The sequence below is a fragment of the Spongiactinospora sp. TRM90649 genome (assembly GCF_029382225.1).
Lineage (GTDB): Bacteria > Actinomycetota > Actinomycetes > Streptosporangiales > Streptosporangiaceae > Spongiactinospora.
Genome location: NZ_JARLTC010000028.1, coordinates 105,857 through 161,810, shown reverse-complemented (window position 1 = coordinate 161,810; position 55,954 = coordinate 105,857). Strand labels below are relative to the sequence as shown.

Here is a 55,954-nt window from a genome sequence, read left to right as displayed (position 1 = left end):
GGCGGCCTCCGGCCCGCCCCGATGGGGTCTTCCCGCGCGCCTTGCCGCGGCGGCGGCCGGTGGTGCGGCGCTGTTCCTGGCCTTCCCGCCGATCGACGCCTGGTACCTGGCCCCGCCCGGCATCGCGCTGCTGGCCCTTTCGGTGTACGGCGTCCGCCCGCGCCGCGCCTTCCTGCTCGGCTACGTCTTCGGCGTGGCGTTCCTGCTGCCGTCGCTGGCGTGGGTCCTGACCATCGGCGTGGACGGCTGGGCGGGCCTGGTCGCCGTGGAGAGCCTGTTCTACGCCCTGCTCGGCCAGGGGGTCGCGCTGACCTCGCGGCTGCCGCTGCGGCCGTTGTGGGGGGCCGCGCTGTGGGTGGCCGTGGAGTGGGCGCGCGGCGTCTTCCCGTTCGGCGGGTTCCCCTGGTCTCGGGTGGCGTTCAGCCAGGGCGAGTCGGCCTTCACCCGTTACGCCTCGCTCGGCGGCGCGCCGCTGGTGACGTTCGCCGTCGCGCTGTGCGGCGGGCTGCTGGCCGTCGCGGCCCTGGCGGCGCTGCGGGCGGCGCGCCGTCCCCGCCCGGGGGCCCGCCCGCTCGCGCGTCTGCTGGCGCTGCCGCTGGCCGGGGCGCTGGTCCTGCCCGCCGCCGGGGCGTTCGCGATACCCCGGCCCGGCGACGAGGGCCGCGCCGTCGACGTCGGCATCGTGCAGGGCAACGTGCCCGGCCGCGGCATGTACCCGCTCGGCGATGAACCGGCCGTGGTGCTGCGCAACCACAACGAGCAGATCCACGCGATGGCCCGCGCCGTGCGCGAGGGGCGGCTGCCCCGCCCTGACCTGGTGGTGCTGCCGGAGAACTCCACCGACATCGACCCCTACCGCGACGAGTACGCCCGTTCCAGCATCGACGCGGCGGTCAAGGACATCGGCGTGCCCGTCATGGTCGGCGCGGTCGTGGCGATCGGCGACGAGCACCGCGCCACCCGCAGCCTGGTCTGGGACCCGGTGACCGGCCCGGGGGCCTACTACGACAAGCAGAAACTCGTCCCGTTCGGGGAGTTCACCCCGTTCAAGGACCTGGTGCTGACCCTGTTCGAACGGGCCCGGCTGGTCGGCCGCCAGTCGGTCGCCGGCACCCGCGACGGCGACCTGCGGATGGGCCCGGTCACGATCGGCGCGGTCAACTGCTACGAGGTGGCCTTCGACGACGTGGTCCGCGACACCGTCCGGGCGGGCGGCACCCCGCTGGCGGTGCAGACCAACAACGCCACCTACGCGCTGAGCAACCTGCCGCCGCAGCAGCTCGCCATGTCCAAGCTGCGCGCGGTCGAGCACAACCGGGCGGTCGTCACCGCCGCGACCACCGGCATCTCGGCGTTCGTCACCCCCGACGGGAAGGTCGCCTGGCGGACCGGCGAGCTGGTCGCCGATCACACCGTTGTGACCGTTCCGGTGCGCTCCGAACACACTGTCGCCACGACGGTGGGGGCGATGCCGGAGTGGGCATTGATACTCCTGGGGGCCTGCGCCGTCGGCGCGGCCCTCCTGCGCGCGAGGCGCGGTCCGGCCGGTTCGGATGGAAGACGGTGAGCCATGATGGAGCAGTCGCCTGGCAGGGTCCTGGTCGTCGTGCCCACCTACAACGAACGCGACAACCTGCCGGTGATCACCGCGCGGGTGCGTGAGGCGGTACCGGACGCCGACCTGCTGGTCGCCGACGACAACAGCCCCGACGGCACCGGCCGCATCGCCGACGAACTGGCCGCCGCCGACCCCAAGATCCACGTCCTGCACCGCCCGGGCAAGCAGGGACTGGGCGCAGCCTACATCGCCGGGTTCCGCTGGGGCCTGGCCGAGGGCTTCGACGTGCTGGTGGAGATGGACGCCGACGGCTCCCACCGCCCCGAGGAGCTGCCCAAGCTGCTACAGGCCCTGGCCGACGGCGCCGACCTGGTGATCGGCTCGCGCTGGGTGCCCGGCGGCAAGGTGGTCAACTGGCCCTGGTCACGGGAGTTCCTCTCACGCGGGGCCAACCTCTACACCCGGCTGAGCCTGGGCGTGCCGGTCCGCGACGCCACGGCCGGGTTCCGCGCCTACCGGGCGGCCACCCTGGCCAAGATCGGCCTGGACGACGTCGAGTCGCAGGGCTACTGCTTCCAGGTCGATCTCACCCTGCGCACGCTGCGCCACGGACTGCGGGTCACCGAGGTCCCGATCACGTTCGTCGAGCGCACCGCCGGGTCGAGCAAGATGAGCCGGGCGGTGATAGCCGAGGCATTGTGGCGGGTGACGGTGTGGGGCGTGGCGGGGCTGCCGGGACGCCTGCGCCGCCCGCGCTGAGCGGGCCCGCGCGCGCCGGAACGCCCGGCGGCCTTTCGGCGTTGACATGGGTATAGGTCGAAAGCCGTCCGGCGTGCAGTGTGATTGAGGTAAAGATGCGCCTTTTGCTGATCCTGGCGTTCCTGGCCGCCCCGATCCTGGAGATCTGGTTGCTCATCCAGGTGGGGCAGGCGTTCGGCGGCTGGGCCGTGTTCGGCCTGCTGCTGGCCGGGGGCGTGCTGGGCGCGTGGCTGGTGCGCAGGGAGGGCCGCCGGGCCTGGCGGGGCCTGACCGAGGCGCTGAACCAGGGGCGGTTGCCCGATCGTGAACCGGCCGACACGGCCGTCGTGGTCGCGGGCGGGGTGCTGCTGATGATCCCGGGCCTGCTGTCCGACGTGGCCGCGCTGCTGTGCCTGGTGCCCGCCACCCGGCCGCTGGTGCGCCGCGCCGGGGCGTGGCTGCTGGCGCGCCGGCTGCGCACGCTGGCGGCCGCCGGTGGCGGCCCGCTGGGCGGGTCGGCGTTCCCGTTCGGCGACTCGCCGTTCGGGGGCCCTGGCGGCCCCTCGGGCGCTCCGGGGGGCACCCCTGGCGGCACTCCTGGCGGCACGGTGATCCACGGGCAGGTCGTCCACGACGACGAGGACGAGCCGGGCCGTTCCACCGTCCCCGACCGGCGCGAGCTCGGCGGCTCCTGACGGCGGCCGGTGAAGAGCGAGAAAAGACGGCGCCCCCGGTGCCACGCCCGCCGTGGCGGGGGCGTGGCACCGGGGGCGCCGCCATCGTTGGTCCGGGCCCTTCGGGCAGGCGCGCGCGGCGCGGCTAGGCGCTCTTGCGGCGCTGGGCGCGCAGGATCGCCAGGCGCTCGTTGAGCACCTCCTCCAGGTCCTCGATGGTGCGCCGCTCCAGGAGCATGTCCCAATGGGTACGTGGCGGCTTCATCTTCTTGGCCTGGGGAAGCTCTCCGTCGACGCGCACCGCCACCGCACCGCAGCTACGGCACTCCCACGTCGCGGGGATCTCTGCCTCCGCGGCGAGCGGCACGTCGAAATGATGGCCCTTCGGGCAGGTGTAGGACACCTCCTGGCGTGGAGCCAGGTCGGTGTTGCGGTCGTTCTCGTAGCTCGTCGCGCCGAGTCGGGTACCGCGAAGCGCACGCTCGCCCATGTTTCAATGCCTCCTGAGGGCCCCGTCTTGAGGGGTCTGTCTCCCACTGGCGTACAACGCTTGATACCGTGGATGGATTCCCATCCGCGGGGTGATCCAATCGCGCTTTTTGTCGCCAGAACTCCCCGCCTTGCGTGGGCGGCGGATCGGGGCGCCCCGTACTGGAGCCGTACCAGGCCCGCACTAGATCCGTTCGGGCACCTCGTTGCCCGCCGCGCGGATCGCCTTGGGCAGGTTGACCAGGGCCAGCAGCACGAACCCGACCACGAAGAAGATCATCAGTGACATGATCCCCAGGCGGTAGCTGCCGGTGTACTGCAGGGCCAGGCCCAGCGTGAACGACCCGAGGAAGGTCGAGCCCTTGTCGCTGATCTCGTACAGGCTGTAGTACTCCGCCTCCTTGCCGGCCGGGATGACGTGGGAGAACATCGACCGCGACAGGGCCTGTGTGCCGCCCATGACGATGGCGATGGCGGCCCCGAGGGCGAAGAACGGCAGCGCCGCGCCCTGCGGCAGGAAGTAGGCGACCGCGACCACCGCGGTCCAGGCGACCAGCGCGCCCAGCACCACCCGCTTGGTGCCGAAGGACCTGGCCATCCGGCCCAGCAGCAGCGCCCCGCCGAACGCCACGAACTGCACCATCAGGATCGCGCCGATCCTGACCTCCTGAGGCAGTTTCAGCTCCTGGTCGGCGTAGGTCGCCGAGAACGCGATGACCGTCTGCACGCCGTCGTTGTAGATCAGGTAGGCGACCAGGAACGCCAGGGTCAGCGGGTAGCGGCGCAGGTCCCTGATGGTGCGGCCGAGCTGGCGGAAGCTGCGCCCGACGGCCTGCCCGGCGGTCTCCGAGCCGCGGGCCAGGGCCCGGCGGTTGCGCAGCCGCAGCAGCGGGATGATCGTGAACCCGCCCCACCACAGCCCGGCCGACGCCAGCGCGATCCTGGCGGCGGTGGCCGATTCCAGGCCGAGCGCGTCGGCCTGCAGGAACAGCGCCAGGTTGATCGCCAGCAGCAGGCCGCCGCCGAGGTAGCCGAACCCCCAGCCGCGCGCGGAGACCCGGTCGCGGTCGGCGGGGGTGGAGATCTCCGGCAGGAACGAGTTGTAGATCACGAAGGCCGCGGCGAACCCGACGTTGCCCACCACGAACAGCAGGCCGCCCAGCAGGTACGCGCCGCCGGTGACGAACCAGAAGCACAGCGTCGCCCCCGCCCCCAGGTAGGCGAACAGCGTCATCAGCTCGCGCTTGCGCCCGGTGTGGTCGGCCAGCGCGCCCGCGACGGGCATCACGATGATCTGCACGACTGCTGCCACGCCGACGACGAAGCTGTAGTAGGCGCTCGGCCGCACGTCCAGGCCCAGCACGTCCACGTAGGCGCGCCCGGCGGCGGCGGTCTCGGCCGCGGTCGTCAGGTAGGGGCCGAGGAAGACGGTCATGACCGTGGTGGGGAACGCGGAGTTCGCCCAGTCGTACCAGTACCAGCCGCGTTGCTCGCGCTTGCGCGCGGCCGGGGTGTCGTCGAGTGCGGCGGGGGCCGTCATGGTCGCTCCTGGGCGTCGTGGGGGTCGGGGAGGGGGACTTGGGGGACGGCGGGTCAGGACGGCCCGGGCGTGCGCGGGTGCCACATGCCGCGTTCGCGCAGCACCCGCCGCAGGCCGGTGATGTCGTCGGTCATGATGCCGTCCACGCCGAGGTCGAGCAGTTGTTCCATGCGGGCGGGGTCGTTGATGGTCCACACGTGCACCTGCATGCCCAGGGCGTGGGCGGTGCGGACCAGCGCCCTGGTGGTGACGCGCAGCCCGCGAAAGCCCACCGGGACCTGCGCGCAGGGCACCCCCGAGCGGGCCAGGCGGGTCAGCAGCCTGCCGTACCCGGAGGTGGCGGCGGCGGCGCGCAGCGCGGCCACATCGCGCGGGCCGAGCGCCGAGCAGACCTCGCGGCCCATCGCGGCGCGGGCCCTGCTCAGCCGCTCGTCGGAGAATGAGGTCAGGCAGACGCGGTCGTAGGCGCCGGTGCGGCGCACCGCCTCGGCCAGCGGGCCGATCGCCCCGGCCTCCTTGACGTCGATGTTGAACCGGGCCTGGGGCCAGCCGCCCAGCAGTTCCTCCAGCAGCGGGATCTCGTCCACGCCGCCCACCCTGGCCTGGCGGACCAGCCGGTAGGGCAGTTCGGCGACCCGCCCGCGCCGGTCGGTCACGCGGTCCAGGGTGTGGTCGTGGAAGGCCAGCAGGACGCCGTCGGAGGTGGCGTGGACGTCGGTCTCCAGGTAGGTGTAACCCAGCTCGATCGCGCGGCCGAACGCGGCGACGGTGTTCTCCCGGCCTTCACGGGCCCCGCCGCGGTGGGCGAAGGCGAGCGGTCCTGGATGGTCGAGAAAGGGGAATCGTCGCTGCACGTGCAGGAGTATGCCCGTTGTGAACCGCTCGCGTCAGTCCGCCGAGGTGAACATCGGGGCTCAGGCGCCCTCGCGGGGCTCCGGCGCGGCGGCCCATTCGCGGCGGCGGGCCTCGGCCAGCACGATCGCGGCGGCGATGCCGACGTTGAAGGACCCGACCCGGCCGACCTGCGGGATGTAGCAGACGGCGTCGGCAGCCTCCAGCAGGGCGGGGGAGCAGCCGTGGTCCTCGCTGCCCAGCACCAGGCACACGTCGCCGGTGAGCGGCGCCAGGTGCAGCGGCACGGCGTCGTCGGTCAGCTCGACGGCGACCACGGTGAAACCGTCGTCACGGGCCGCCTGGACGGCCGTGACGCCCGGCACCGGGTCCTTCCACGGCACCAGCCGGTCGGTGCCCAGCGCGGTCTTCTGCGCCTTGGGGTTGGTCGGCGGGGTGGCGTTGCCGGCCAGCCAGACCTGTTCGACGCCGAACGCGGCGGCGGTGCGGAAGATGGTGCCGATGTTGAACGGGCTGGTCACCGATTCCAGGATCAGTGCCAGGCGCCCCTCGGTGGAGCGCCGCCAGGTGCGGTTGAGCCGTTTGACGTCGGTCTGGCGCAGCTGCCTGCGGGTGGTGCCGGGCCGGTCGTTCACCCTTTCGCCTCCACTTTCAGGATCCGGTACGAGGAGCGGGACGCCACGCGGGCGGTGGGGCGGCCCTCATCCCGCAGCCAGCGCTGCAGGGAGTCGGAGCCGAGATGCTTCTGCACCACCAGGTACGCGGCGCCGCCGGGGGCGAGCCGGTCGAGCCAGCGGGTGAGCATGTCGTGCAGGGCGGTCTTGCCGATGCGGATGGCCGGGTTGGACCAGATGGCGGAGAAACGCACGTCGGCGGGCATCTCGTCGGCGTGCGCCGTCCTTACTTTGTAAAGGCCGGCGGCCGTGGCGTTCTCCGCGCACAGGTCGAGCGCCCTGCGGTTCACGTCGACGGCCCATACGGTCGCCTCCGGGGCGCGCGAGGCCATGGTCAGCGCGATCGGGCCGTAACCGCAGCCCAGGTCGAGCAGGTCGCCGGTGGCGGGCGGCGGCGGCACCGACTCCAGCAGCACCCGGGTGCCCGGGTCGATCCGGTCGGGGGAGAACATCCCGCTGTCGGTCCGCAGCCGCAGGTGAAGATCGGGCAGGACGAGCGTCACGACGCCCGGACGGCCGGCGGCCTGCGGACGCTCCTGGAAGTAGTGCGCCACGGGCACCGACGTTACCAAGTTCCGGACACCCCCCACGCCCGCCGCCGCGCCCGCGACGGGGGGCTCAGGGCAGGCGCGAGCCGAGCAGCAGCGAGGACGCCGCGACCAGCAGCCCGGTCAGCAGCGCCGCCACCACGAACCACTGGCCGATCTCCTGGTGGACCTCCTTGTAGCCCAGCGAGGTGCCGATCTGCTCGTACACCTCGCGCAGCTCGGTCCCCGACTCGGCCGAGTAGGCCCGCCCGCCGGTGCCCTCCGACAGCGTCTGCAGGGTGGCCTTGTTGACGGGCACGTTCACCGCCCGCCCGTCGATGACCACGGTGCCCTCCTGCGTGCCGTAGGCGATCGTGGAGACCGGCACCCGCGACTGCAGGGCGGCCTCGACGGCCTCGTTCACCGAGCGGCCCGAGGTGTTGTCGCCGTCGGACAGCAGCACGACCGCCGCCGGCGGCGGATCGGTCACCGCCCGCTGGTCGAAGGAGCGCACCGAGTCCAGCGAGTTGAACACCGCCTCACCGATGGCGGTGCCCGCCCTGGTGGTCAGGTTCCCGATGGCGGTGATCACCGCCAGGTGGTCGGTGGTGGGCGAGATCGCCACCGCCGCCGAGCGGGCGAAGGACACCAGGCCAACGTTGAACCGCTCGGGCAGGTCGCGCACGAACCGCTGGGCCGCCTCCTTGGCCGCGCTGATCCGGTCGGGGGAGACGTCGTCGGCCTCCATCGACAGCGAGATGTCCAGCGCGATGATGATGGTCGCCCGGTCGCGCGGCACCCGCACGGAGTCGGCGGGCCGGGCCACGGCCACCACCATCAGCGCCATCATCAGCAGGAACAGCCCGGGCGCCAGGTGCCTGCGCCAGCCGGGCGCGCGCGGCGAGACCAGCGACAGCAGCGGCAGGTTGGTGAAGCGAACCGCGTAGCGGCGGCGGGCGAACTGGGCCGCCACGTAGCCGCCGGCCAGCAGTACCAGCAGGGTGAACAGCCACAGCCAGCCGGGCGATAGGAACGTCATCTCACTCCACCCTACGATCTTTCCCGGCTTCCCCGGCGTATCCGGTGTGCCTGCTCACCTGCCCGCCCCCGGGCGGTGCGCCAGATGGGCCATGCGACGCTGCCGCAGCACGAACTGGGCCACGTCGAACACCCAGTCGCGGTCGGTGCGCAGCACCAGGTGCGCCACCCCGCAGCGGCGCAGCGCGACGGCCGTCGCCCGGCGCTGCGCGGCGGCGGCCTCGGCGTAGGCCCGGCGCACCTTGGCGGTCAGGTGGACCTCCGCCGTGCGGCCGGTCTCGGGGTCGGTGAAGGTCATCACGCCCACCTCGGGCAGGTCCAGCTCGCGCGGATCGATCAGCTCGACGGCCAGCACCTGGTGGCGCGCGGCCAGGCGCCGCATGGGCCGCTCCCACGGGCGTTCGGCCGCCGGGTCGGTCACCGGCGCCTGGTCCAGGAAGTCCGACACCACCACCCGCATGCCGCGCCGCCGCCGCGCCGAGGCCAGCACCTCGATCCCCTCCGCCAGCGTGGCCGGATCGTCCACCGGCGCCGCCCTGGGCGCGTCCGTCAGCGAGTGCAGCAGGCCGTACAGGGCCGGACGGCCGGCGCGGGCGGGCAGCCGGTGCACGTGCCGCTCGTGCAGTACGTACGCGCCGAACCGATCGCCGATGCGCCCGGCCAGAAACCCCACCGCGCCGATGGCGGCGACCACCAGGTCGCGTTTCTCCATCGCCGCGGTGCCGAAGTCCATGCTCGGCGACAGATCGGCCAGCGCCCAGGTCTCCAGCTCGCGATCGGCGATCAGGTCCCGCACGTGCGGGACCGTGGTCCGGGCGGTGACCGCCCAGTCCATCCGCCGCACGTCGTCCTCGCCGGGGACGTAGACGCGGCTGTCGCCGGTCTCGCTGCCGGGGCCGGGCAGCAGGCCCTGGTGCGAGCCGTGCAGCATGCCGTCCAGGCGCCGCACGATGGTCAGCTCCAGCCGCCGCAGCGCCTGCTCGGCGGCCTTCACGAGACCCGGCCGCCGCTCATCGCTGCCCCTGGTTCCACACGACCAGGGGCGGGGGCACCGCGGCGAGGATCTGCCGCACCACGTCGTCGGGGTCGACGCCGTCGGCCAGCGCGTCGAAGGTCAGCATCAGCCGGTGGCCCATCACGTCGATCGCGATGTCGCGCACGTCGTCGGGGAGCAGGTAGTCACGGCCCCGCAGCAGCGCCAGGGCGCGCCCCGCCGACACCAGCCCGAGCGTGGCCCGGGGACTGACCCCGATCTCGATGGAGTCGGCCAGCTCCGGCACGCCGTAGTCGGCGGGCGCGCGGGTGGACATCACCAGCCGCACCACGTAGTCGGCGACGAGCTGGTGGACCGACACCTTCTCGGCGAGCTCCTGCAGGGCCGACAGCCGCGCGGGGTCGAGCACCGGCTCGGGCGCCGGCGGGCGCACGCTCATCCGGTGCAGGATCTCCAGTTCCTCACGGGCGTCGGGGTGCTCCACCCGCACCCGGAACAGGAACCGGTCGCGCTGCACCTCCGGCAGCGGGTAGACGCCCTCGGACTCGATCGGGTTCTGGGTGGCCAGCACCACGAACGGGCGGGGCAGCGGATGCGTGACGCCGGCCAGCGTCACCTGCCGCTCGGCCATCACCTCCAGCAGCGCGGACTGCACCTTGGCCGGGGCGCGGTTGATCTCGTCGGCGAGCAGGAAGTTCACGAACACCGGGCCCAGCTCGACGTCGAAGCTCTCACTGGAGGGGTGGAAGACGCGCGTGCCGACGATGTCGCTGGGCACCAGGTCGGGGGTGAACTGGATGCGGGCGAAGCTGCCGCCCACGACCGTGGCCAGGGTGGAGGCCGCCAGGGTCTTGGCGACCCCCGGCACGCCTTCCAGCAGGCAGTGCCCGCGCGCCAGCAGCGCCACGAGCAGCCGTTCGACCATGTGCTCCTGTCCGACGATGACGCGTCTGACCTCGGCGAGGGCCTGGCGCAGCACCTCGGCGTCGGTGCCGCTGGGTACTTCTTCGGCGACGGTCATCTGCTGTTCGGCGCGCGCCGGGCGGGCAGGGCGGCGCGCGCCTCTCCTTTCGCTCGCGGGCGGCGCTGGATCTGCATGACGGTTGTTATTCCACCAAACGACGCGATGAACGTGCGTGAGGCGGTGTGCTTTCATGACTGGTGTGGCCAGTCCGCTGCAATACGGCGATCCGCCCAGCCTAGGGCCGTTCGTGATCCAGGCGCGCCTGCGAGTCGGCCCGGCCGGGCTGGTCTACCTGGGCCAGGCGCCCGACGGGCGGGCCGTGTCGGTGGCGTTGCTGACCCGGGGCGCGGCCTTCGACGCGGCGGCCCGCGACCGGTTCGTCACCGGGATCCGCGAGGCGGTGCCCGAGCGGGGCGGGATGCGCGGCTGGGTGGCGCGGCGCTCGGCGCGCCGCACGGCGGTGCTGGAGTCCGCGCCGCCGGTGCTGGCGATGGACGTGGGCCCGGCGCCGTGGGTGGCCACGCCCTACGTGCCGGGACGGCCGGGCGCCGAGCGCTTCCTGGAACCGGTGCTGGTCGGCGGCACGCTGATCGGGGAGCGGCACGGCCCCGACTTCGTGCCGCACTGGATCGCCGACCGGGTGCCCGCGGTGCCCGCGCCGCCCAGGCCCAAGCCGCCGCCGACGGAGACCCGCAGATCGGTCGTGGTCGCCGGCGCGGTGCTGGCGCTGATGCTGGCGATGCTGAGCCTGGTGGTCTGGCTGGTGTTCGGCAGGGCCGGTGAGGAGGCCGACCCGGCGCGCCCGCTGCCGCCGACGATGTTCGTGCCCACGCCGCCGCCGGTGCCGGTCAGCCCGGTCCCCAGGGAGCCGACGCCGAGCCCGTCGCCGGGCGACTCCGAACCCGGCTCGCCCGCGCCCGAGGGGGGCGACGACGGCGAAGGTGAGCCGATCTGAGAGGATCCGGCTACGAGCACTTCCCGACCTGACCTTGCGCCCGCCCCTCACACGACGCGCACGGTGACGCCCGCCACGCGCAGCGCGCCGAGCTGCGCGGCCGGGGCGCCGTCGTCGGTGACCACCACGTCGAGCCGGTCCAGCGGGCACACCGCGCCGAAGGCGGTGCGGCCGAACTTGCCGGAGTCGGCGGCGACGACCACGCGCCGCGAGGCGGCGATGGCGGCCTGCTTGACCGCGACCTCCGGCAGGTTGTGGGAGGTCAGCCCGTGCTCGGCGGAAAGACCGCAGCAGCCCAGGACGGCGGTGTCGAACCGCAGCGAGGAGATCGACCGCTCGGTGAGCGGCCCGGCCAGGTTCAGCTCGCCCTGGCGCACCTCGCCGCCGGGCAGCACCAGCGCGACCCGGGGCGCGCCGGCCAGCTCGGCGATCGCCTGCAGCGCCAGCGGCAGCACGGTCACCCGCCGCTCGCGCAGCGCCCTGGCCACCTCCAGCGCGGTGGTGCCGCCGTCGAGCAGGACGGCCTCGCCGTCGGCGATCAGCTCGGCGACCTCGGCGGCGATGCGCCGCTTGGCCTCGACGGCCTCGCGTTCGCGCACCTGGAACGGCGGCTCCTCACCGCGCAGCAGCAGGCTCATCGCCCCGCCGCGCACCCGCCGGACCACGCCCTGGCGGGCCAGCTCGTCGAGGTCGCGGCGGATCGTCATCTCCGACACGCCGTGCCGCACGGCCAGCCCGGCCACCGAGACCGTGTCGCTGGCGCGCAGCTCGTTCATGATCTCGCGCACCCGGTCCGCACCTTCCATGTGTGCATATGAACACACCCCGTGTCGCCCTGGCAAACCGGCGCGGGGGTGCCGGCAGGCCGGTGGAGAGGTCGTGCCCCTTCTTGGGCAGACTGCTGTCATGCGCGCCAGCCGTCTGCTGTCCCTCCTGCTGCTCCTGCAGACCAGGGGGCGTGTCACGGCGCCCGACATCGCCCGTGAGCTGGAGATCTCCGTGCGCACGGTGTACCGCGACGTGGAGGCCCTGTCGGCGGCCGGGGTCCCCGTCTACGCCGAGCGCGGCCCGGCGGGCGGCTACCGCCTGCTGGACGGCTACCGCACCCGGCTGAACGGGCTGAGCCCGGAGGAGGCCGCCTCGCTGTTCCTGGCCGCGCTGCCCGGCCCGGCGGCCGAGCTGGGCCGGGGGGAGGAGGCCGCGGCGGCCGGGCTGAAACTGCTGGCGGCGCTGCCGCCCGAGCCGCGTTCGCAGGCCACGCGGATGCGCGAGCGGTTCCACCTGGAGGTCCCCGGCTGGTACCGGGGCGCCGACGACGTCCCGCACCTGTCGGAGGTCGCCGAGGCGGTGTGGGAGGAACGCCCGCTGGCCATCCGCTACCTGCGGTGGGGGCCGCGCGAGGTGGACCGCGTGGTCCATCCCTACGGGGTGGTCCTGAAAGGCGGCTCGTGGTACATGGTCGCCGGGGCCGACGGGGGAGACCCGCGCACCTACCGCGTGTCGCGGATCCAGTCCACCACGCGGCTGCCGGGCACGTTCACCAGGCCCGAGGGGTTCGACCTGGTGGACTACTGGCGGGAGTGGTCGCAGGGGTTCCGCGAGCGGATGTACACCGCCAAGGCCACGCTGCGGATCGCCCCGGGGGCCGGCCCCCTGCTGCGGCACACGCTGAGCGCCGAGATGGTCGACGCGGCGCTCGCCGAGGCGGGCCCGCCCGATGGCCGGGGGTGGGTCACGATCGTGGTGCCGGTGGAGTCGATCCGCCACGCCCGTTGGCTGCTGCTGCGGATGGGCGCGCAGGTGGAGGTCCTCGACCCGGCCGACCTGCGTACCGGCATCGAGGAGGAGATCCGCTCCCTGGCCGCCCTGTACGGCCTGCTGCCATCGGACGGCGAGCCGCCCGCCGACGGGTGACTTACTTTGTAAAGCCGAGGGCGCGTGTCAGTGGGTCAAGCCGATCCGACCACGTTCCCCTTCAGCTCCAAGGCGTGGTCGGCGCCGGGCAGCTCCAGGTGTTCCCGCCCGGTCCGTTCCGCCGCGCCGGCGGGCCGGCTGAGCGACTTGCCCACCAGCAGCGGTGACGTCGCCGCCCTGCTGGACGGGCTGGGGGTGAGCGGGGTCCGGCTGGTCGGGTCCTCCTACGGCGGGCGCGTGGCGCTGGAGGTGGCCACCGCCCGTCCCGACCTGGTCTCCGGGCTGGTCCTGCTGTGCGCGGGCTGCGAGGCGCCGCCGAGCGCCGACCTCGCCGAGTTCATCGAGCGGGAGGATGGGCTCCTCGAAGCGGGCGACGTGGACGGCGCGGTGCGGCTGAACGTTGAGACCTGGCTCGGGCCGCGCGGGGCTGCCCCGGGCGCGGCTGCTGGAACTGGAGTGGGCGGGTCACCTGCCGAGCCTGGAAAGCCCAGGGGAGATCGCCGCCCTCCTCTCACTTACTTTGTAAAGGGCTGCGGCGGGAAAGGCGTCCCATCGCAGGCCGTGAAAGCCAGCAGCAGCCCGGCGGTGGCCTCGGGCGCTTCCAGCATGGGCAGGTGGCCGACGCCGGGCAGCAGTTCGACGCGTGCGTTCGGTACCGCGTCGTAGCGGTGGGCCGACGACGGGTCCCAGCGGGGGTCGGCGGCGCCGAAGATGACCAGCAGGGGGATCTTGAGGGCGGCGAGGCGGTCGGGCACGTTCCGTTGGGCGACGTAGGCGGTGTTGCGGCGCAGTACCGTCCTCATCGTGCGGTAGGCGATGCCTCGTACGTCGGCGACGACGTCGTCCGGGAGGTCCACCGGGAGGGCGGCCGTCGCGCCGATCCCCTTGCGGATCATCGCGTCGGAGCGTCTCGGCCACAGGAGCGGGCCCACAGGCGGGGCCAGCAGGACCCGGAGGATGAACGGCTGCCGAAGGAGCGCGTCCAGGCCCGGGCCGCTGCTGATCAGCGCGAGCGGTCCCACGAGGTCGGGGCGTTGCTCGGCGAGCGCGGTGGCGACGTAGCCGCCGCTGGAGTGCCCGGCCACGGCGACGTGACGAAGGCCGAGGTGGTCCAGCAGCGCCGCCACCCGGCCCGCCAGCGCGGGCACGTCGTACGACGGCGCAGGCGGGGACTGGCCGCAGCCCGGGAGGTCGACCCGGATGACGTGATGGTGGCCGGCCAGCGCCGGGACCACCGGGCTCCAGAAGCGGCCGGAGGCCCCCGATCCGTGGATGAGCAGCAACGGCGGCGCCTGACGCGGGCCGTCGTGGACCACGTGCATGCCGTGCGAGCGCTGGATGTCGTGCTGGGTGTCATGCTCAGTCATGCGGTGACTGTGCACGTGCGGCGGGCGATCGGTCTTGGACGAATGTTCCCGCTCGGTCCCGCGCGGCGGGGGCCGTGGCGATGTTCCAGAAGCCGGCGTAGCGGCCGCCACGGCCGAGCAGTTCGTCGTGGCCGCCGGTCTCCGCGATCCGGCCGCCGTCCAGGAAGATGACGCGGTCGGCGCGCTGGACGGTGCGCATGCGATGGGCGACCATCACGACCGTCCGTCCGGCCATCAGGCGTTCGACGCCCTCGTGGACGGCGGCCTCGTTGACCGGGTCCAGGGCGGAGGTCACCTCGTCCAGCAGCACGATGGGTGCGTCCTTCAGCAGCGCCCGGGCGATCGAGACCCGCTGGCGCTCACCGCCGGACAGCAGCGCGCCGCCCTCGCCGACGTTCGCCGCCCAGCCGCCGGGCAGGCGCTCGATCACCTCGTCCAGTCGTGCCGCGGCGGCCGCGGCCCGTACCTCGGCCTCGGTGGCGCCGGGACGGCCCAGGCGCACGTTGTCCTCGATGGTGCCGTCGAAGAGGTAGACGTCCTGGAAGACGATGGCGATCCGGGCCATCAGCTCCTCGGCGGCGATGGCGCGCACGTCCACGCCTCCCACGCGCACCGCCCCGCCGTCCACGTCGTAGAAACGCGCCGGCAGCCGCAGCAGCGTGGTCTTGCCCGCGCCGGACGGCCCGACGACGGCGAGCCGCTGTCCTTCGGGAACGGTGAGGGACACCTTGTCGAGCACCGTGCGCCCGCCGTGCCGGAAGGTGACGGCGTCGAACTCCAGGCCGTGGTGCGCCGGGCGGATCGGCTCTGCGGGTTCGGGCAGCGGCTCGGTGCGCAGCACCGTTTCGAGTCTGGCCAGTTCCGAACGCGCGGCGCGGAGTTTGCCGCCGATGTCGGCCAGCGACAGCAGCGGGTCGGCGCAGCGCGCGGCCAGCACCAGGATCACCAGGAGCTCCGCCGCGCCGATGTGCCCGCCGAGCGCGAGGTAGGCGCCCAGGACCAGCAGCCCGGTGAAGATCGCCTGGACGGTGAGCGTCAGCCCCACGGCGCCGGGCAGGGTCGCCAGCACGGTACGGCGGGAGGCACGCTGGGCCTCCCGCAGGGAGTCGTCGAGCAGCCGGAAGCGTTCGCCGGTGCGGCCGCCGGTCCGCAGCACCGGCTGGGCCTGGAGGTATTCGATGACGCGCCCGGCGGCCTCGGTGTCGCGTTCGTGCCGCCCGGCGTCGGCGGCGGCCGTCGCCCGTGCCGTCCAGGCCTGGATCGCCGCCACGACGGGGGCGGCGAGGGACGCGGCCAGTCCCATCCGCCAGTCGAAGGCGGTCATCACGGCCACGATGGTCACCGGCGTGACCAGGGCGGAGACGAACGGCGCCAGCAGGTGCGCGGCCACGCCCATGGCCTGCAGGAGGCCGCGCCCGGCCAGGACGGACACCTCGCCGATGCGGTCGGCGTCGTACCAGCCGAGGGGGAGGCGGGCCAGGTGCCCGCCGAGCCGGTGGTACATGCCGCGCAGCATGGTGGTGCCGACCCGCATGCCGGACAGGTCGCTGATGTAGCGCAGCACGGCGTAGAGGGCGACGCCGGCGCCGAACGCGGCCAGCCACGGCACCGCGTCGGCGGGTGTGCCGCCGAGCAGCGCCCGCAGCAGCGGGACCAGCAGCGCGTAGGACAGGCCTTCGGCGACCGCGGTGATCGTCATCAGGATCACGGTGCGGCGCATCGCCGGGGCGTACTCGTCTCCGAGCACGCCCAGCAGCGTCCGGATCATCGGGGTTCCTCTCCTGGCGGCAGGCCGCCGTGGGTTCGCCAGAGCGCGGCGAACGTTCCGTCTCGGGTCAGCAGGTCGGCGGGGCTGCCGCGTTCGACGATCGCGCCGTCCGACAGCACCACGACGGTGTCGGCGTCGGCGATGGTCTCCAGCCGGTGGGCGATGACGAGGATGGTGCGTTCGCCGGCCGTCGCCGTCAGGGCCCGGCGGATCGCCTGTTCGGTCTGCGGGTCGGCGAAGGACGTCGCCTCGTCCAGCACCAAGACGGGCGCGTCGGCGAGCAGCGCGCGGGCGATCGAGATGCGCTGCGCCTCGCCTCCGGACAGCCTGGCCTCCTCGCCGAGGATCGTGTCGTATCCGCGCGGCAGCGCAAGGACGCGGTCGTGGACACCTGCCGTCCGGGCGGCGCGGACCACTTCTTCGCGGGAGGCGCGCGGCGCCGCCGAGGCGATGTTGTCGGCGACCGAGGCGCGCAGCAGGCGGACGTCCTGGAAGACGAAGGACACCTGCCGGTGGAGCTCGCGGCCGCCGATCTCGCGCAGGTCGACGCCGCCCAGCAGGATCGAGCCGTGGGTGGGGTCGAAGAAGCGCGGCAGGAGCCGCACCAGCGTGGACTTGCCGCTTCCCGACGGGCCGACGATCGCGGTGACCGTGCCCGGTTCGAGCGTCAGGTCGATGCCGCGCAGCACCTCGTGGCCGGTGTCGTAGGCGAAGCGGACCCCGCGCAGTTCGACCCGGTGCCCCTGCGGCGGGCGCGGGCGGGCGGGTTCGGGCAGTGGCCGGACCGCGAGCACGTCCCTGATCCGGCCGAGGGCGCGGGCGGCGCTCCGCAGATCGTCGAAGCCGTGGCCGAGCGCCGCGACCGGGGCGGTCAGTCCCAGGCCGAGCAGCAGGAACGGCAGCAGGTCGGCCGGGGCCAGGTCGCCGGAGCCGATCAGCGCCGTGCCGCCGATGAGGACGACGAGCAGCACGAACGGCGGCGACAGCGCGGTCTGCATCCCGGCGGCGATCGCGGACATGCCGCGTACCCAGCGGGAGAAGACGCCGACGAAGTCGTCGGCGGCCGTCAGGAACGCGCGGTGGGCGCGCTCGCCGCCGCCGAACGCCTTGACCACCGAGATGCCCTGCACGAACTCGACGACGGAATCGGCGATCCGCCCCATGGCCGCGTCGTAGGCCTCCTGCTCGCGCGTCCTGGCGGGCAGCATCAGCAGCGGGACCAGTGCGATGGCCAGCGCCACGGGGATGAGCGTGATCAGGGTGAGCCGCGGGTCGACGGTGAACAGGTAGATCAGCGACGCCGCCGGGACCACGAACGCGGCGACGAGATCGCCGGGCGCGTGGGCGATGAACGGGTGCACGGCGCTCACGTCCTCGCCCACGACCTTGGCCAGTTCGCCGGTGCGGCGCCGCGACAGCCAGCCGATCGGGACGCGTCCCAGTGACTCGGCCAGCCGGAGGCGGAGCGTCAGCTGCACCCGGCCGTCCAGGACATGCCCGATTCCCGATGAGGCGGCGGTGAACAGCAGCCGGACGAGCAGGCCGGCCGTACCGGCGATCACCACGGTCCAGGCGTGAGCGTGGTCGGCCGGGCCGGGAGCGAGCAGGGTCCGGCCCAGTTCGGCGACCGCCAGCAGCGGGGCCAGACCGGCGAGGGCGCCGATGACCTGAAGGATCACCACGGCCGTGAAACTCCGCAGATGCGGGCGCAGCAGCAGTGCCATGCCCTGTCCGGTCTTCGTCGGCGGTGCCGGAGCGCAACCGTCGGCGGTGCCGTCGGGAATCGTCATGGGCCCACTGTCGCCGCCGGCGGGCGGCGGGGGATTGGACGAATGTTCCCCTCGCCCGGCGCGCGCCTAGCATGGGGGCATGGGGTCCACTGTGCTCGAACGTGACGTCGGCGTCGCTTGGGACGTGGCGTCCTCGGTGCGGCGCAGCGGGGTGTCGGGCGTCACCATGGCCGGGTTCCGTGACGACGGCACGGCCGCGGAGGGGCACCGGCTGATTCCGCACCCGGCCGTGACGCTGGTCCTCGACCTGGGGGCCGGTTCGCCCGTCGTCGAGGACGCCGCCGGGCGGCGGCACCGGGGGAGTCTCGTCGCCGGGCTCGGGCTCGGCGGCGCGGTGTGGGTGCGCGGGCAGGACATCGAGTGTGTTCAGGTGCGTCTTTCCCCCGTGGTCGCCCGCGCGATCCTGGGCGCCGCACCGGCCGAGCTGGACGGTCGCGTGGTGCGGCTGGAGGACCTGTGGGGCGGGCAGGCGTCACGGCTCGGCGAGCGACTGGGGGAGGTCTCCTCCTGGGAGGATCGCTTCGCGCTGATCGAGGCGGCGTTCGCCCGCCGGCGTGAGGCGGGGCCGCAGGTCGAGCCGGAGGTGGCCTGGGCCTGGCGGCGGATCGTGGCCGGTCGCGGCCTGGTGCGGGTGGAGCGGCTGGCGGCGGAGCTGGGCTGGAGCCGCAAGCGACTGTGGTCGCGGTTCCACACGCAGATCGGGCTGCCGCCCAAGCGGGCGGCGAAGCTGGTCCGTTTCGACCGTGCCGTGCACCGCCTGGCCGCGTGGCACGACGCGGCCGGGGTGGCGGCGGACTGCGGGTACACCGACCAGTCGCACCTGCATCGGGACGTCATGGAGTTCGCCGGGGTGACGCCCGCGGCCGTGGCCCGCGAGCCGTTCCTGGCGGCCGACGACGTCGCCTGGCCCGGCCGTGCCGTCACCCGATGAGACTTACTTTGTAAAGCCGGTCGGTGGTTTCACAAACCAAGTACAAAGACCGAAAACCTACTCCGAGGGGGAACGGCGACCGCGCAAGGCGGGGGCGCTGGCGGCCATGAACACGGCCAGTGCCAGCGGGATCGTCAGTGCGATGCGCAGCCCGGCGAGCTCGGCCGCGCCGCCGATGATGGCCGGGCCGAGGACGAGCCCGGAGTAGCCGAGCATGGCGACCTGGGCGATGGCCTCGCCCGCGCGTTCGGGGTCGTCGTTGCCCGCGGCGGAGAAGACCAGCGGGACGATCGTGGACAGGCCCAGCCCGAAGACCGCGAACCCGGCGATGGACAGGGGCACGCTGGGCAGGGCCAGTGCCGCGCCGAGCCCGGCGGCGGCCGTCACGCCGGACCAGCGGACCAGCCGTACGGGGCCGAGGCGGGCGGCGAGGCCGTCTCCGGCCAGGCGCCCGATGGTCATGGCGGTGGAGAACACGGCGAAGCCGACGGCGGCCAGGCCGGGCGCGGCGGCGAGGTGGTCGTGCAGGTAGACGGCGGTCCAGTCGTTGGCGGCGCCTTCGCCGACGAGCCCGGCGAAGGCGACCGCGCCGAGCAGGGCGATCCTGGCTGTCCAGGAGACGCGGCGCCGGGGGCGTGCCCGGTTCTCGGCGGGTGCGGGCGTGCTGGGCAGCAGGCCGCGGCGGGCGAGCAGGCACAGCGCGGCCAGGGGGATCGCGGTGGCGGCGAAGGTGGGCCCGGCGGCCACGCCCGCCCAGGCGAAGGCGGCGCCGATGCCCGCGCCGAGGAGGCCGCCGACGCTGAACATGCCGTGGAAGGACGACATCAGGGGGCGGCCGTAGGCGCGTTCGACCTGGACGCCGTGGGCGTTCATGGAGACGTCGAGGGAGGCGTTGACCAGGCCGAAGCAGAACAGGGAGGCGATGAGGACGGGCAGGGTGGTGGCGTAGCCGGGGGCGATGACGGCCAGGGCGGTGAGGACGGCGGCCGGTGTCATGAGGCGGGCGCTGCCGAGGCGGTCGGTGAGGCGTCCGGCGAAGCGCATGCCGATGACCAGTCCGGCGGCGATGGCGAGCAGGCCGTAGCTGAGCTGCCCGTCGGACAGGCCGACGGTTTCCTTGACGGCGGGGATGCGGGCGGCCCATACGCCGGTGACGACGCCGAGCAGGACGAAGAAGTAGCAGACGGCGAGCCTGGCGTTGCGGGCCTGCCGCCCGGGGGTGTGGGGGAGTGTGCCGGTCACGGGCGTTCACCTGCGCTCACTGGGGTCATCAGTGGACGGAGAAGCCGCCGTCGACGCGGATTGCCTGCCCGGTGAGGTAGGCGGCGGCTCCGGCGCGGCCGAGGGCTTCGGCGATGGCGTGTCCGATGCCGGTGCCCGCTCCGGTGACCAGGGCGGTGCGGCCGGACAGGGAGAACAGGGTTCGCGGGTAATCCGACACGGGGGCTGACCGTATCAAGGGGGGTCGGCGGGCGGTAGGCGGTCGCCGCCGCATCGGTCCTGCTCGTCGTGGAGTTCCTGGGTGACCTGGCGCAGGCGGGTGGTGACGTGGTCGAGCATGCGCAGGGTCTCCAGGTCGAGGCGGTCCAGGACGCGGCGCAGGCCGATGAGCCCGGCGGTGTGGATCTCTTCGATGAGGTTCTTGCCGTCGGGGGTGAGTTCGACGCGGCGGACGCGGCGGTCTTCTGGGTCTTCGCGGCGGGTGGCGAGGCCGTGGCGGACGAGGCGGTCGACGATGCCGGTGACGGTGGCGAGGCTGACGCCGAGGTTGCGGGCGAGGTCTTGCCCGGAGGCGGAGCCGAGGGATGACAGCAGGAGTACTACCTTGAGCTGACGCATTGTCAGGTTCGAGGCCAGTACCGGCAGGGATCGGTCTCGGGCGACGAGTCGTCCCAGGTCGCGCTGCATGCGGCCGATGCGTTCGATCAGCTCGTCACGTTCGTCGATCACATTCACCTCTTGACTTCCTGAGAAGGCTATCAGGAATCAAGGGTGAGGCTAAATATTCGTAACAAGCTAAGTGTTAGTCTGGGGCAAAACATCCCATGTGATGGGTCGTCCCTGTTCTCCGAGGAGTCCGCCCCCGTGACCTTCCTGGCAAGGTTGAGCCTAGCCAACCGCAGCCTCGTCATAATGATCGCGGTCGTGCTCAGCGCCTTCGGCGCCTTCGCGATCCCTTCGCTGAAGCAGCAGTTGCTTCCCTCGCTCTCCTTCCCCGGAGCCTTCGTCGTCGCCCCCTACCCGGGAGCGTCCCCGGAGATCGTGGAAGAGCAGGTCACCGAACCCATCGAGAACAGCTTCGAGGGGCTGGAGGGCGTCACCGAGGTCACCTCCACCTCCCGTGAGGGACTGTCGCAGATCCAGGTGGCCTTCGAGTTCGGCACCGACATCGACGCCGCCGTCAACGACATGCAGGAGGCGGTCTCCGGGCTGAACTCCCAGCTCCCCGACGACGTCGACCCGCAGATCGTCGCCGGCAACACCGACGACCTGCCCGTGCTGGTCCTGGCCGTCGGCGACGGCGGCGACCAGCGGGAGATGGCCGAGAAGATCGAACGCGTCATGCTCCCCGAGATCCGCTCCGTGGACGGCGTGCGCGAGGCCGAGGTCAACGGCGCCCGCGGGGAGAACATCGTCATCACCCCCGACGAGAAGGTGCTGAAGGCGCACGGCCTGCCGCCGACCGCGATCACCGACGCCCTGCGCGCCAACGGCACCCCCATCCCGGCGGGCAGCCTCACCAAGGACGAAAAGGCCCTGACCGTCCAGGTCGGCACACGCCTGGACACGCTGGACGACCTGAAGAACCTCTACCTCACGCCGCCCGCGCAGCAGATCGCCCAGCAGCAGGCACAGCAGCAGGCGCTCACCCAGCAGCGCATGGCCCAGCTTCCCCCCGGCCAGGCCCCCCCGAGGCAGCAGGCCCCCAAGCCGCCCAAACCGGTCAAGCTCGGCGAGGTCGCCGACATCGAACGCGCCGAGGCCGACGCCTCCAGCATGACCCGCACCGACGGCCAGCCCAGCCTCGGCGTGTCGGTCACCATGGCGCCCGACGGCAACGCGGTGGCCATCTCGCACGCCGTCCGCGACAAGATCCCCGACCTGGTGCGCACGCTAGGCGACGCCGCCGCCATCACCGTCGTCTTCGACCAGGCCCCCTACGTCGAGCGGGCCATCCACGACCTGACCACCGAGGGCCTGCTCGGTCTCGCGTTCGCCGTCGTGGTCATCCTGCTGTTCCTGCTGTCGCTGCGCTCCACGATCGTCACCGCGGTGTCCATCCCGCTGTCGGTGATCATCGCGCTGATCGCGCTGTGGGCCGGCGACTACTCGCTGAACATGCTCACCCTGGGCGCGCTGACCATCGCCGTCGGCCGCGTCGTGGACGACTCCATCGTCGTCCTGGAGAACATCAAACGCCACCTCGCCTACGGCGAACCGAAACGCACCGCCGTGACCTCCGCCGTGCGCGAGGTCAGCGGCGCGGTCACCGCCTCCACCCTCACCACCGTCGCGGTGTTCCTGCCGATCGCCGTGGTCGGCGGCATGGTCGGCGAACTGTTCGCCCCGTTCGCGATCACCGTCACCGTGGCGCTGCTGGCGTCCCTGGTGGTGTCCCTCACCGTCATCCCGGTCCTGGCGTACTGGTTCCTCAAGGCCCCCAACGCCACCGCCGAGGAGATGGCCGCCATCCGCGAACGCGCCGAGGCCAAGGAACTGCGTTCCCCGCTGCAGCGCGCCTACCTGCCGGTGCTGCGCTTCGCCACCCGCCGCCGGCTGATCACGCTCCTCATCGGCCTGCTGGTGTTCGTCGGCACGATGGGCCTGGCCGGACGCCTGGAGACCAACTTCCTGTCCCCGGCCGGGCAGGACACCCTGTCCATCACCCAGCGGATGCCCGTCGGCACCGACCTGGACACCACCGACGCCGCCGCCAAGAAGGTGGAGGCGCTGCTGGACGACATCGACGGCGTCCGCTCCTACCAGGTCAACGTCGGCTCCGGCGGCGGCTTCATGGGCGGCGCGATGGGCGGCGGCGCCGACCGGGCGTCGTACTCGGTCGCGCTGGAGGAAGGCGCCGACAGCGTCGTCCTGGAGGCCAGGATCCGCGAGAAGCTGGCCACCCTGACCGGCGCGGGCGACCTCAGCGTCGGCGGGCAGAACGGCGGCGGGTTCTCCACCGACGAGGTGCAGGTGATCGTGCGCGCGCCCGACATGGACGCCCTGCGCAGCGCCGCCGAGACCGTGTCGACCGCGATGAGCGGCGTGGACGGCGTGACCGAGGTCACCTCCAACCTGGAGGCCAGCGCCCCGCGCATCGAGGTCGAGGTGGACCGCGAGGAGGCCGCCGAACGCGGCCTGAGCGAGGCCGCGATCGGCCAGGCCGTCGCACAGGCCTTCCGCGGCGCGCCGCTCGGCCGGCTGACCCTCGACGGCCGCGCCGGTGACCTGGTGCTGCGCGGCGGCGACGCCCCCGAGTCGGTCAAGCAGGTCCGCGACCTGAAACTGCCGACCGCGACCGGCACCGTGAAACTGTCGCAGGTCGCCGAGGTCAAGGAGGTCGACGGCCCCACCCAGGTCACCCGCATCGACGGCGAGCGCAGCGCCACCGTCTCCGGCCGGGCCACGGCCAGCGACCTGGGCAGCGTCACCACGGCGCTGACCGCCGAACTGGACGGCTTGTCGCTGCCGGCCGGGACCGCCTACAGCATCGGCGGCGTGAGCGCCGACCAGGAGGAGGCGTTCGCCGACCTGGGCGTGGCGATGCTGGCCGCGATCGCGATCGTCTTCATGATCATGGTGGCGGCGTTCCGCAGCTTCGTGCAGCCGCTGATCCTGCTGGTGTCGGTGCCGTTCGCCGCCACCGGCGCGATCGGGCTGCTCCTGGCCACCGGCACCCCCATGGGCGTGCCCGCCCTCATCGGCATGCTGATGCTGATCGGCATCGTCGTCACCAACGCCATCGTGCTCATCGACCTGATCAACCAGTACCGCGAACAGGGCATGGGCGTCGTGGAGGCCGTCATGGAAGGCGGGCGGCGCAGGCTGCGCCCGATCCTGATGACGGCCGTCGCCACCATCTGCGCGCTGATCCCGATGGCGCTGGGCCTGACCGGTTCCAGCGGCTTCATCTCCCAGCCGCTGGCGATCGTCGTCATCGGCGGCCTGGTCTCCTCCACCCTGCTCACCCTGGTCCTGGTGCCGACCCTGTACACGTTGGTCGAACGCGCCAAGGAACGGCTGCGCCGCAAGCCCAGGGGCGGCCAGCACGCGGCCCCCTCGGCGCCGCCGAAGGAGGAGACGCCCAGAGGCGACCTCAGCACCGTCTCCCCGGGCTGAGCCCGACCGGCGGGGCACCCGGCGACGGCCGGGCGCCCCGCCGATAAACTGCGCAGATGTGACCGACAAGCCGCACATTCCCAACGTCCTGGCCGCCCGCTACGCCTCGGCCGACCTGACCCGCATCTGGTCCCCCCGGCACAAGGTGATCGCCGAGCGCCGGCTGTGGCTGGCGGTCCTCAAAGCCCAGGCCGACCTGGGCGTCGCCGTACCGCAGGCCGCCGTCGAGGACTACGAGAAGGCCGTCGAGATCGTCGACGAGGACTCCATCGCCGCCCGCGAACGGATCACCCGCCACGACGTCAAGGCCCGCATCGAGGAGTTCAACGCCCTGGCCGGGCACGAACACGTGCACAAGGGCATGACGTCCCGCGACCTCACCGAGAACGTCGAGCAACTGCAGATCCGCGACAGCCTGCTGGTGGTCCGCGACCGGTGCGTGGCAATCCTGGCCCGCCTGGCCGCGCTGGCCGCCGGACACACCGGCACCGTCATGGCCGGCCGTTCGCACAACGTGCCCGCCCAGGCCACCACACTGGGCAAACGCTTCGCCACCGTCGCCGAGGAACTCCTGGCCGCCTACGCCCGCCTGGAGTCGCTGATCGAACGCTACCCGCTGCGCGGCGTCAAAGGCCCGGTCGGCACGGCCCAGGACATGCTCGACCTCCTCGGCGGCGACACCGCCCGCCTGGCCGAACTGGAGGACCGCGTCGCCGCCCACCTTGGGTTCACCCGCCGCCTGGGCAGCGTCGGCCAGGTCTACCCCCGGTCGCTGGACTTCGAGGTCCTCACCACGCTGGTGCAACTGGCCGCCGCGCCGTCGAACCTGGCTCTGGGCGTCCGCCTGATGGCAGGCCAGGAAATGGTCACCGAGGGCTTCAAGGAGGGGCAGGTCGGATCCTCGGCCATGCCGCACAAGATGAACACCCGCTCATGCGAGCGGATCGGCGGCCTGGCGGTGATCCTGCGCGGATACGCCTCGATGACCGGCGAACTGGCCGGCGGGCAGTGGAACGAAGGCGACGTGTCGTGCTCGGTGGTGCGCCGGGTGGCGCTGCCCGACGCGTTCTTCGCCTTCGACGGCCTGGCCGAGACGACGCTGACCGTGCTGGCCGAGTTCGGCGCGTTCCCCGCCGTCATCGACGCCGAACTGCGCCGCTACCTGCCGTTCCTGGCCACCACCAAGATGCTGATGGCGGCGGTCCGGGCCGGGCTCGGCCGCGAGGCCGCCCACGAGCTGATCAAGGAACACGCGGTCGCGGCGGCGCTGTCGATGCGCACCCACGGGGGGAGCAACACGCTGCTGGCGCGTCTCGGCGCGGACGAGCGGTTCCCGCTGGACGAGGCGGGCCTTGGCGACCTGCTGTCGGACGCGCTGTCCTTCACCGGCGCCGCCGGCGGGCAGGTCACCGACGTCGTCACCCGCGTGGAGGAGATCACCGCCCGCCATCCCGCCGCGGCCGCCTACACCCCGGCCGCCATCCTGTGATCACCGCCCGCACGCTTTGGCGCCGCTGATCGGGTAGGCGGCACACGGGTTCGGGCGGTCGCAGCCATGAAGCGGGGACCTGGCCCGCAGGCCGCCGGGCCGGCCGCGCACGCACCCGGGGGAGCGGGGCCCCTCCCGGTGCGAGGATCGGCCCCGGCGGCCGGCCGTCGTCGTACCCGTGTGACCTGGACCACCTGGGCGGGCCCGGCTGGACTCTCCCATGGGGGCAGACCCCATGCTGGACTGTGTGAACGAGGACCTGCTGCCCATCGGGCGGTTCGCCCGGCTGACCCGTCTCAGCGTCAAACGGCTGCGCCACTACGCCGAGACGGGCCTGCTGCTACCCGCGTGGATCGACCCCGACACCGGCTACCGCTACTACCGCGCCGACCAGGCCCGTGACGCCTTGGCCATCGGGCTGTTGCGGTCGCTGGACGTGCCGCTGGCCGCGATCGGCCCCGTGCTGTCCGGCGGGGAACGCGCCGGTGAGGTCCTGTCCCGTGTCGGCGCCGATCTGGAGGCCGAACTCGACCGCCGCCGGCGCACCCTGGCCACGCTGCGCCGTGTCCTGTCGGAGGGGCTGCCCGCCGCCGACGTCGTCACCGTCACCGAACCGCCGCAGCGGGTCTGGCTCGCCCGGGGTGTCGCGCCCCGGCCCGAGGACATCGGGAAGGTCACCACCGAGCTGGTGGCCACTCTGGTGCCTCCCGGTATGCCGCCGCCCGCCGGGCCGCTGACCGGGTTGTTCCCCGCCGACATCGGTGAGAGCGTCCCGATCACGCTGGCCCGGCCGGAGAGCTGGGACGGCGAGCCGCCGCCGCGCACCGAACCTGGCGTCCTGCCCGGCGGGGTGTTCGCCTGTGCCACTCACATCGGCCCTTACCAGCATGTCTCGCTGACCGCGCACGCCTTGTTCGCCTGGTGCGCCACCCGTGGGCATCAGGGGACCGGCCCGGTCAGGGAGGTCTATCTGTCGGACCCGGCGGTCACCGAGCCCGGCCGTCTCATCACCCGCATAATGATCGAACTGGAGGACACGTGATGAATGCCGCAAACCCCTTGGAGAATGCCACGGACGGCTGGTACACGGCCGCCGACCAGCCGGAACTCGCCGAGTTCGGCCCGGTGAGCGGCCTTTGCGTCACCGGGCGCGGCGCACCCGGCGGCCCCGAGTACCAGCAGTGCGTGCGCGCCCTGTACGGCGTGGCCGCCGCCACCGGGCGGCCGCCCGCCGCGCTGGAGGGCCGCTGGTGGGTGGAGGACGACCGGCCGCCGCTGACCGTGCCCCGCGAGGAGTGGCACTGGCACCTGTTCCTGCGCCTGCCCGCCGGGTTTCCCCCGCAGGACGCCGACCGTGCCCGTGAGGCGGCCCGTCCGTCGGGTGCGACGGTGGATCGCGTCCAGTTCGTCACGTTCACCGAGGGAAGCTGCGTGCAGATGACCCACCACGGTTCGTTCGCCGACGAGGCGGCGTCGCTGGCCCGGATGGGGGAGTTCATGGCCGCGAACGGCCTGGTCCACGCGGGCACGCACCATGAGATCTATCTGACCGACCCTGTGCGGACGCCGCAGGACGCGCTGCGCACGATCCTGCGTCAGCCGGTCCGCCGCGTCGCCTGACAGCCGCTCGTCTCGGCCCGCCGGTCATGGCAGGGTGAGCACTCTCGGCCCGTCGTCGGTGACGGCCACGGTGTGCTCGACGTGCACCGCGCGGGCGCCGGGCGCCGCGCACAGTGACCATCCGTCGGAGGCGGTGTACTGGCGGCCGTCGCCGCCGGCGATGAACATGGGTTCGATGGCCAGGACCAGGCCGTGCCGGAGTGTCATTCCCCGGCCGGGGCGCCCCCGGTTGGGGACGTTCGGGTCTTCGTGCATACGGCGGCCGATGCCGTGCCCGCCGAAATCCTCCAGCATCTCGTAGCCGCCCGCGGCGGCGGTCCGCTGCACGGCGTGGCCGATGTCGCCGAGCCGTCCGCCGGGGACCATGGCCTTGGTGGCGGCGCGCAGGGCGTCTTCGGCGGCGGCGATGACGGCGGTGTCGGTGGGGGAGCCGGGGGCGGAGCCGACGGTGATGGTGATGGCGGAGTCGCCGGTCCAGCCGTCGAGGTGGGCGCCGCAGTCGATGCCCAGCAGGTCGCCTTCGCGCAGGCGTTGCTTTCCGGGGATGCCGTGCACGATGACGTGGTTGACCGAGGCGCAGATGACGCCGGGGAAGGGGGTGGGGGCGAAGTGCGGCCGGTAGCCGAGGAACGCGGGGGTGGCGCCGGATTCGCGGATGACGGTGTGGGCGGCGTCGTCGAGTTCGGACAGGCGGACGCCGGGGGCCGCGAGTGAGCGGGCGGCGGCCAGGGCGCGGGCCACGACGCGTCCGGCTTCGCGCATCGCGTCGATTTCGCCGTTCGTCTTTATCTCCACCATGTCCTGCTACCTCCGGCTTTCCAATACTTATACCGGTATTTCTATCACAGTGTAGGATCCACCCATGGTCCGCAACCCGCTCACCGAACCCGAACGCGACCGCGGCCGCCAGCTCGGCGCCCTGCTCCGCCAAGCCCGCGGCACCCGCAGCATCACCACCGTCGCCGCCGCAGCGGGCCTGTCCGCCGAAACCCTCCGCAAGATCGAGACCGGGCGCATCCCCACCCCCGCCTTCTTCACCGTCGCCGCCCTGGCCACCGCCCTCGGCATCTCCCTCGACGGCCTCGCCGCACTGTGCGGCCGCCGCGACGCCGCCTGACCCGGCCCCGCGGAAAACCGATTGCCCTCGCGTCCGGCCCTCGCTAACGTGGGCCGCATGTCCGCACCCTGCGCGGTGACCAGCGGCGCCATCCTGGCGACGCACATGGTCATCCGGCCACGCGTCGCCCGGGCCCTGGCCCGCTAGGACGCGACGCCCCGTCTTCCCGAGCGCTGCTTTTCCCGGCGCCTCTCCACGCGTGCCCGCACACGTCTTCCACGTGTGCCGTGCTCACGCGTGGCCGCGCGGACACCGGCACCGGTCCACCTCCACGCGCACCGTGACCTGCGGTGGCGCGTGAGCTGACCCGAGCCCCCGCACGTCACGGCCGTCGCCGTCCCCGATCGCGCGCCCTGGGCCCACCGAGACCCGAATCCCGTCTCTCGGACCCGAAAAGGCGATCCACCCGTGGCGCGACCCACCGCACGTACCCGAACCAGCACCAACCGCCCCAACCGTGACCGCGACGGCGGTCGTGGCAACAGGCGGCGGACGCTGTCGCAGAACTTCCTCACCGACCGCCGCGAGGTCGGCCGCATCCTGCGGGCCGCCCGGCTGCGGCCCGGCGGCCTCATCCTCGAACCCGGCCCGGGGGAGGGGGCCCTCACCTTCGCCCTTGCCGGGCACGGACCCGTCATCGCCTACGAACTCGACCCCGCGCTGGCGCGCCGCCTGGCCCGCCGTACCGGCGGGGACGACCGCATCACCGTCGTGGCCGGCGACTTCACCGAGGCCAGGCCGCCCGCCCGGCCGTTCGCCGTCGTGGGCAACATTCCCTACTCGGCCACCACCGCCATCGTCGCCTGGTGCCTGCGCGCGCCTCGTCTGACCTGCGCCACCCTGGTCACCCAGCTGGAGTACGCGCGCAAACGCACCGGCGACTACGGGCGGTGGAGCAAGACGACGGTCGCCTCCTGGCCCCGCCACACCTGGCACCTGGCCGGGCGCATCGACCGGCGCGGGTTCGACCCGGTGCCCTCGGTCGATTCGGCCATCCTGCACATCCGCCGCCGCCCGGCCGATCTGCTGCCGCCGGACGCGCTGGGCGAGTACCGCGAACTCGTCGAACTCGGGTTCAGCGGTGTCGGCGGGTCGCTGCGGGCCTCGTTGCGGCGGGCTCTTCCGCCGCGCCGGGTGGACGCGGCGCTGCGGCACGCGGGCGTGGAGCGGGACGCGATCGTCGCCTACGTTCACCCGGATCAGTGGGTGGCGTTGTTCGATCATCTGGCTGGGTGAGGGAGGGGCCGGATTCGCGCTACTTGACATAATGTTCATTATCGAGCATTGCGGAAAGGGGGGCGAACAGTGCTTATCGTCCCGGCGGGCGCGGTCGGCGTACGATGCCGTGCGAGCTGGTCGAGTTCTCCGTCATCGCCACCGTCGTCCTCATCGGGATCGGCGTGGCCGCCATCGGTGCGGCGACCTCGTACACCCCGAAGCCCGCGGGCCGGCCGCTTGGGCGTGCTGCCGCCGATCCCGCGCGAGATCCAGGAACAGGCCCGGGAGCTCAACGACCGCCCGGGCCGCAGGTCCACACGCTGGCCGAACGCGTGCGTGAGCTGAAGGCGGCCGGGCGCATCGAGCAGGCGATGTTCCTGGTCCGGGGTGAAACGGGCATGGGGTACGCGGAGGCGGCGGTGTTCGTGCAGTCGATCCAGCATGAACGGGACGCGGAGTGACCCGGCAAATCACCCCATTCTTGGCGATACCAGACAGAAGGTGGATTCTGTCTGGTATCGCTAGTGCTGCCCGGAGGGCGGTGGGCGGCGCGCGCCCGGACGGCGGGCGCGGCGGATACGCGCAGGTCACGGCGCTCGCCGGCCGGGCGCTCCGGCCGTCCCGCGTGCGGTGACATCACCGCATTCGGCCCTCTCCGGCGGGGCCGCTCCCCTGCCGCGCGGCCCCGCTGCGGGTGCCGCCGCTCCCCCGCTCGCCGGGCGTGGGTCAGGGGTGCTGGGTGGTGAGCCAGGCTTCGAAGGTGGTCGGGGCGATACGGGCGTCGTCGCCGGGGAGGAGGACATCGCCGGCCATCTCGGGGCCGAACAGGCCGGACCAGGTGGGGATGAGTTTGACGGTGTGGCCGCGGGCGTCGTTGGTGCGGCGGGCCATGTCGACGAGGTCCTGGGTGTCGGGGCCGGCGATGTCGGGGTGGCGGCTCTGGGGGTCGCCGGTGGCGATTTCGGCGAGTATAGCGGCGACGTCGGCGGGGGCGATGGGCTGGATGAGGAGTGGGGCGATGGGGGCGGCGCCGTCGTGTTCGGTCCAGGAGGCGACCATGGCGGCGAAGTCGTGGAACTGGGTGGCGGGGACGATGGTCCATGGGATGGGGCCGTCGGTGACGAGTTGTTCCTGGTGGCGTTTGCCGGCGTAGTGGGCGTTGCCTTCGACGCGGTGGACGCCGGCGATGGAGAGCAGGACGTGGTGGCGGACTCCGGCTCGCCGCCCGGCGGTGAGGAGGTTGCCGGTGGTGGTGCCGAAGTAGGCGATGGCCTCGCCGGGGTCGGTGGCGGCGGAGTTGGTGGTGTCTATGACGGCCTGGACTCCGGTGAGGGCGTTGTCGAGGCCCTCCCCCGTGGTGAGGTCGACGCCGAGTGTGCGGCTGATGGGTACGACTTCGTGTCCGTTGTCGCGTAGTGCGGTGGTGGTGAGGGCTCCGATGTTGCCGGTGGCGCCGGCGACGGCGATCCGCATGGTGTTTCCCCGTCCGTTTCCCTTGGTCGGAATGTATCTCGGACTATACACATCCGGAATGTCCCGGATAGTGTCGGGGATGTGAAGCTGCCTGTGAGTACCGAGTGGTTGTTGCATTGCGCCGCGTCGCTGGCGCAGTTGGATCCTGGTTCCTCGGCGTCGGCGGAGCAGCTCGCGCGGTATTTCGATCTGCCGGTGGCGTCGCTGGCCAAGCGGTTGCAGGTGCTGGTGCGGGCGGGGGTGCTGAGCGCGTCGACGGGGCCGCGGGGCGGGTTCCGGCTGGCCCGCCCGGCGGAGGAGATCACGTTGCTGCTGATCGTGGAGGCGGCGGACGGGGTGGCCTCGCCGTATGAGTGCCGGGAGATCCGGCGGCGGGGGCGGGGGGCGTTGCCCGCCGGGGAGTGTCTGAGCCCGTGTGTGCTGGCGGTGAGGATGGCCGAGGCGCATGAGGCGTGGCGGAGCAGTCTGGCGTCGGTGACGCTGGCGGGGATCCTCGCTTCGTTGCCCGCGTCGGCTCCGGCGCGTACCCGGTCGCTGCTGCTGGGGGCGTCGTAGCGGGGCTGTCCGTCAGGTGGTGCGGGGGGCCGGGTCGTCGGCGAGGGCCTCGGCGACGCGGCGGCGGTGCCGCTCCAGGGGGGCAGCCGGTCGCGAGCTGAGGGTCAGCCGGTCGCGACGTGGACGACCGGTTCGTGGCGGACGGGGAAGTTCACCGAGTTGGCGATGTAGCACCGCTCGGCGGCCGGGGCGTGCAGGGCGGCGGCCTTGTCCGTCATGCCGGGCGAGGCGACGGTGACGCGGGGCCGCAGCACGACCTCGGTGAAGCGCCCGCCGCCGGCGTCCTCGGACATGACGCCGAGGGCGTCGTCGGCGTAGGCGGTGACCACGACGCCGTCCACCGCGCACAGATGCAGGTACCACAGCATGTGGCACTGCGACAGGGCGGCGGTGAGCTGCTGCTCGGGATTCCAGCGGGCCGGGTTGCCGCGCGCCGCCGGATGGGAGGACGCCGGGATCGGCGGCGGCCCGTCGGCGGTGATCTGCGCGTCGCGGGAGTAGTCCCGGTAGGAACTCGTCCCTGTGCCCAGGTTCCCGGTCCAGGTGACCGTCACGTGGTAGTCGTGCGTGGTGCCCATGTGTGCCCGCTTTCGTGTTCGCCGCCGGTCCCGATCCGGTCCCGGGCCGGTTTCGATCGTAGGGGGCCGCTCCCCCGCCGTTCGCGCCGTGGCGGTGACTGTCGGTAGGTTGGCGGTCAGTCGCCGGAGAGGAGTCGTGGGGGATCCATGCGGCCCGCTGCGCTGAACCGCCTGACCGTGCAGGAGGCGGGCGACCGCTACGTGGAGCTGGTGCGCGCGCGCACGCTCACCGGCGGGCTGTCGCCGGCGACCGCCGAGGTCTACGCGCGTGACGTGGCCACGTTCGCCGACCTGGCGGGCGGCGGGCGGGTGCTGGACGACCTGGACGGCGCCGACGTGGACGCGGTGCTGCTGGCCTTCGCGCGAAAGCCGGACGGGCGGCGCGCCGTCCCGGAGGGGCGGGCGGCCCCGCAGGGGCCGGCGCAGAGCGCGTCCTCCCAGGCGCGGTTCCGGCGTTCGGTGTCGGCGATGTTCAAGCACGCGGTCCTGGCGGGGTGGGTGCAGGTCGATCCGATGACGGCGGCCACGGTGAGCGCGCGGGAGCGGGGCGGGCTGCGCGCCGAGCGGCGGGCGCTGACCAGGGAGCAGGCCACCGGGCTGATCGGGGCGGCCAGGCGGCTCGGCGAGGACGGCGGCGGCCCGGCCGGTGAGCGCGCCGCCCGCGACGGCGCCGCCGCGCGGCGCGACCAGCGGACCGAGGTCCGCGACGCGCTGGTGGTGCTGCTGCTGGCCACCGTCGGGCCCAGGGTGTCGGAACTGGTGCGGGCCAACGTGGAGGACTTTTACACCAACGACGGCGTGCGGTACTGGCGGATCTTCGGCAAGGGCGGGCGGACCCGCGACGTGCCGCTGCCCGGCGACGTGGCGCTGGTGCTGGACGCCTACCTGGCCGGTGAGCGGCGCGGCGGCGGCCCGGCCGTCGCCGCCGGTGAGGCGCTGCTGCTGTCGTGGCGGGGCAGGCGGCTGGCGCGCGGCGACGTGCAGGGGGTGATCGACCGGGTGCAGCGGCGGGTCGATCCGGCGCACCGCCGTACGGTGACCCCGCACGGGCTGCGGCATACCACGGCCACGCACCTGCTGGCCGACGCGGTGGACATGGACGCGGTGCGGCGGGTGCTGGGCCATGGCGACCTGTCCACGCTGGGGCGTTACCGCGACGAGCTGCCCGGCGAGCTGGAGGTGGCGATGCGTTCGCATCCGCTGCTGCGCGACCGCGACCGCGACCGGGGCTGAGGGGCTGAGGCGGGTCAGGGGGCGGGCGGGGCCCCGTGCAGGCGGCGCTCGCGTTTGCCTCGGGCGACCTCGGTGGCCAGTGCGTCCAGCCGGGGCGCCCAGAAGCGGCGGAAGTCCTCCAGCCAGGTGTCGGCCTCGCGCAGGCCGGTGGGGTCGACCGCGTACAGGCGGCGGGTGCCCTGGGCGCGGACGGTGGCGAAGCCGTGCTCGCGCAGGACCCGCAGGTGCTGGGACACGCCGGGCTGGGAGATGCCGAATTCCCGCTGGATGACGGCGCTGACCTCGCCCGCGGGCTGCTCACCGCCGGCCAGGAGTTCCAGTATCCTGCGGCGGACCGGGTCTCCCAGGACGTCGAAGGCGTGCACCCCGTCATTGTGTCGGCAATCACTTATATAAGTCAACGCTGAATAAGCCGGGGCGTGGTGTGGAAAACCTGTTGCGCCCCGGCGGGGCCCGCCCGTTAGGGTCGTTGACCATGCCGAATCCGCCCGAAGGCCCGCTCATCCACGCCGAAGGGCTGGTGAAGCGTTTCGGCGGCTTCACCGCCGTGGACGGCATCGACCTGTCGGTGCCGCGCGGCGAGGCGTTCGGGTTCCTGGGCCCCAACGGCGCGGGGAAGTCCTCCACGATGCGGATGATCGGCTGCGTGTCCATGCCGACCGCCGGGCGGCTGCGCATCCTGGGCATGGACCCCGCCGTGGACGGCAGCGCCATCCGCGCCCGCCTGGGCGTGTGCCCGCAACTGGACAACCTGGACCCCGAGCTGACCGTGCGGGAGAACCTGACCGGCTACGCCCGCTACTTCGGGCTGCCCCGCGCCGAGGCCCGCCGCCGCGCCGATGAGCTGCTGGAGTTCGTCCAGCTGTCCGAACGCGCCCGCAGCGAGGTCGAACCGCTGTCCGGCGGCATGAAACGCCGCCTGACCATCGCCCGCGCCCTGGTCAACGACCCCGACCTGGTGCTGCTGGACGAACCGACCACCGGCCTGGACCCCCAGGCCAGGCACCTGGTGTGGGAACGGCTGACCCGGCTCAAACGCCGCGGCGCGACCCTGGTGCTGACCACCCACTACATGGACGAGGCCGAGCAGCTCTGCGACCGGCTGGTCGTCATGGACGGCGGGCGCATCGTCGCCGAGGGCTCCCCCCGCGAGCTGATCGCCGCCCACAGCACCCCCGAGGTCGTCGAGTTGCGCTTCGGCGAGACCCGCCCCGCCGACGCCGCCGACCGGCTGGCCGGGATCGGCGAACGCGTCGACGAGCTGCCCGACCGGCTGCTGGTCTACACCGCCGACGGCGACGCCGCCGCCGCCGAGGTCCACCGGCGCGGCCTGGCCGCGGCCGGGGTGCTGATCCGCCGCTCCACCCTGGAGGACGTCTTCCTGCATCTGACCGGCCGGACGCTGGTCGACTGATGACACCGGAGCAGACCGCCCGGGCTTCGCCCGGGGAACGGGACGCGGGCGCGGGGACGCCCGCCGCGCGGCCCGTGCCCGTGACGGTGAGCGCGCGGCTGCGGACGCTGGCGGTCCTGGAACGCAACCTGACCGTCTACCGGCGGGTGTGGCGGGCCTCGGCGTTCTCGATGTTCATGCTGCCGGTGCTGTTCCTGGCCGGGTTCGGCCTGGGCGTGGGCCGCTACGTGCCCGCGCTGGACGGCGTGCCCTACCTGGACTGGATCGTGCCCGGTGTGCTGGCCTCCGCGGCCTTCCAGATCGCCGTCAGCGAGTCGACCTACCCGGTGTTCGGCGACTTCAACAGGGTGCGGTCCTACCACGCGATGCGCGCCACCCCCGTCGAGCCCGGCGACATGGTCCGCGGCTGGCTGGCCTACCTGCTCATCCGCGCCGGGCTCGCCGTGCCGGCGTTCCTGGCCGTGGCCGCGCTGTTCGGGGCGCTGCGCTCCCCGTGGGCGGCGATCACCCCGCTGGTGTGCGCGCTGCTGACCGTGGCGGTCGCCGCGCCGGTGACGGCCCTGGCCGCGACGATCGGCCACGAGCAGTACTTCGCGTTGGTGTTCCGGTTCGGGATGCTCCCGATGACGCTGTTCTCCGGCGTGTTCTTCCCGGTGGACCGGCTCCCGGCGGCGGCCGTACCGCTGGCCTACCTCTCACCGCTGTGGCACGCGGTGGAACTGTGCCGCGCGGCGACGCTCGGCGGGTCGCCGCCGTGGCCCGCCGCCGTCCACGTCGCCTACCTGGCGGCGCTGGCCGCGGCCGGGACGTACCTGGCCGTGCGCGCTTTCGGGCGGCGGCTGTGCGACTAGAGGCGCGACCAGAGGGGCGACCAGTCGATCAGAGGGGGGACCGGAGCCGCTGATGCTCACCACGATGCTGACCGCACGGGCGGCCCGGGCCGCCCGGATGGCATGGCCGTCGCACCGCCGCGTCGGGGCCGTGCTGGCGCGCAACGTCGGCGCGCTGCGCTCGGGCCCCTACTACTGGCTGGTGGTGGTATCGGGGTTCTTCGAGCCGCTGCTGTACCTGCTGTCCATCGGGGTGGGCGTCGGCGCGCTGGTCGGCGGCATGCCGATGGGCGACGGCCGCACCGTGGACTACGCGGCCTACGTGGCCCCCGCGATGGTCGCGGTGGCCGCCATGTCCGGGGCGCTGTCGGAGACGACGTACAACTTCTTCTTCAAGATGCGCTACGCCAAGACGCTGGAGGCGGTGCTGGCCACCCCGGTCCGGCCGATGGAGGTCGCCTTGGGCGAACTGCTGTGGGCGGTGACCCGGGGCGCGTTCTACACGGTGATGTTCCTGGTGGTGATGGTCGCGCTGGGACTGTGCGGCCCGGCCGCGGCCGCCGCCGCGCTGCCCGGCGCCGTGCTCGTCGGCGTCGCGTTCGCCGCCGCCGGGCTGGCCGTCTCCACGCTGCTGCGCGGCTGGCAGGACTTCGACCTGATCGCCGTGGTGCAGTTCACCCTGTTCCTGTTCTCCGGCGCGTTCTCCCCCGTGGCCGACTACCCGCCGGTGTTCGCGACGCTGGTGACGCTCACCCCGCTGTACCACGGGGTGGAACTGGTGCGGGGCCTGGTGCTGGGCGGCGGCGGCCCGCTGTGGGGGCACGCCGCCTACCTGGCGGTCATGTCCGCCGCCGGGCTGTGGTTCGCCGCGCGGCGGCTGGGACGGCGGTTGCTGCCCTGACACGCCTCCGGCGCGAGGGGGCTGCTCAGGGGCGGCCGGTGAGCGCGGCGGCGGCCCGGTCGGCGTCATCGGAGTCGTTGTACAGGTGGAAGGCGACCCGCACCCGGCCCGCGCGGACGGCGGCGCGGATCCCCGCCTCGGCCAGGCGCCGCTCGGCCTGGTCGCCGCCGTCGGCGGTGACGATGGCGCTGCCGGTGGGCGGCAGGCCCAGCGCGGCCGAGAACCGCGCCGCCAGCGCCGTGTCGTGGTCGTGGATCGCGCGCACCCCGATCCGGTTGATCAGCTCCATCGCGGTGGCCGCGCCGACCTGGCTGAACCATGCCGGGGAGGCGTCGAACGCCCGCGCGCCCGGGGCCAGGCGCAGCGGCGGCCCGTAGAAGGAACCGCCCTCATCGGCTCCGGCGTACCAGCCGGCCGCGATCGGGCGCGTCACCTGCCGTGCCCGCGGCGACAGGTAGGTGTAGGCCGCGCCGCGCGGGGCCATCAGCCACTTGTAGGCGGCGCAGGTGAGCACGTCGAAACGGGTGGCCGACACCGGTAGCCAGCCGCACGCCTGGGTGGCGTCGGTGACGGTCAGCGCGTCGTGGGCGCGGGCGGCGGCCAGGATGTCGTCGGCGGGGGCGATCTCGCCGGTGGCCGACTGTACCAGGCTGAACGCCACCAGGCGGGTGCGGGCGGTGACCTCCTCGGCCAGGCGGGCCATCGGCGCGGTCCGCAGCCGCGCCGAGACCGCCCAGGGGAACAGGTTGGAGGTGAACTCCTCGGCCGGGACCAGGACCTCGGCGTCCGGCGGCAGGGAGGCGGCGACCACCGACAGGGCCTGGGCGACGCCGGTGCCGACTGCGACGTCGGCGGCGTCGGCTCCGACGAGGGCGGCGAACGCGTCGCGGGCGCGGCCGGTGGCGGCGTCCCACGCGCGCCAGTCGGTGGAGCCGTGGCGCCACTGGTCGATGACGGTGTTCAGGTCCTGTACGGCGGGGCGCGGCGGCAGGCCGTAGCTGGCGGTGTTGAGCCAGCCGGGGTCGGCGTCCCACAGGTCGCGGGCCCGCGCGAGCGGCAGCGGCGCGCCCCGTGCGTCCCCGGGGTCGTCAGAAGGCGGCGGCATGGGGCCGGGAGGGTCGGGAAGGGCGGGGCGGGCGCGACACGGTCGGGACATCCTCCCGGTTCGGAACATGGACTTCCCTTCCACGTTACCGGCCGCCCGCCGACGCGCGTGAAACGCTTGCAACCCCAGTCGAATGCGTGTTCCACTTGACCTCATGCGTTGGGATGCGCCGCCGCTCGTGGCCGCCTCGGACGGGCCTTCGGCCCCGCCCCTGCCGCGCGGCGCGGTGGTGCGGGCGGGGCCCGAGGGCACCAGTTTCGTCGAGGTGCAGGCCAGGACACTGCTGGAACGCGTGGGCCGTGACACCGAGCCCTTGGAGGAGTGGGGCATCAGCCCCTACCGGGGCTGCGCGTCGGCGTGCCGCTACTGCTCCGGGCGCGGCGCGCACCGGCGGCTCGGCATGGACGCCGGGGAGTCCTTCGAGACGCGGATCGTGGTGCGGCCCAACGCCGTGCGGCGGCTGCGGGTGGAACTGGCCGCCCCCGGCTGGCGGGGCGAACCGGTCGCGGTCGGCGTCGGCGGCGACTGCTACCAGCCGGCCGAGGAACGCTACCGGCTGATGCCCGGCCTGCTCGGGGTGCTGGCCGAGGCTCGCAACCCGTTCACGGTCTACACCAAGCGGCCGCTCGTCGCCCGTGACGCCGACCTGCTGGCCCAGGCCGCGGGCGAGGCGGGCGGCCGGGTCGCGATGTCGATCGCGTTCGTCGACGAGCAGGTGCGCCGGGCGGTGGAGCCGGGCGCGCCGAGCCCGCAGCGGCGGCTTGAGGTGATCGCCGCGCTGGCCGCGCGGGGGGTGCCGTGCGCGGTGACGATGGCGCCGATCCTGCCGTGCCTGACCGACGGGGCCGACCAGTTGGAGGCGACGGTGCGGCGCATCGCGGCCAGCGGCGCCACCGAGGTGCTGCCGCTGGTGCTGCGGCTGCCGCCGGGGGCGCGCGAGTGGTTCTGGGCCTGGGTGGGCGAGCGCCACCCGCGGCTGCTGCCCCGCTACGCCGAGCTGTACGCCGGCGGCCCCGACGCCGACCCCGCCTACCGGGAGCGGATCATCACCCAGGTGCGCCGCCTGGCCGCGGCCTTCGGGCTGCGCGACGCAGGTCCGCTGGTCCCCGCGCCGCGTCCCCGGGCGCACCAGCTCGCACTGGTGTAGCCGGCCCTTCCCCTTGGACGCGGCGCGGCAGGGGCGCGGGGGTCAGGGCGCGCGGCGCGCCTCGAACAGGAAACAGCCGAATTCGACGGCCCGCACGTGGACGACCGCCACCCGGGGGTCGGCGAACCGCCCGGCCAGCAGGCCGGTGGCCGTCCGCGGGTCGGTGGTGAGGTGCCCTGCGGCCAGGTGACCGCCCAGGATCCTGCCATCGGCGCCGTAGGTGCGGAGCACGCGCAGTTCACCGCCCATCTTGGGCGGGAAGCCCGGCTCGGACGGCGGGCCGGGGCACGGCCCGGCGTGCACGAACACCGGCCCGACCTCGTCGTAGGCCCCCGGATCCGCCCCGGTCTCCCGCGCCCAGCGGCGCAGCGGCGCGTAGGAGACCAGCGCGATCTCCTCCCCAGGGACACTGCGCCCGAGGCAGCACCGCAACGGGCTGCCACCATCGGCGCAGACCATCGGCCGAGGCTCCCGACCTGCGTCGTCCCGGCGCAGCAACCCGGCGACGACCTCGGGCTCGATGGCCCGGATCACGATCGCGGCAGAAGCGATATCAGTGGTCATACCCCCATCCTGGGCGCGCCCCCGCCCTCGGTACCGGCGGAAATCGGCCCCGTCATCACCCTGCCCGTCATCACCCTGCCCGGCGGCCCCGCCGCCCGCGCGGCCGCCGCATCTCATACAGCGGGCACACCCGCGACGGCCTGCGGCGCGCGGCCGGACGGGCCTGGGCGCCCGTGTGCGGGGGCCCGGACGTAGGATCCCGGCGATGAGGATTCGGCTGGGTGGGCTGGGGGACGTGCCGGCGGTGCTGGGCATGTTCGACGGGGCGGTGGAGTGGCTGGCCGCGCGGGGCCGTGAACGGCAGTGGGGCGCGGTGCCGTTCTCCGCGCAGGCCGGGCGGATCGAGACGGTCAGCGGCTGGGCCGCCGGGGGCGGCATGCGCATCGCGGAGCTGGACGGCAGGCCCGCCGGCTGCATGGTGCTGGGCGGCCCCGTGCGCTACGTCGAACCCGCTGAGGAGCCGGAGCTGTACGTTCAGGGGCTGGTGACCGACCGCCGCTTCGCGGGCCGGGGTGTGGGCGGGGCGCTGCTGTCCCGCGCCGCCGAGGAGGCCGCGGCCGGTGGGGCGGGCCTGCTGCGGGTGGACTGCTACGCGGGCGGCGACGGGCGGCTGGTGCGCTACTACGAGGAGCAGGGCTTCACCCGAGCCGAGCCGTTCAGCGTCGGCGGATGGCCCGGCCAGGTGCTGCAGCGGCGCGTCGTCCCCGCCGGGTGCGCGTCAGGCCGTCCGGTCTGACGCGCAACGCCGCGGTGAGCCGCGGTCAGGAAAGGGCGCTGCCCTTCTTCCACTCCTTGAACGACATCTGCCAGAAGCCCCAGCCGTTGTTCCACTCAAGGTTCCGGTTGGTGCCGGTGACGACGACCACGTCGCCGCGCTGGAAGTTGTCGTAGAACCACTTGGCCTGGTCGGGGCGGGCGTTGACGCAGCCGTGGCTGACGTTCTGGCGGCCCTGGGCCCAGACGTTGTTCTTGGCGTGGACGTACTCCCCGGAGTTGGAGATCCGCACCGCATGGTTGATCATGACGTCGTAGTACTCGGGGTCGTCCTTCTCGCGGCCGGGAGAGATCATCCGGACCGGATTGGCGCGCTCCATCGTCAGGTGGACGCCGGTGGTGGTCGTGTATTCGCGGGTGGTGGCCTTGCCCGCGCTGATCAGCATGGACTTGACGGTCTTGCCGTCCCGTTTGACCTTCATGGTCTTCTTGCGGGTGTCGACGGTGCTGATGACCTTGGCGCCGATGTTGATGGTCTTGGTGATGTCCTTGACGCCGTACATGTCGGCGGCGCCGCGGATGCCGGTCAGCCGGGCGTTGAAGGTGACCTTCTGGTGGGCGGGCCAGTACTTGGCGGTGCGGTAGATCACCTGGGTGTCGGTGATCCAGCGCCAGGCGCCCTCGACCGGCTTCTCCGCCTCGACCTCCAGGGCCTTCTCCACCGCGCGCCGGTCGCCGACGGCCTGGTTGAAGGTGACGATGATCGGCGCCCCCACGCCGACCTTCTCGCCCTTCAGGCTGGGTGTGACGTCGGCGACGGCCAGTTCCCGCGCCGGCTTGAGCGTGCTGAACCGGCTGGTCAGCCGCGCCGGTCCGCCCGCGCCCTGCGCGGTCGCGGTGACGGTGTAGGTGGTGGACGGCTGGAGCCGCTCCTTGGACACCCAGCGGGCCTTGGCGGCGTCGAACCGGCCCTCGACCGGCTCGCCGGGCTGGGCGGTGGCGCCCGCCTTGCCGGGGGCCGCGGCCGTGACGGTGACGTCCTGCAGCTCCCCGCCCGCGCTGGTGACCACGATCCGTTTGTCCGGCCTGACCTTCTTGGCGCCCTGGGCCGGAGTGACCTGAATGGTCGGCGCCGGCGGGGCGGGCTTCTCGGCGGAGGCCGGGTTCGCGTTGTTCTGCCCGGCGGCTCCACCAGAGCAGGACGCGGTCAGTACGACGCTCGCCGCCGCCGCCAGTCCCGCCAGCGGCCCCTTCCAGCGGCGATCAAAGTTCTGCACAGCTATCTCCCCCAGTACAGCAAAACACAACTAAAACCCTAGTGGGGTTTGAGCCCGGATTAGCCACATTTTCGTCGGACGGCCCACATTTGGTCCTGGGCTGTGGTAGATCTTCCCCCTTGCCGGGCTAAGCTCCGCGTCAAGGGACCGGGCCCCCCTTCATTGACGCTTCAACCAGTGCAAAGGTTCACAGGGCACGCCGAAGCCCTCGGAAGCGGTGCGGATCTGGGCGTGGACGGGCACATCCGGCGTACGTGAATCGTCAGGGCGTGTCGCAGCGCGGTGCGCGGGTAGGGGCGGGGGACGTTGCCGGCGGCGCCGCCGCGCTGCGGCGGGGACCGCGAATCCAGATCAAGGACGTCGAGGTACGGCCATGTCCCCGAGCGAGAGAATCCTGATCATCGTCACCAACACCGCCGAGTACGAGAACGCCGGCTACCGCACCGGCCTGTGGCTCGGCGAGCTCACCCACTTCTACGACTACGCCGAGCAGGCCGGGATCGGCATGGACCTCGCCAGCCCGCGCGGCGGATTCGTCCCGATCGACCCCGAGAGCCTGGCCCGCGACGTCCTGAACGACCTGGGCACCGGACGGCGCTACGCCGACCGGGCGTTCATGGACCTGCTGGACCGCACCAGACCGCTCGGCGCCGTCGACGCCGACGCCTACCGGGGGATCTACCTGACCGGCGGCCACGGCGTGATGTTCGACTTCCGGCACGACCCCGCGCTCAACGCGCTGATCACGCGCATGGACCAGGGCGGCCGCGTCGTGTCGGCCGTCTGCCACGGCCCCGCCGGGCTGCTCGACGCCACCCGCGAGGGCGGGGAACCGTTCGTGCGCGGCAGGGAGGTCACCGGCTTCTCCTGGCGTGAGGAGGAACTCGCCGGACGCGACCGCGTCGTGCCGTTCAGCCTGCAGGAGGAGCTGAAGGCGCGCGGCGGGAGCTACAGCACCGCCGGCGAGCCGTTCGGCGCCCACGTGGTCCAGGACGGCAACCTGATCACCGGGCAGAACCCCGGCAGCGCCAGGGGCGTCGCCGAGGCCGTGGTCCGCCAGGTCAAGGCCACCGTGCCCGCCTGAACCGTGCCCGCCTGAACGGACCAGGCCCGCTCTCAGGGGGTCTGGGTCAGCCGATGGGTCAGCCCGGTGTGACGGCGGCCCGCGCCCTTGGTGCGCACCGCCTGGGCCAGCGCCCGCCGCGACCCGACCAGCACCACCAGCCGCTTGGCGCGGGTGACCGCCGTGTAAAGCAGGTTGCGCTGCAGCATCATCCACGCCGACGTGGACAGCGGCACCACCACCGCCGGATACTCGCTGCCCTGGGAACGGTGGATGGACACCGCGTAGGCGTGGGCAAGCTCGTCCAGCTCGTCGAAGGCGTAGTCGACGCTCTCGTCCTCGTCGGTGCGCACCGTCATGCCGTGGTCGTCGGGACGGATGTCGGTCACCACGCCCACGGTGCCGTTGAACACCCCGGCCACGCCCTTCTCGTAGTTGTTGCGCAACTGGGTGACCTTGTCGCCGACGCGGAACACCCGCCCGCCGTAACGCCGCTCCGGCATGCCCTCCCGCGCCGGGGTCAGCGCCTCCTGCAACGCCGCGTTCAGCGCCCCCGCCCCGGCCGCGCCCCGGTGCATCGGCGCCAGCACCTGCACGTCGCGCCGCGCGTCCAGGCCGAACCGGCGCGGGATGCGCCGCGCCACCACGTCCACGGTCAGCGCCGCGATCTCCTCGGCGTCGTCGCAGGGGAACAGGAAGAAGTCGGTCATCCCCTCCAGCGCGGGCGCCAGGCCCGTGTTGATCCGGTGCGCGTTGGTCACCACCCCCGACTGCTGGGCCTGGCGGAAGATCCGCGTCAGCCGCACCCGGGGAACCGGCTCGGCGGCCAGCAGGTCGCGCAGCACCTCACCGGCGCCCACCGAGGGAAGCTGGTCCACATCGCCCACCAGCAGCAGATGCGCCCCCGGCGCGACCGCCTTGACCAGCTTGTTGGCCAGCAGCAGGTCCAGCATGGAGGCCTCGTCGACGACCACCAGGTCGGCGTCCAGCGGATTGTCCCGGTCGAAGGAGGCGTCCCCACCGGGACGCAACTGCAGCAGCCGGTGCACCGTGGTCGCCTCGTGACCGGTCAGCTCCGCCAGCCGCTTGGCCGCGCGGCCGGTCGGCGCGGCCAGGATCACCTTGGCCTTCTTGGCGCGGGCCAGCGTCACGATGGAGCGCACCGTGAACGACTTTCCGCACCCCGGGCCGCCGGTCAGCACCGCGACCCTGGACGTCAGCGCCAGCCGTACCGCCTGGGCCTGCTCCTCGGCCAGGTCGTGACCGGTGCGCGTGCGCAGCCACTCCAGCGCGCGATCCCAGTCCACGTGCGCGAACGCGGCCAGCCGGTCACGGCCGGTGCGCAGCAGCCCGCCCAGGGAGGCGGCCAGCGAGCACTCGGCCCGGTGGAAGGGCACCAGGTACACCGCGGGGACCGGCCCCCGCTCGGTGGGGACGTCCTCGCGGATCACGCCCTCCTCGGCCGCCAGCTCCTCAAGGCAGGACGCCACCGGCCCGGCCTCCACCCCGAGGATCTTGACGGCGTCGCCGACCAGGTTGGGCGCGGGCAGGAAACAGTGCCCGTCGTCGGCCGCCTGCGACAGCGTGTAGCGCAGGCCCGCCTTGATCCGCTCGGGGCTGTCATGCGGGATGCCGACCGCCTGGGCGATGGTGTCGGCGGTCTTGAAACCGATCCCCCACACGTCGTCGGCCAGCCGGTACGGCTCGGATCGCACCACGTCGATGGACGAATCGCCGTACTGCTTGAAGATCCGCACCGCGATGGAGGTGGACACCCCCACCCCCTGCAGGAACACCATCACCTCCTTGATGACCTTCTGCTCCTCCCAGGCGGCGGCGATCATCTTGGTGCGCTTGGGCCCCAGGCCGGGCACCTCCACCAGGCGGCCCGGCTCCTTTTCGATGACGTCGAGCGTGCCGGTGCCGAAATGCCCGACGATCCGCTCGGCCATCTTCGGGCCGATGCCCTTGATCAGCCCCGAGCCGAGATACCGCTGGATGCCCTGCACCGTGGCCGGCAGCACCGTCAGGTAGGACCACACCTCGAACTGGCGGCCGTAACGGGGATGGGAGGTCCACCGGCCGGTCAGCCGCAGCGACTCCCCCACCTGCGCGCCCAGCAGCGGCCCCACCACCGTCAGCAGATCATCGCCGCCACGCTCGGTGGCCACCCGAGCGATCGTGTAACCGGTCTCCTCGTTGGCGTAGGTGACACGTTCCAGGACCCCGTGGATAGTACTAGCGAGGTTACCAGCGGCCCCGTCGCGGGAGGCGTGCTCTGCCATGCCCGCATTAAAGCAGGGCTCGCAGACAAGGAGGCCCTGAGTCAGGCCATCCCCAAGTCGCGTGCAAATCGTTTGTTTGCGTGCAAAATAGGGTGATGACCACCCGAGACCAGGCCCTTGCCGCAGCAGGGCGCATCCTCGCCGAAGCCCGCACCCGCCGTGACGCGCTGAGTCCCCTGGAGGCCGCCCGGCTCGCGCACGAGCCTGGCGGCCCGTCGATCGAGGAACTGGCCGAGCGCATCCGTTCCGCGCGACAGCGCGCCGCCAGAGCGGCAACCAGAAGCAACCGAGCGGCCTGACGTAAGCGCTATTGCTAGCATAGAATGCCTGCCTCGTGGAGCAGCGCCTCCCACGACGACCGGCGCCGTGACATCAGCGGCACCTGGTCCATGTCGAGCAGCAGCCGCGCCTGAAGCTCAGCGAGCCGCAGGTGCAGCATGCCAATGGCCGTGGCGGTGCGCGCTCGTTCGCTTTCTCCCCTCTCGAAGGCGTCCAGCGCCACTGCGGCCATCGCGCGGGCGGTTCGCAGGTCATCAGCGGCCGTGTCCCGTCCCATCGGCGCACCCCCCGTCGTACTCACCGGACAGCAGGTCGTCGAGCGCGTCGTCCCAATCGCCGACCTCCTGACGCTTCTCGCCCGGCAGCAGGCCCGCGACGCAGGCGGTGAACATCTGATGCGCCTGGCGTCGCATCCGCCACAGCCTCTCGTCGGGGAAGCGCACCAGCAGCCACTCGCCGCTGGGCTGGATGACCGTCCCCGCGTGCGAGACGGTCTGCCGCGCTGCCACCTCCAAGGTCCGCCAGGGCAGGCTCATCACGCCGCCCGGCAGACCGGGGTGCCCCACGCTGGCCACCAGCGGGTCGGCGGTGCTGTAGGCGAGGTGCCCGATCACGAACTCCTCGCCGCTCGGCTCCCGCCACATTGGTAGTGGCGTCCAGACGGACCTCGCGTGCCGCCGCAGGCCGTGAGACCGCGCGTTGAAACGCATGATCATTCTTCCTTCCTAGTCGATCCGTTGACTCCGGCGATCAGCCGGGCCGCCACGGGTTCCCGCTTCCATGCCGTGAAATACCGGCGGGCCGTCGAGCCGCCCACGCCGGTGGCGCGGGTCAGCTCAGGGGCGTCCGGGACGTGTCCCGCTTCGATCTGCTCGTCCCAGTACCGCCGCGCTCGCTCTCGTCCGTCCGAGCGGCGCCCACCACCGCTCGGTGAGCGCTCCGGTAGCCGCTGACCGGCACCCGCCGAGCGCCCGTCAGCCCCTCGCGAGAGGCGCTCAGAGCGCTCGACAGGTTGGTCCTGCGGGCGCTCCTCATGTTCGTGCTGAGCGCTCAGCCACGGCGGGCGGGGGGTGTGGTCGAGCGCCCGGCGAGCGCCCAACAGCACATCGAGCCGAGCGCTCAGGTCCGCTTGGCGGTCGGGGTTGGTGGCGAAGTCCGAGCGCTCGACCAGAAGGCGGAACGCCCGGTCGACGCCCAGCAGTGCGCGCTCGCGCCGCCACGTGGTGAGCGCCCACTGGCGCTCGGTGCGGGCGCTCAGCCGCCAGGCACGGTGCACGGCCACCGCCGTACGCGCCACCAGGTGGTGAGCGCTCGCCTCCGAAGCCGAGCGCTCAGAGGGATCAGCGAGTCCGAGACGCACCGCGAGCCGCTCGGGCGTGAGCCGCCAGTGCACCCGCGAGCGTCGCGCGCCGGTGATGTGAGCGCTCGTCGCCGACAGTCCCCGTTCCCATAACCAGGCCGCCGCGAGCGGTGGCACGAGCCGGAAGGCGGCACCGGCGAGCGTGTCGGCGTCGGTGGCGGCGAAGAAGCCCGACACGGCAGCGAACACCCACACGGCGACCCCGTCCGCTCCGGCGGAGGGAGGCTGGAACCTCTCACCCGACGCGTACGCCTGGGCGGTGCGGCAAATGTTGTCGCGGGCGCGCACGGTGGAGGCGAGCATGGCGACCTCGATGAAACCGAACAGCAGCAGGGCCGCCGCCGATGGCATGGCGAGTTTGTCGAGGAAGAACAGCAGCATGCCCTGGGCGGCGGTGCCCTGGGCGAGCACCGCGCCCAGGAAGGTCCACCGGTCGGCCCAGGTGAAGCGGCGGGCGAGACGCCAAGCCGCCCAGCTCGCGCCGCCCAGCAGGGCGAGCGCGGCTCCGGTCGCGACGGCGGCGAGCCGCCAGTCACGGGTCAGGGCGAGCATCAAGCCCTCGGCCCACTCCCCCATGGCGATCACCGGTGGTCACCTCCTTTCGACCGGGATCCGACCGCGCCGGGCAAGGCAAATGCGACCGCGATGCGACCGTGCGGCCGAAACGGTCGCGTCCCTGCCAGGCATATCTGCCGCCTGGCCGTTGCACCCGCGCGAGGGGCGGGCAGCGGGCCGGCCTGGTCACGCTGCGTCGTCGGCACGGTCGCCGCCACCTTTCTCAAGATCGTCTTGATCGTTGATGTCGCGCGCCAGCCGGTCGGCTTCGGCCAGCGCGTCGCGCAGCCTGGTGCCGTCCACGCCCCGGCACACCAGCCAGCGGGTGGCGCGGCTGCGCCCTTCGCGTCTCAGCACGCCGAGGGTCTCGGCGAGGTTGAGCCGCTCTCCCAGCCATGTGCGCCCGCGACCGGTGCGCTCGATCAGCTCGGCCCGCGAGCGGCCGGCCCGCGCCGCCTCCAAGGCCACGGCCAGTGCTTCAAGGGCCGGATCGTCCAGCGGCGTGACCGGCCGGGCTGCCGGTTCGGCGAAGCCGTGGCCGAACAGGTCGCAAAGCTGTGCCTCCAGCGCGGCCAGCTCGGGCGTGAGCGGCCGGAGGGACGGCTGGCGCTCGGCGGTGCCCGCCGTCGCGGCCACCGCAGCGGGCTGTGTGCCGGGCGTGAGGCGGCCGACCGGGTCGACCGCGCGGGTGGGCAGCCACTCGGCGAGCTTGGGCGCGATGCCCTGCCACCGGTTGGGCCACCACTCCCCCAGCAGGCGGGTGGTGTAGCCGTCCGGCAGGCATAGCCGGTCGTGGTTGCTCAGCGCCCACTCGTGAACGGCGAGCGGCTTGGCGTCATACCCCTGGATCGGGATGCTGGAGGCGGTGCCGTCGCGATGGAAGAACCGGCCAGGAGACTGGAGCGAGCTGACGTCCAGCGTCGCGTAGTCGTCCAGGAGGAACTCCCCCGACGCCCTGCTGTCCTCGTGGAACACGCGCGCGTGATGGAGCTGGCGCCGCAGGGCGGTGGCCGAGTCGGTGCCGTTTTGCGGCATGCCCTGGGCGGACATGTCTTGTCCGGCCAGGTGCATCGACACACCGAAGGCGCGGCCGAGCATGGCGATGGTGTGGGCGGCCGAGGCGGCGGCCTGCCAGTGCGGGTTGAGATGGGGTGAGAAGACCATCCGCATCTCGTCGATGAGCAGGATGAGCGCGGGGCTGCCTTCGCGGGCGACCAGCACCCGGTCGCCACGCCGCTGGAGTGCGCCGCGTGAGCCGGGTTCGACGCACAATCCGGCGAGCGATCCCAGCATGGCCGTGGTGTCGGCGGCGGTGGTGGTGTAGGCGGCGGCGAGGGGAGCGAGCGGCGCGAAGTCGAGTGTGCCCTTCAAATCGGCCACCAGCAGCACGGCGTTGCCGGACGTGATGCCCGCTGCGGCCACGCCGGCGCCGACGACGATCTGATGCACGGTCTTGCCGAAGCCGGTCTTGCCGGACACCGCGCCGTGGCGCACGCCGCCCTCGGTGGTGGCCAGCAACAGGCCGCGCAGCGTGCCGTCCTCGCCGACGCCGATGGGCAGCGGCTCCAGGATGGAGGCGGGCACCAGGTCAGGACTCCACGGGATCGGCTTGCCGTCGCGCGGCTGACCGACCTGGAAGTGCATCACCGCCTGCCCGGCGTTGACGGGCACCTCGACCACCTGGCGCAGCATGCCGACCGGCAGGCCGAGCCGGGCCGCGATCTGCGTGCGGGCGCCATCCAGTTCCCGCACCGGCCGCCGGGTCTCCACGGTGAGGGTGAATCGGGCGTCGGTGAGGATGTCGTCGCGGATCACGCGCAGATCGGGGAAGCCGATGGCCCCGGCCGCGCCGGTCAGCCGCCGAGCCACGTCCTCGATGACGTCGCGTAGCGGGTGGCGGGGCGGGGCGACCGGAGGCGGCGGCGGGGGCGGGCGCAACCGGCGGGCGACGTGCTGGCGGGCGAAAACCGCCGCCGTGGCCCCGGCCAGCCACGCGGCGGTAAGGGGCCAGGTCGGACCGGTCAAGGCCAGCGTCAGGCACCAGGTGCCCGCCAGGGCGGCGCATCCGGTGCGGTACACCTGGCGCGGCATCGCGACCTCGCGGATGCGGCCCACCAGGTAGACCGTCGCTGTCACCGCTGCGGCGGCCGATACGGCGATCGGCCACGGCCAGGCCGTGACGCGTGCGGCCAGGGCGGCTATGGCTATGAGCGCGGCGGTGTAACCGGGGGCGAGCAGGCGGCGGTGCCGCCAGCCCTGCGCAAGCAGCCACCGCACGCCACGCGCGGGGGTGGCCAGCACCGGCGGGCACTTCCACAGCGGCCCCTCCTCGGTGGAGGGGGCGCGCGTGGTGCTCATCGGGCAGATCTCCTATTCGTCGTTGAGGCGGGGATGGGTGGTGCCGAGCGCGGCGTCTTCCAGTGCTCCGCGATATCGGCCGATAGCGGTCTGAGCGGTCTCCGTGCCCTGCAGGGAGGCGGTGTGCAGGGCTGCCTGCATGGCGGCGAAGGTGTCCAGCACCATCGGGTCGTGCCGGGCGTCCACCATGCGGGCGTGCACGGTGCGCATGCTGGTGCTGACGTGCGCCAGGATCGTGGCGTAGGCCAGCAGGTGCGCGACCGGGTTGCGGATGTCGCGTCCGTGGCGGATAAGGGACAGCGTGGTGAGGCTGTCGGCAATGGCGGTCACCAGGCCGAACATCGCACCGGCCGCGGGCGGGGTCGCCGCCGGGCCGTGCACGGCGTCGGTCACCGAGGGAAGCGGCGATGACGGGCGCGGCTGCTCGGCGGATGGCGCGGCCCCCGTCTTTTCGCGGACGGGCTCGGGCGTCGGGGCGGATGGCCTGGGGGCGGCCGGGGCCGATACGTGCGGGGTGGGCGGTGTGGAGGCGGCCCCGTCCGCGCCCTTGCGGGCCGCCTCCACACCGGTCCGCACCCGCTGGACGGCGCGGGTGACAACCGTCCGGCTATGCCCCCAGCCCCGCGTCACCATCTCGGGCACGGACGTTTCGTCCCGGCGGGCATGCCGGAAGGCAAGGAAGCACGGCAGGGCGATGCCGATCAGCAGCAGTGCGACCCATAGCGGCGAAGCGCTCATCCGTGCATCACCGCCATGCGGACGTTCTGCACCGTCTGCACGTACTCCCGGTGCGGAACCTGTGCCTCGCCGTTGGCCGCGCCCAGCAGGGCCAGGAACACCAGAGGGGTCGCGACGGCGGCCAGGTAGCTGAAGTTGTCGGGGCGGGCGCTCTTACGCACTTCGTAGATCACGGCGACGCCCAGCCAGCCGAAGGAGACGGCCAGCACCAGGCCGACGAGTGCGCCGATCAGGTCACCGCTGGCCATCCACGCCCCCAAGGCGGCGGCCTGCGCGCCAAGGGGCGTGGCGGCGAGGAGGATCGCCCCCGCGAGGAAGGCCAGCACGACGATGGTGGACAGCACGCCCGCGCCGAGGGACTTGCCGTGCGGGCGGATACCGGCGAGCGCGAGAGCCCCGCCGAGGAGCAGGCCGCTGGACCAATACAGCCAGCTCATGCGAGCCGCCAACTGACATAAGCGTTTGCGCTTACGCCACAGCGGATCATAGGGGCGACAGGTGTCGTGTCGGGCATCCCGGTTGTCCTTTCGCGATGGTGGACCGGGGTGGTAAGGGCTCACCCGGTGGCAACCGGAGCGAGCCTGTGAGCAGGTCGCGAATCAGCCGAAATGCGGGCGGTGTGTGATACTGGGCCTGTCTCCGTGCGCCAGCGGCGCCGTGGTGAGGCTGGTCCCATCGGGTGGGGCTATCAGGGCGGCTCTGGCTTACGTCGGGGTCGCCCTTCGCGTTGCGGCGCGAGGATCGGCTGATCCTCAGTTATCTAGAAAACTGGTGATTTCTGGGCAGCATGCATCGCGACGAGGGGAGGTGTCAACCCGATTGGGCGGGCGTCAGGAGCGGGACAGAGATCATGACGGGCGATACCCTCAGCTCACAGCACCTTTGACCCGTACCACCCGCCAGGAGCCGCCCGTGGCCGCCGACGTCCGCTATCGGCAGATCGCCGACGAACTGCGTGAGGCGATCGACCAGGGCGAGTGGCGACCGGATGATCTGCTTCCGCCTGGCGAGGAACTGATGCGGCGCTTCAGCGTGTCCAGAGGCACACTGGCGGCGGCCGTGCGCGTCCTGCGCGAGGAGGGTCTGGTGAGCCGCGCGGCTCGGCGGGGACGTCTGGTGGTGCTGGATCAGCGCGTGGTCACCGTGAGCATGGGGCCCGACGAGCTGGCCTGGGAGCGGGCCTGTCGCCACCAGGGGATCGCCGGCACGATGACGTTGCTGTCCGAGCAGGTGATCCCGGCCTCGCACGAGGTGGCCGCCGCACTGGGGATCATCTCGGGACAGCCGGTGGTGCATCGCCGCCGCCGGGCACTTTTGGAGGGGGCGCCGGTGATGCTGGAGGAGGCGTTCTCGCCCGCAGAGCCCGAAGCCGAAACGCCAGAGGGTTCGGACGCCCTGTCGGTCGAGTGGACGGCCGCCGCGCGCACGGCGGGCGCGGATGAGGCGGCGGCGCTGCGCGTCCAGCGGGGCGGCCCCATCCTTCGGGCCGAGCGGATCACGCGTGATGGCCAGGGACGGCCGGTCGAGCTGCTGCGGCGCGTGACCAACGGCCGCCGGGTCCGGGTCGCACACCTGATCATCGACTGAATCGGATACCTGGGCTCTGACGTGCACGCATCCAAGCTCATCATGCGACGTAAGCAAAAAGGCTTGCTTTGCGCGCATAACGTCGAGTAGCGTTCGTTTTGTTCAAATCGTTCACTCCGCTCGGTTCGCCGGGCTCGGCGTGGGCGCGGGTCGAATGACGTCGGTTATCTCCATTCACAGGAAAACGAACCCGGCGTCGCCTCCACATCCGTGCCCACGCCCAGCCCGGCGAACGGGCAGCGCGGTGGGATGCGGTGAGAACACGGGTCGAACGTTCGTCGGTTATCGCCTTGTAAGCGAGTGGTTGCTGGTTCGAGTCCAGCCTGGGCCTTGCCCCGGTAGCTCAATCGGCAGAGCGCTTAACACCGGTGAACAGCCCCATATCCGTGCCCTCTCCCCATCCCACAGCACGGTTCACCGATTCGCCGCCGCCCAGGCGGTGCACCGTGAGCCATCCCGCTTGCCAGTCCCGCCGGTGGTGTGGGCCGAATCCGGTCGGTTATCGACACGAAGGTTCAACTCCTTGTCGGCTCGTTTCGGGCTGAGACCCGGTTCGGGTGGGCGGCCGGTCGGTGCTCCACACTTACACCACCGGCGGGACTGGCAAGCCCTCTGCGGGGAGGGCGGACGACGACCGGTGCCCGCGGGGACCGCGCCGCGTGAGGCCACACGCCTGAGCGCCGGTCTGCGCCGGTCGCGCGACCCCCGTCCGTCCTCCCCTTTCCCCTCATCCGCCACGGCGTGCCGAGCCGCTGGCGGGTCGATCCCTTGGAGAGCCCATGAGCGCACGCCGTGATCCACTGGCTCGAATCACCACCACCGCCACCCCGCAGACCGCGCCGCTGCCCGGCCGCGCCGATCAGGTGCGCAACGCCGCCGGGGGCTACGTGTGGGAAAAGGACATCTGGCGCAAGCTGACCGACTTCCTGATCCTCGGCACGCAGGGCGGCACCTACTACGTCGGCGAGCAGGACCTGACCACCTACAACGCCGACGTGGTGTTCGAGGCGATCAAGCTCGATGGCACGCGCGTCGTCGCGCTGGTCACCGAGATCAGTACCGCCCGCCCGGCCCGTGCGCCCAAGCCGTACCCGGCGCTGTTCGCGCTGGCCGCCGCCCACGCCCTCGGCGACGAGGCGACCAAGTACGCAGCACGGCGGGCACTGCCGGAGGTGGCGCGCACCACCAACCATCTGTCGGCCTGGTTCGGGTACCGCAAGGCCCTGCACGGCAAGGCCGGTGCGCGTGGTACCTCGCCGGTGACCGGCGCGTCGCTGCGCCGGGCGCTCGCCGGCTGGTTCCTGTCGGCCACGCCCGACCGCATCGCGTTCAAAGCGGCCAAGGCCGCCCAGCGTAAGACCCCGCAGGGCGAGGACTTCGCGCTACGCGACGCGCTCCGGCTGGCGCACATCTCCCCGGCCCTCGGCGCGGGTGCGCGTGAGCGGCTGGACGACGTAGCACGGCACACGATGCTCGGCTGGATCGCCGGAACCGTGTCCGACGAGGTGGCCCGCGAGGCGCTGCCGAGCGTGGACGCCTACCTCACCGCCCAGGACGTCACCACCAGTGGAGAGGCCGTGGCCCTGGTCACGGAGCGCGGGGTGCCGTGGGAGTTCCTGCCGGACGCCATGCTGCGCGAGCCCGCCGTGTGGGAGGCGCTGATCGACACGGTCGGCCTGACCGCGCTCATTCGCAACCTCGCGCGGATGACCCGCATCGGCGCCCTAGCCCCCATGAACCGTGCCTCCCGGCGCGTCGTGGCACGGCTCACCGACCGCGACGCCGTGGTGAACGCGCGGATCCATCCGATGGACGCCTGGCTGGCGCTGCGCGTCTACGGTTCGGGCCACTCGCAGCCCAGCCCGCAGGCAAGAGAGCAGACGTGGCGGCCGGTACCGGTCGTGCTGGATGCCCTGGAGGAGACGTTCGACGCCGCGTTCGGTGCGGTCGAGCCGACCGGCAAGCGGCTGCTGGTGGCGGTGGACAGTTCGGGGTCGATGAGCTGGGGGTCGGTCATGTCGAACCACAGGCGGGATGAGCACGGCAGGCGGCAGGCGTGCGGGTCGTCGCTGGGCACCCCGTACGAGGTCGGGTGCGCGATGGCGGTCGTGCTGAGCCGCATTGAGCGCGGTAACGCCCACGTGATCGACGTGGACACCCGTGTGCACGACTCCCGCATCACGCCGCCCACCAACCTACGGGAGATCGCCGCGTGGTCGCCGTCCGGCGGGGGCACCGACCTGAGCCTGCCCTTCACCTGGGCGCGCGAGCAGCGAATGGAGGTGGACGGCATCGTGGTGTTCACCGACAACGAGACGTGGGCCGGACGCCAGCACGCCAGCCAGGCGCTGACCGCCTACCGGCGCACGACCGCGCCCGCCGCGCGGGTGGTCGTGACCTCCATGACCACCTCGGGCTACACGATCGGTGACCCGGCCGACCCCGGCGTGCTCAACGTGGCGGGCATCGACGCCAGCCTTCCGATGCTGGTGAACGGCTTTATCGATTCCTGACTGAAGCGCAAAGCGCCCGTCTGTCCATCATGGACAGGCGGGCGCTTTCTATTAACAGAGGTCCTTGTTGGTGCTTACAGCGGATTCTTGACTGGCAGAGATACGTTGCACATTGTGCCGCTCTGGTCATCCGACGTCAGGCGTCCCGAAGGAAATCGCTCGGATCCTTGGTTCGGCGATAGAGGTAGTAGCCCGGAGGGATGTAGCAATATGTCCGGCGCATCAGGACGCGATCGTTGCCAATCAGGGCGCGCGCCCAAGCGTCGTCGTCATTTTCGCGCTCTGGATCGCGCTCCACGCGCTCGCAGAATCGAGTTTCCCCCAGGGAGTTGAGGAAGGTGGTAACGGTTGGTCCGCAGCACCACTCAAAAACAGCGTCGCGACGACTGTGGTCATAGAGGTTGATGCAGCCATGTGTCTTAGCTGTACTATTGATGATGGCAACCCGCCTCAGCAGCCGACTCAAAAGCATATTCCGCGCTGCCGTTGATTCGGTGTCATGGCGGTAGCGTCCCTGGTCGAATTCCCATTCGTTGACTTCCAAGGCGCTCGGCGAGTCTGGGTATCGCTGCCACAGTGGAATGAAACCGCTTGGGGTCCTATCCAAAGGAAGTGTCCGGAGCCCTTTTCTATCAGGACGTCGAGTTACCTTCAATATGAGATTCGACTCCAAGTCGATAAGCGATACATGGGAATCATTCTCTTCGTGGAATCGGAGGCCTGCGACGCCGTACAAATTTCCGGATTTTGGCTCACAGGACGGCAGAAGCGAATTTATTACCCGATGCCAGAGTCGACCGTGAGGGATGAGAACGATCCCGTCTGGCCATGGCTCCACCGCCTCCAGTCCCAGAATATACCCCATCGCCCCGATGTTGTCCCGAAATGGCTCCATCAGTGCATAGAAGACCTTCATTTCCAGGTGTCGGAGTTCTGGAGATACGGCATCCGGCACGGGGCGTTGAGGAGTGGCGGCCCCAGAATGGTAAATCTCTCCGCACGCGGGGATACTGAGACCGGTCGCTCGATGGAGCGTGCTGATGACTTTGCTGGCCGTTGAATGTGCGGAGATACTCGCGGCGATGATAATCTCACGTCGAGCCCGCGTGTAGCGCTCCGCAGTATCTTCCATTCGCGCACGGACGGCGTTCTTGCGCGCTTGATTTTTCATGGCTGTCTCCCGTGGCGGCCCCCATGCGACACCCCACAGTAGAGAGCAAATGTGACCGAATGTCGCTGACTCGGGGAGTCTTGTCCGCTCATGTCGAGATGGCATGGGCACCGTTCGACGGGAGTCTGGCGGGCGCTGGCCGCCGCATGCATCAAACTAGCGCCACTACGGACCGTGCGCAAGTGGATGCGAATACTGGTTAATTGTGTCGGCCCTTCTGTGCGCAAAATTGCCCCGTCGCCGTAAAGGCGACGGGGCTTCTTCGGATGATGTGGCTAGATACGTGCACTACGTATAATCTTTAGGGCTTACATCCAATGGTCTACTTTGCGAGGCTGCCTCCTCGCCGGTCTGACCGCTCTGCGTTTGGCACCGCGTAGACACCGAATGCGGCTAGTACGGCGAGAACTGCGTTGACCACCTCCGTGGTGGTGAATATATCGTGAGAAACCACACCATTCGCGACGGCGATCGCCGCAAATATGGCGGCGACAACCGTCTTGGCATATCGGCTTATATTCATCAATACCTCCACGCATGCATTAGCTTCCCGCTGGGCAGGGCTAATGCCTCTTCTCGATCGTTTACTGCACCCTCAGCAGCGCCGCCCAGGTCTTCGGGCCGCAGATCCCGTCCACAACGAGGCCGACAGCGCGCTGGAATGCCCTAACGGCGTCCTCCATCGGCACGCCGAACT

Annotated in this window: 55 protein-coding genes (2 of these 55 cut by a window edge); 24 read left to right on the top strand and 31 right to left on the bottom strand. The window is 72.4% G+C overall.

Features of this window, described 5'->3' with window-relative positions; genetic code table 11:
• From lnt to P3X83_RS29375, 3 genes are all read left to right on the top strand, one after another.
• Positions 1–1,567, top strand: partial view of an apolipoprotein N-acyltransferase gene (gene lnt / locus P3X83_RS29385; protein WP_277308511.1) — the 3' portion only. It extends 128 nt beyond the left edge of the window; 1,567 of the gene's 1,695 nt are visible here — the last part of the coding sequence; its start codon lies beyond the left edge, outside the window; it ends in the stop codon at positions 1,565–1,567.
• Positions 1,568–1,573: 6 nt separating this feature from the next.
• Entirely contained in the window at positions 1,574–2,317 is a 744-nt protein-coding gene (locus P3X83_RS29380) for a polyprenol monophosphomannose synthase (RefSeq protein WP_277308510.1), read from the top strand.
• A 95-nt stretch (positions 2,318–2,412) separates the two neighbouring features.
• On the top strand, positions 2,413–2,991 hold the full coding sequence (locus P3X83_RS29375) for an FxsA family protein (protein WP_277308509.1): 579 nt from the start codon (positions 2,413–2,415) through the stop codon (positions 2,989–2,991).
• Between the two features lie 124 nt (positions 2,992–3,115).
• Here the strand turns inward: P3X83_RS29375 and P3X83_RS29370 are convergent, their stop codons facing one another.
• The 8 genes from P3X83_RS29370 to P3X83_RS29335 all read right to left on the bottom strand — a co-directional run bounded on the left by P3X83_RS29370 (position 3,116) and on the right by P3X83_RS29335 (position 10,105).
• Positions 3,116–3,460, bottom strand: coding sequence for an RNA polymerase-binding protein RbpA (locus P3X83_RS29370; protein WP_113981613.1), 345 nt, complete (start codon positions 3,458–3,460; stop codon positions 3,116–3,118).
• Between the two features lie 183 nt (positions 3,461–3,643).
• The gene (locus tag P3X83_RS29365; RefSeq protein ID WP_277308508.1) at positions 3,644–5,083 is read right to left on the bottom strand and encodes an MFS transporter; all 1,440 of its coding nucleotides are present in this window, start codon (positions 5,081–5,083) and stop codon (positions 3,644–3,646) included.
• Complete coding sequence (locus tag P3X83_RS29360; protein WP_277308507.1) at positions 5,053–5,853, bottom strand: glycerophosphodiester phosphodiesterase; 801 nt, start codon at positions 5,851–5,853, stop codon at positions 5,053–5,055. Before P3X83_RS29360 ends, P3X83_RS29365 begins: the two co-directional genes overlap by 31 nt.
• Before the next feature lie 60 nt (positions 5,854–5,913).
• Positions 5,914–6,486: a TrmH family RNA methyltransferase gene (locus tag P3X83_RS29355; protein WP_277308506.1), complete on the bottom strand. Its 573-nt coding sequence runs from the start codon at positions 6,484–6,486 to the stop codon at positions 5,914–5,916.
• Positions 6,483–7,079: a methyltransferase gene (locus tag P3X83_RS29350; RefSeq protein WP_277308505.1), complete on the bottom strand. Its 597-nt coding sequence runs from the start codon at positions 7,077–7,079 to the stop codon at positions 6,483–6,485. The genes P3X83_RS29355 and P3X83_RS29350 overlap by 4 nt, the downstream gene beginning before the upstream one ends.
• 64 nt (positions 7,080–7,143) lie before the next feature.
• A complete protein-coding gene (locus tag P3X83_RS29345; protein ID WP_277308504.1) occupies positions 7,144–8,091 on the bottom strand; it encodes a VWA domain-containing protein in 948 nt (315 codons plus the stop codon).
• 54 nt (positions 8,092–8,145) lie between these two features.
• On the bottom strand, positions 8,146–9,084 hold the full coding sequence (locus P3X83_RS29340) for a DUF58 domain-containing protein (RefSeq protein WP_277308503.1): 939 nt from the start codon (positions 9,082–9,084) through the stop codon (positions 8,146–8,148).
• 16 nt (positions 9,085–9,100) lie between these two features.
• A complete protein-coding gene (locus tag P3X83_RS29335) occupies positions 9,101–10,105 on the bottom strand; it encodes a MoxR family ATPase (protein WP_277308502.1) in 1,005 nt (334 codons plus the stop codon).
• 133 nt (positions 10,106–10,238) lie between these two features.
• Between P3X83_RS29335 and P3X83_RS29330 the strand changes: the two genes are divergently transcribed.
• A complete protein-coding gene (locus P3X83_RS29330; protein WP_277308501.1) occupies positions 10,239–11,003 on the top strand; it encodes a hypothetical protein in 765 nt (254 codons plus the stop codon).
• 47 nt (positions 11,004–11,050) lie between these two features.
• Here the strand turns inward: P3X83_RS29330 and P3X83_RS29325 are convergent, their stop codons facing one another.
• On the bottom strand, positions 11,051–11,809 hold the full coding sequence (locus P3X83_RS29325) for a DeoR/GlpR family DNA-binding transcription regulator (protein ID WP_277308500.1): 759 nt from the start codon (positions 11,807–11,809) through the stop codon (positions 11,051–11,053).
• 100 nt (positions 11,810–11,909) lie between these two features.
• Between P3X83_RS29325 and P3X83_RS29320 the strand changes: the two genes are divergently transcribed.
• Positions 11,910–12,917 carry a WYL domain-containing protein gene (locus P3X83_RS29320; protein ID WP_277308499.1) on the top strand — a complete coding sequence of 336 codons (1,008 nt, stop codon included), beginning with the start codon at positions 11,910–11,912 and terminating at the stop codon, positions 12,915–12,917.
• Between the two features lie 515 nt (positions 12,918–13,432).
• Here the strand turns inward: P3X83_RS29320 and P3X83_RS29315 are convergent.
• Genes P3X83_RS29315 through P3X83_RS29305 form a run of 3 tightly spaced genes read right to left on the bottom strand, consistent with a single transcriptional unit; the run spans position 13,433 to position 17,842 of the window.
• Complete coding sequence (locus P3X83_RS29315; protein ID WP_277308498.1) at positions 13,433–14,284, bottom strand: alpha/beta fold hydrolase; 852 nt, start codon at positions 14,282–14,284, stop codon at positions 13,433–13,435.
• Positions 14,277–16,052 (bottom strand): ABC transporter ATP-binding protein, encoded by a 1,776-nt coding sequence (locus P3X83_RS29310; RefSeq protein WP_277308497.1) that lies wholly within the window; start codon positions 16,050–16,052, stop codon positions 14,277–14,279. Before P3X83_RS29310 ends, P3X83_RS29315 begins: the two co-directional genes overlap by 8 nt.
• Complete coding sequence (locus P3X83_RS29305; RefSeq protein ID WP_277308496.1) at positions 16,049–17,842, bottom strand: ABC transporter ATP-binding protein; 1,794 nt, start codon at positions 17,840–17,842, stop codon at positions 16,049–16,051. The genes P3X83_RS29310 and P3X83_RS29305 overlap by 4 nt, the downstream gene beginning before the upstream one ends.
• A gap of 79 nt (positions 17,843–17,921) precedes the next feature.
• On the opposite strand from P3X83_RS29305, the gene P3X83_RS29300 reads away from it, so the two are divergent.
• Positions 17,922–18,773, top strand: coding sequence for a helix-turn-helix domain-containing protein (locus P3X83_RS29300; protein ID WP_277308495.1), 852 nt, complete (start codon positions 17,922–17,924; stop codon positions 18,771–18,773).
• Between the two features lie 57 nt (positions 18,774–18,830).
• On the opposite strand, the gene P3X83_RS29295 is transcribed toward P3X83_RS29300, so the two are convergent.
• The 3 genes from P3X83_RS29295 to P3X83_RS29285 are packed head-to-tail and all read right to left on the bottom strand — an operon-like array spanning position 18,831 to position 20,723.
• Complete coding sequence (locus P3X83_RS29295) at positions 18,831–20,015, bottom strand: MFS transporter (protein ID WP_277308494.1); 1,185 nt, start codon at positions 20,013–20,015, stop codon at positions 18,831–18,833.
• A 28-nt stretch (positions 20,016–20,043) separates the two neighbouring features.
• Positions 20,044–20,214, bottom strand: coding sequence for a hypothetical protein (locus tag P3X83_RS29290; RefSeq protein ID WP_277308493.1), 171 nt, complete (start codon positions 20,212–20,214; stop codon positions 20,044–20,046).
• A gap of 14 nt (positions 20,215–20,228) precedes the next feature.
• The gene (locus P3X83_RS29285) at positions 20,229–20,723 is read right to left on the bottom strand and encodes a MarR family transcriptional regulator (RefSeq protein ID WP_277308492.1); all 495 of its coding nucleotides are present in this window, start codon (positions 20,721–20,723) and stop codon (positions 20,229–20,231) included.
• Positions 20,724–20,858: 135 nt separating this feature from the next.
• Between P3X83_RS29285 and P3X83_RS29280 the strand changes: the two genes are divergently transcribed.
• The 4 genes from P3X83_RS29280 (at position 20,859) to P3X83_RS29265 (ending at position 27,222) form a co-directional block, all read left to right on the top strand.
• The gene (locus tag P3X83_RS29280) at positions 20,859–24,113 is read left to right on the top strand and encodes an efflux RND transporter permease subunit (protein WP_277308491.1); all 3,255 of its coding nucleotides are present in this window, start codon (positions 20,859–20,861) and stop codon (positions 24,111–24,113) included.
• 58 nt (positions 24,114–24,171) lie between these two features.
• Entirely contained in the window at positions 24,172–25,602 is a 1,431-nt protein-coding gene (purB, locus tag P3X83_RS29275) for an adenylosuccinate lyase (RefSeq protein WP_277308490.1), read from the top strand.
• 247 nt (positions 25,603–25,849) lie between these two features.
• Positions 25,850–26,644 (top strand): GyrI-like domain-containing protein, encoded by a 795-nt coding sequence (locus P3X83_RS29270; protein WP_277308489.1) that lies wholly within the window; start codon positions 25,850–25,852, stop codon positions 26,642–26,644.
• Positions 26,644–27,222, top strand: a complete 579-nt coding sequence (locus P3X83_RS29265; RefSeq protein ID WP_277308488.1) for a GyrI-like domain-containing protein — start codon at positions 26,644–26,646, stop codon at positions 27,220–27,222. Before P3X83_RS29270 ends, P3X83_RS29265 begins: the two co-directional genes overlap by 1 nt.
• A gap of 24 nt (positions 27,223–27,246) precedes the next feature.
• On the opposite strand, the gene map is transcribed toward P3X83_RS29265, so the two are convergent.
• Positions 27,247–28,020, bottom strand: a complete 774-nt coding sequence (map, locus tag P3X83_RS29260) for a type I methionyl aminopeptidase (RefSeq protein WP_277308487.1) — start codon at positions 28,018–28,020, stop codon at positions 27,247–27,249.
• Between the two features lie 64 nt (positions 28,021–28,084).
• On the opposite strand from map, the gene P3X83_RS29255 reads away from it, so the two are divergent.
• The 3 genes from P3X83_RS29255 (at position 28,085) to P3X83_RS29245 (ending at position 30,018) form a co-directional block, all read left to right on the top strand.
• Positions 28,085–28,339 (top strand): helix-turn-helix transcriptional regulator, encoded by a 255-nt coding sequence (locus P3X83_RS29255; protein WP_277308486.1) that lies wholly within the window; start codon positions 28,085–28,087, stop codon positions 28,337–28,339.
• Between the two features lie 408 nt (positions 28,340–28,747).
• Positions 28,748–29,575 (top strand): ErmE/ErmH/ErmO/ErmR family 23S rRNA (adenine(2058)-N(6))-methyltransferase, encoded by an 828-nt coding sequence (erm, locus tag P3X83_RS29250; RefSeq protein WP_277308485.1) that lies wholly within the window; start codon positions 28,748–28,750, stop codon positions 29,573–29,575.
• 104 nt (positions 29,576–29,679) lie between these two features.
• Positions 29,680–30,018, top strand: a complete 339-nt coding sequence (locus P3X83_RS29245) for a hypothetical protein (protein WP_277308484.1) — start codon at positions 29,680–29,682, stop codon at positions 30,016–30,018.
• Positions 30,019–30,283: 265 nt separating this feature from the next.
• Here the strand turns inward: P3X83_RS29245 and P3X83_RS29240 are convergent, their stop codons facing one another.
• Entirely contained in the window at positions 30,284–31,030 is a 747-nt protein-coding gene (locus P3X83_RS29240; RefSeq protein WP_277308483.1) for an NAD(P)H-binding protein, read from the bottom strand.
• 81 nt (positions 31,031–31,111) lie between these two features.
• Between P3X83_RS29240 and P3X83_RS29235 the strand changes: the two genes are divergently transcribed.
• On the top strand, positions 31,112–31,585 hold the full coding sequence (locus tag P3X83_RS29235) for an Rrf2 family transcriptional regulator (protein ID WP_277308482.1): 474 nt from the start codon (positions 31,112–31,114) through the stop codon (positions 31,583–31,585).
• Positions 31,586–31,689: 104 nt separating this feature from the next.
• On the opposite strand, the gene P3X83_RS29230 is transcribed toward P3X83_RS29235, so the two are convergent.
• Positions 31,690–32,163: an OsmC family protein gene (locus tag P3X83_RS29230; protein ID WP_277308481.1), complete on the bottom strand. Its 474-nt coding sequence runs from the start codon at positions 32,161–32,163 to the stop codon at positions 31,690–31,692.
• A 147-nt stretch (positions 32,164–32,310) separates the two neighbouring features.
• On the opposite strand from P3X83_RS29230, the gene P3X83_RS29225 reads away from it, so the two are divergent.
• Positions 32,311–33,396: a tyrosine-type recombinase/integrase gene (locus tag P3X83_RS29225; protein ID WP_277308480.1), complete on the top strand. Its 1,086-nt coding sequence runs from the start codon at positions 32,311–32,313 to the stop codon at positions 33,394–33,396.
• Between the two features lie 14 nt (positions 33,397–33,410).
• On the opposite strand, the gene P3X83_RS29220 is transcribed toward P3X83_RS29225, so the two are convergent.
• Positions 33,411–33,761, bottom strand: a complete 351-nt coding sequence (locus P3X83_RS29220) for a metalloregulator ArsR/SmtB family transcription factor (RefSeq protein WP_277308479.1) — start codon at positions 33,759–33,761, stop codon at positions 33,411–33,413.
• Between the two features lie 110 nt (positions 33,762–33,871).
• Between P3X83_RS29220 and P3X83_RS29215 the strand changes: the two genes are divergently transcribed.
• Genes P3X83_RS29215 through P3X83_RS29205 form a run of 3 tightly spaced genes read left to right on the top strand, consistent with a single transcriptional unit; the run spans position 33,872 to position 36,541 of the window.
• A complete protein-coding gene (locus tag P3X83_RS29215) occupies positions 33,872–34,810 on the top strand; it encodes an ABC transporter ATP-binding protein (RefSeq protein WP_277308478.1) in 939 nt (312 codons plus the stop codon).
• Positions 34,810–35,661, top strand: coding sequence for an ABC transporter permease (locus P3X83_RS29210; RefSeq protein ID WP_277308476.1), 852 nt, complete (start codon positions 34,810–34,812; stop codon positions 35,659–35,661). The genes P3X83_RS29215 and P3X83_RS29210 overlap by 1 nt, the downstream gene beginning before the upstream one ends.
• A 52-nt stretch (positions 35,662–35,713) precedes the next feature.
• Positions 35,714–36,541, top strand: a complete 828-nt coding sequence (locus tag P3X83_RS29205; RefSeq protein ID WP_277308475.1) for an ABC transporter permease — start codon at positions 35,714–35,716, stop codon at positions 36,539–36,541.
• Between the two features lie 25 nt (positions 36,542–36,566).
• Here the strand turns inward: P3X83_RS29205 and P3X83_RS29200 are convergent, their stop codons facing one another.
• Positions 36,567–37,646, bottom strand: a complete 1,080-nt coding sequence (locus tag P3X83_RS29200) for an aminotransferase class V-fold PLP-dependent enzyme (protein ID WP_277308474.1) — start codon at positions 37,644–37,646, stop codon at positions 36,567–36,569.
• Between the two features lie 154 nt (positions 37,647–37,800).
• Here P3X83_RS29200 and P3X83_RS29195 point away from each other — a divergent pair, with 154 nt between their 5' ends.
• The gene (locus tag P3X83_RS29195) at positions 37,801–38,793 is read left to right on the top strand and encodes a radical SAM protein (protein WP_277308473.1); all 993 of its coding nucleotides are present in this window, start codon (positions 37,801–37,803) and stop codon (positions 38,791–38,793) included.
• A gap of 42 nt (positions 38,794–38,835) precedes the next feature.
• On the opposite strand, the gene P3X83_RS29190 is transcribed toward P3X83_RS29195, so the two are convergent.
• Positions 38,836–39,357 (bottom strand): DUF1203 domain-containing protein, encoded by a 522-nt coding sequence (locus P3X83_RS29190; RefSeq protein WP_277308472.1) that lies wholly within the window; start codon positions 39,355–39,357, stop codon positions 38,836–38,838.
• A gap of 205 nt (positions 39,358–39,562) precedes the next feature.
• Between P3X83_RS29190 and P3X83_RS29185 the strand changes: the two genes are divergently transcribed.
• Positions 39,563–40,093 (top strand): GNAT family N-acetyltransferase, encoded by a 531-nt coding sequence (locus P3X83_RS29185; protein WP_277308471.1) that lies wholly within the window; start codon positions 39,563–39,565, stop codon positions 40,091–40,093.
• 25 nt (positions 40,094–40,118) lie between these two features.
• On the opposite strand, the gene P3X83_RS29180 is transcribed toward P3X83_RS29185, so the two are convergent.
• Positions 40,119–41,348, bottom strand: coding sequence for an Ig-like domain-containing protein (locus P3X83_RS29180; protein ID WP_277308470.1), 1,230 nt, complete (start codon positions 41,346–41,348; stop codon positions 40,119–40,121).
• A gap of 373 nt (positions 41,349–41,721) precedes the next feature.
• Between P3X83_RS29180 and P3X83_RS29175 the strand changes: the two genes are divergently transcribed.
• Positions 41,722–42,432, top strand: coding sequence for a type 1 glutamine amidotransferase domain-containing protein (locus P3X83_RS29175; protein WP_277308469.1), 711 nt, complete (start codon positions 41,722–41,724; stop codon positions 42,430–42,432).
• Positions 42,433–42,464: 32 nt separating this feature from the next.
• Here P3X83_RS29175 and P3X83_RS29170 read toward each other — a convergent pair whose 3' ends face one another.
• Positions 42,465–44,696, bottom strand: a complete 2,232-nt coding sequence (locus P3X83_RS29170) for an ATP-dependent RecD-like DNA helicase (protein ID WP_277308468.1) — start codon at positions 44,694–44,696, stop codon at positions 42,465–42,467.
• A 95-nt stretch (positions 44,697–44,791) separates the two neighbouring features.
• Between P3X83_RS29170 and P3X83_RS29165 the strand changes: the two genes are divergently transcribed.
• On the top strand, positions 44,792–44,995 hold the full coding sequence (locus P3X83_RS29165) for a hypothetical protein (protein WP_277308467.1): 204 nt from the start codon (positions 44,792–44,794) through the stop codon (positions 44,993–44,995).
• A gap of 14 nt (positions 44,996–45,009) precedes the next feature.
• Here the strand turns inward: P3X83_RS29165 and P3X83_RS29160 are convergent, their stop codons facing one another.
• From P3X83_RS29160 to P3X83_RS29135, 6 genes are all read right to left on the bottom strand, one after another.
• Positions 45,010–45,252 carry a hypothetical protein gene (locus P3X83_RS29160; RefSeq protein WP_277308465.1) on the bottom strand — a complete coding sequence of 81 codons (243 nt, stop codon included), beginning with the start codon at positions 45,250–45,252 and terminating at the stop codon, positions 45,010–45,012.
• Entirely contained in the window at positions 45,230–45,685 is a 456-nt protein-coding gene (locus tag P3X83_RS29155; protein WP_277308464.1) for a hypothetical protein, read from the bottom strand. The genes P3X83_RS29160 and P3X83_RS29155 overlap by 23 nt, the downstream gene beginning before the upstream one ends.
• Positions 45,686–45,687: 2 nt before the next feature.
• Positions 45,688–46,920, bottom strand: coding sequence for a hypothetical protein (locus P3X83_RS29150; protein ID WP_277308463.1), 1,233 nt, complete (start codon positions 46,918–46,920; stop codon positions 45,688–45,690).
• Between the two features lie 156 nt (positions 46,921–47,076).
• Positions 47,077–49,248: a hypothetical protein gene (locus P3X83_RS29145; RefSeq protein ID WP_277308462.1), complete on the bottom strand. Its 2,172-nt coding sequence runs from the start codon at positions 49,246–49,248 to the stop codon at positions 47,077–47,079.
• Positions 49,249–49,260: 12 nt separating this feature from the next.
• Positions 49,261–49,986 (bottom strand): hypothetical protein, encoded by a 726-nt coding sequence (locus P3X83_RS29140; protein ID WP_277308461.1) that lies wholly within the window; start codon positions 49,984–49,986, stop codon positions 49,261–49,263.
• Complete coding sequence (locus P3X83_RS29135; protein WP_277308460.1) at positions 49,983–50,423, bottom strand: hypothetical protein; 441 nt, start codon at positions 50,421–50,423, stop codon at positions 49,983–49,985. Before P3X83_RS29135 ends, P3X83_RS29140 begins: the two co-directional genes overlap by 4 nt.
• A 475-nt stretch (positions 50,424–50,898) precedes the next feature.
• Between P3X83_RS29135 and P3X83_RS29130 the strand changes: the two genes are divergently transcribed.
• Positions 50,899–51,573, top strand: a complete 675-nt coding sequence (locus P3X83_RS29130; protein WP_277308459.1) for a GntR family transcriptional regulator — start codon at positions 50,899–50,901, stop codon at positions 51,571–51,573.
• A 779-nt stretch (positions 51,574–52,352) separates the two neighbouring features.
• Positions 52,353–54,086: a TROVE domain-containing protein gene (locus P3X83_RS29125; RefSeq protein ID WP_277308458.1), complete on the top strand. Its 1,734-nt coding sequence runs from the start codon at positions 52,353–52,355 to the stop codon at positions 54,084–54,086.
• Between the two features lie 136 nt (positions 54,087–54,222).
• Here P3X83_RS29125 and P3X83_RS29120 read toward each other — a convergent pair whose 3' ends face one another.
• Positions 54,223–55,257, bottom strand: coding sequence for a hypothetical protein (locus P3X83_RS29120; protein ID WP_277308457.1), 1,035 nt, complete (start codon positions 55,255–55,257; stop codon positions 54,223–54,225).
• Between the two features lie 584 nt (positions 55,258–55,841).
• Positions 55,842–55,954, bottom strand: partial view of a CHAP domain-containing protein gene (locus P3X83_RS29115; RefSeq protein WP_277308456.1) — the 3' portion only. Its footprint extends 613 nt past the window's final position; only the last 113 of its 726 coding nucleotides appear in the window; the start codon falls outside the window, past its right edge — the gene reads right to left on this strand; the stop codon is at positions 55,842–55,844.

Coding starts and splice junctions, on each gene's coding strand:
- P3X83_RS29380 (WP_277308510.1), top strand. CDS start 1,574: ATGGAGCAGTCGCCTGGCAGGGTCCTGGTCGTCGTGCCCACCTACAAC.
- P3X83_RS29375 (WP_277308509.1), top strand. CDS start 2,413: ATGCGCCTTTTGCTGATCCTGGCGTTCCTGGCCGCCCCGATCCTGGAG.
- P3X83_RS29370 (WP_113981613.1), bottom strand. CDS start 3,460: ATGGGCGAGCGTGCGCTTCGCGGTACCCGACTCGGCGCGACGAGCTAC.
- P3X83_RS29345 (WP_277308504.1), bottom strand. CDS start 8,091: ATGACGTTCCTATCGCCCGGCTGGCTGTGGCTGTTCACCCTGCTGGTA.
- P3X83_RS29335 (WP_277308502.1), bottom strand. CDS start 10,105: ATGACCGTCGCCGAAGAAGTACCCAGCGGCACCGACGCCGAGGTGCTG.
- P3X83_RS29330 (WP_277308501.1), top strand. CDS start 10,239: ATGACTGGTGTGGCCAGTCCGCTGCAATACGGCGATCCGCCCAGCCTA.
- P3X83_RS29325 (WP_277308500.1), bottom strand. CDS start 11,809: ATGGAAGGTGCGGACCGGGTGCGCGAGATCATGAACGAGCTGCGCGCC.
- P3X83_RS29320 (WP_277308499.1), top strand. CDS start 11,910: ATGCGCGCCAGCCGTCTGCTGTCCCTCCTGCTGCTCCTGCAGACCAGG.
- P3X83_RS29315 (WP_277308498.1), bottom strand. CDS start 14,284: ATGACTGAGCATGACACCCAGCACGACATCCAGCGCTCGCACGGCATG.
- P3X83_RS29310 (WP_277308497.1), bottom strand. CDS start 16,052: ATGATCCGGACGCTGCTGGGCGTGCTCGGAGACGAGTACGCCCCGGCG.
- P3X83_RS29305 (WP_277308496.1), bottom strand. CDS start 17,842: ATGACGATTCCCGACGGCACCGCCGACGGTTGCGCTCCGGCACCGCCG.
- P3X83_RS29300 (WP_277308495.1), top strand. CDS start 17,922: ATGGGGTCCACTGTGCTCGAACGTGACGTCGGCGTCGCTTGGGACGTG.
- P3X83_RS29265 (WP_277308488.1), top strand. CDS start 26,644: ATGAATGCCGCAAACCCCTTGGAGAATGCCACGGACGGCTGGTACACG.
- map (WP_277308487.1), bottom strand. CDS start 28,020: ATGGTGGAGATAAAGACGAACGGCGAAATCGACGCGATGCGCGAAGCC.
- P3X83_RS29255 (WP_277308486.1), top strand. CDS start 28,085: ATGGTCCGCAACCCGCTCACCGAACCCGAACGCGACCGCGGCCGCCAG.
- P3X83_RS29245 (WP_277308484.1), top strand. CDS start 29,680: ATGCCGTGCGAGCTGGTCGAGTTCTCCGTCATCGCCACCGTCGTCCTC.
- P3X83_RS29240 (WP_277308483.1), bottom strand. CDS start 31,030: ATGCGGATCGCCGTCGCCGGCGCCACCGGCAACATCGGAGCCCTCACC.
- P3X83_RS29230 (WP_277308481.1), bottom strand. CDS start 32,163: ATGGGCACCACGCACGACTACCACGTGACGGTCACCTGGACCGGGAAC.
- P3X83_RS29225 (WP_277308480.1), top strand. CDS start 32,311: ATGCGGCCCGCTGCGCTGAACCGCCTGACCGTGCAGGAGGCGGGCGAC.
- P3X83_RS29215 (WP_277308478.1), top strand. CDS start 33,872: ATGCCGAATCCGCCCGAAGGCCCGCTCATCCACGCCGAAGGGCTGGTG.
- P3X83_RS29210 (WP_277308476.1), top strand. CDS start 34,810: ATGACACCGGAGCAGACCGCCCGGGCTTCGCCCGGGGAACGGGACGCG.
- P3X83_RS29205 (WP_277308475.1), top strand. CDS start 35,714: ATGCTCACCACGATGCTGACCGCACGGGCGGCCCGGGCCGCCCGGATG.
- P3X83_RS29200 (WP_277308474.1), bottom strand. CDS start 37,646: ATGCCGCCGCCTTCTGACGACCCCGGGGACGCACGGGGCGCGCCGCTG.
- P3X83_RS29195 (WP_277308473.1), top strand. CDS start 37,801: ATGCGTTGGGATGCGCCGCCGCTCGTGGCCGCCTCGGACGGGCCTTCG.
- P3X83_RS29190 (WP_277308472.1), bottom strand. CDS start 39,357: ATGACCACTGATATCGCTTCTGCCGCGATCGTGATCCGGGCCATCGAG.
- P3X83_RS29185 (WP_277308471.1), top strand. CDS start 39,563: ATGAGGATTCGGCTGGGTGGGCTGGGGGACGTGCCGGCGGTGCTGGGC.
- P3X83_RS29175 (WP_277308469.1), top strand. CDS start 41,722: ATGTCCCCGAGCGAGAGAATCCTGATCATCGTCACCAACACCGCCGAG.
- P3X83_RS29170 (WP_277308468.1), bottom strand. CDS start 44,696: ATGGCAGAGCACGCCTCCCGCGACGGGGCCGCTGGTAACCTCGCTAGT.
- P3X83_RS29165 (WP_277308467.1), top strand. CDS start 44,792: ATGACCACCCGAGACCAGGCCCTTGCCGCAGCAGGGCGCATCCTCGCC.
- P3X83_RS29160 (WP_277308465.1), bottom strand. CDS start 45,252: ATGGGACGGGACACGGCCGCTGATGACCTGCGAACCGCCCGCGCGATG.
- P3X83_RS29155 (WP_277308464.1), bottom strand. CDS start 45,685: ATGCGTTTCAACGCGCGGTCTCACGGCCTGCGGCGGCACGCGAGGTCC.
- P3X83_RS29145 (WP_277308462.1), bottom strand. CDS start 49,248: ATGAGCACCACGCGCGCCCCCTCCACCGAGGAGGGGCCGCTGTGGAAG.
- P3X83_RS29140 (WP_277308461.1), bottom strand. CDS start 49,986: ATGAGCGCTTCGCCGCTATGGGTCGCACTGCTGCTGATCGGCATCGCC.
- P3X83_RS29135 (WP_277308460.1), bottom strand. CDS start 50,423: ATGAGCTGGCTGTATTGGTCCAGCGGCCTGCTCCTCGGCGGGGCTCTC.
- P3X83_RS29125 (WP_277308458.1), top strand. CDS start 52,353: ATGAGCGCACGCCGTGATCCACTGGCTCGAATCACCACCACCGCCACC.
- P3X83_RS29120 (WP_277308457.1), bottom strand. CDS start 55,257: ATGAAAAATCAAGCGCGCAAGAACGCCGTCCGTGCGCGAATGGAAGAT.